Annotated in this window: 49 protein-coding genes (2 of these 49 cut by a window edge); 22 read left to right on the top strand and 27 right to left on the bottom strand. The window is 48.9% G+C overall.

Annotated elements, in window-relative coordinates:
* The 5 genes from bcsC to ACJHWR_RS09465 all read left to right on the top strand — a co-directional run.
* Positions 1–15, top strand: partial view of a cellulose synthase complex outer membrane protein BcsC gene (bcsC, locus tag ACJHWR_RS09485; RefSeq protein ID WP_001225150.1) — the final stretch only. The gene continues 3,459 nt to the left of window position 1, outside the view; 15 of the gene's 3,474 nt are visible here — the last part of the coding sequence; the start codon falls outside the window, past its left edge; the stop codon is at positions 13–15.
* An 81-nt stretch (positions 16–96) separates the two neighbouring features.
* Positions 97–2,085, top strand: a complete 1,989-nt coding sequence (gene hmsP, locus ACJHWR_RS09480) for a biofilm formation regulator HmsP (RefSeq protein WP_001266312.1) — start codon at positions 97–99, stop codon at positions 2,083–2,085.
* Positions 2,086–2,267: 182 nt separating this feature from the next.
* On the top strand, positions 2,268–3,554 hold the full coding sequence (dctA, locus tag ACJHWR_RS09475) for a C4-dicarboxylate transporter DctC (protein WP_000858214.1): 1,287 nt from the start codon (positions 2,268–2,270) through the stop codon (positions 3,552–3,554).
* 219 nt (positions 3,555–3,773) lie between these two features.
* A complete protein-coding gene (locus ACJHWR_RS09470; protein ID WP_001163126.1) occupies positions 3,774–5,270 on the top strand; it encodes a M16 family metallopeptidase in 1,497 nt (498 codons plus the stop codon).
* Between the two features lie 182 nt (positions 5,271–5,452).
* On the top strand, positions 5,453–5,983 hold the full coding sequence (locus ACJHWR_RS09465) for a hypothetical protein (protein ID WP_001269656.1): 531 nt from the start codon (positions 5,453–5,455) through the stop codon (positions 5,981–5,983).
* On the opposite strand, the gene ACJHWR_RS09460 is transcribed toward ACJHWR_RS09465, so the two are convergent.
* The 3 genes from ACJHWR_RS09460 to kdgK form a co-directional block, all read right to left on the bottom strand.
* Positions 5,961–8,003, bottom strand: a complete 2,043-nt coding sequence (locus tag ACJHWR_RS09460; RefSeq protein ID WP_000950830.1) for a hypothetical protein — start codon at positions 8,001–8,003, stop codon at positions 5,961–5,963. The genes ACJHWR_RS09465 and ACJHWR_RS09460 overlap by 23 nt on opposite strands.
* Positions 7,990–9,195 (bottom strand): DUF3142 domain-containing protein, encoded by a 1,206-nt coding sequence (locus ACJHWR_RS09455; protein WP_001138658.1) that lies wholly within the window; start codon positions 9,193–9,195, stop codon positions 7,990–7,992. Before ACJHWR_RS09455 ends, ACJHWR_RS09460 begins: the two co-directional genes overlap by 14 nt.
* Positions 9,196–9,289: 94 nt before the next feature.
* Positions 9,290–10,219 carry a 2-dehydro-3-deoxygluconokinase gene (gene kdgK / locus ACJHWR_RS09450; protein WP_000037562.1) on the bottom strand — a complete coding sequence of 310 codons (930 nt, stop codon included), beginning with the start codon at positions 10,217–10,219 and terminating at the stop codon, positions 9,290–9,292.
* A gap of 231 nt (positions 10,220–10,450) precedes the next feature.
* On the opposite strand from kdgK, the gene pdeH reads away from it, so the two are divergent.
* Positions 10,451–11,218 carry a cyclic-guanylate-specific phosphodiesterase gene (gene pdeH, locus ACJHWR_RS09445; protein ID WP_001361529.1) on the top strand — a complete coding sequence of 256 codons (768 nt, stop codon included), beginning with the start codon at positions 10,451–10,453 and terminating at the stop codon, positions 11,216–11,218.
* Between the two features lie 69 nt (positions 11,219–11,287).
* The gene (locus ACJHWR_RS09440; protein ID WP_012311633.1) at positions 11,288–13,348 is read left to right on the top strand and encodes an AsmA family protein; all 2,061 of its coding nucleotides are present in this window, start codon (positions 11,288–11,290) and stop codon (positions 13,346–13,348) included.
* 178 nt (positions 13,349–13,526) lie between these two features.
* On the opposite strand, the gene ACJHWR_RS09435 is transcribed toward ACJHWR_RS09440, so the two are convergent.
* The 3 genes from ACJHWR_RS09435 to ACJHWR_RS09425 form a co-directional block, all read right to left on the bottom strand.
* Positions 13,527–14,849, bottom strand: a complete 1,323-nt coding sequence (locus ACJHWR_RS09435) for an MFS transporter (RefSeq protein WP_001149007.1) — start codon at positions 14,847–14,849, stop codon at positions 13,527–13,529.
* A gap of 391 nt (positions 14,850–15,240) precedes the next feature.
* Entirely contained in the window at positions 15,241–16,254 is a 1,014-nt protein-coding gene (gene yhjD, locus ACJHWR_RS09430; RefSeq protein WP_000191259.1) for an inner membrane protein YhjD, read from the bottom strand.
* A gap of 48 nt (positions 16,255–16,302) precedes the next feature.
* The gene (locus ACJHWR_RS09425) at positions 16,303–17,202 is read right to left on the bottom strand and encodes a LysR family transcriptional regulator (RefSeq protein WP_001572053.1); all 900 of its coding nucleotides are present in this window, start codon (positions 17,200–17,202) and stop codon (positions 16,303–16,305) included.
* 519 nt (positions 17,203–17,721) lie between these two features.
* Here ACJHWR_RS09425 and ACJHWR_RS09420 point away from each other — a divergent pair.
* On the top strand, positions 17,722–18,324 hold the full coding sequence (locus ACJHWR_RS09420; protein WP_001167666.1) for a helix-turn-helix transcriptional regulator: 603 nt from the start codon (positions 17,722–17,724) through the stop codon (positions 18,322–18,324).
* A gap of 50 nt (positions 18,325–18,374) precedes the next feature.
* On the opposite strand, the gene ACJHWR_RS09415 is transcribed toward ACJHWR_RS09420, so the two are convergent.
* Positions 18,375–20,024, bottom strand: a complete 1,650-nt coding sequence (locus ACJHWR_RS09415) for an alpha,alpha-trehalase (protein ID WP_000934216.1) — start codon at positions 20,022–20,024, stop codon at positions 18,375–18,377.
* A 404-nt stretch (positions 20,025–20,428) separates the two neighbouring features.
* Between ACJHWR_RS09415 and ccp the strand changes: the two genes are divergently transcribed.
* The 4 genes from ccp to gadW all read left to right on the top strand — a co-directional run bounded on the left by ccp (position 20,429) and on the right by gadW (position 25,718).
* Positions 20,429–21,826, top strand: coding sequence for a cytochrome c peroxidase (ccp, locus tag ACJHWR_RS09410; RefSeq protein WP_000784844.1), 1,398 nt, complete (start codon positions 20,429–20,431; stop codon positions 21,824–21,826).
* A 210-nt stretch (positions 21,827–22,036) separates the two neighbouring features.
* A complete protein-coding gene (locus ACJHWR_RS09405; RefSeq protein ID WP_000372259.1) occupies positions 22,037–23,437 on the top strand; it encodes a glutamate decarboxylase in 1,401 nt (466 codons plus the stop codon).
* 359 nt (positions 23,438–23,796) lie between these two features.
* Complete coding sequence (gadX, locus tag ACJHWR_RS09400; protein ID WP_001182737.1) at positions 23,797–24,621, top strand: acid resistance transcriptional activator GadX; 825 nt, start codon at positions 23,797–23,799, stop codon at positions 24,619–24,621.
* A gap of 368 nt (positions 24,622–24,989) precedes the next feature.
* Entirely contained in the window at positions 24,990–25,718 is a 729-nt protein-coding gene (gene gadW, locus ACJHWR_RS09395) for an acid resistance transcriptional activator GadW (protein ID WP_000150005.1), read from the top strand.
* 362 nt (positions 25,719–26,080) lie between these two features.
* Here gadW and mdtF read toward each other — a convergent pair whose 3' ends face one another.
* Together mdtF and mdtE are read right to left on the bottom strand one after the other, a co-directional pair.
* Positions 26,081–29,194: a multidrug efflux pump RND permease MdtF gene (mdtF, locus tag ACJHWR_RS09390; RefSeq protein WP_000024854.1), complete on the bottom strand. Its 3,114-nt coding sequence runs from the start codon at positions 29,192–29,194 to the stop codon at positions 26,081–26,083.
* Positions 29,195–29,218: 24 nt separating this feature from the next.
* On the bottom strand, positions 29,219–30,328 hold the full coding sequence (gene mdtE / locus ACJHWR_RS09385; RefSeq protein ID WP_320339530.1) for a multidrug transporter subunit MdtE: 1,110 nt from the start codon (positions 30,326–30,328) through the stop codon (positions 29,219–29,221).
* 107 nt (positions 30,329–30,435) lie between these two features.
* On the opposite strand from mdtE, the gene ACJHWR_RS09380 reads away from it, so the two are divergent.
* Positions 30,436–30,765 carry a hypothetical protein gene (locus ACJHWR_RS09380; protein ID WP_016234986.1) on the top strand — a complete coding sequence of 110 codons (330 nt, stop codon included), beginning with the start codon at positions 30,436–30,438 and terminating at the stop codon, positions 30,763–30,765.
* Here ACJHWR_RS09380 and gadE read toward each other — a convergent pair.
* Both gadE and hdeD read right to left on the bottom strand, forming a co-directional pair.
* The gene (gadE, locus tag ACJHWR_RS09375; RefSeq protein ID WP_000576690.1) at positions 30,715–31,242 is read right to left on the bottom strand and encodes an acid resistance transcriptional activator GadE; all 528 of its coding nucleotides are present in this window, start codon (positions 31,240–31,242) and stop codon (positions 30,715–30,717) included. The genes ACJHWR_RS09380 and gadE overlap by 51 nt on opposite strands.
* A 797-nt stretch (positions 31,243–32,039) precedes the next feature.
* On the bottom strand, positions 32,040–32,612 hold the full coding sequence (gene hdeD / locus ACJHWR_RS09370) for an acid-resistance protein HdeD (RefSeq protein WP_000965671.1): 573 nt from the start codon (positions 32,610–32,612) through the stop codon (positions 32,040–32,042).
* A 254-nt stretch (positions 32,613–32,866) separates the two neighbouring features.
* Here hdeD and hdeA point away from each other — a divergent pair, with 254 nt between their 5' ends.
* From hdeA to ACJHWR_RS09355, 3 genes are all read left to right on the top strand, one after another.
* A complete protein-coding gene (hdeA, locus tag ACJHWR_RS09365) occupies positions 32,867–33,199 on the top strand; it encodes an acid-activated periplasmic chaperone HdeA (protein WP_000756555.1) in 333 nt (110 codons plus the stop codon).
* Between the two features lie 115 nt (positions 33,200–33,314).
* Positions 33,315–33,641: an acid-activated periplasmic chaperone HdeB gene (hdeB, locus tag ACJHWR_RS09360; protein WP_012602567.1), complete on the top strand. Its 327-nt coding sequence runs from the start codon at positions 33,315–33,317 to the stop codon at positions 33,639–33,641.
* A gap of 63 nt (positions 33,642–33,704) precedes the next feature.
* On the top strand, positions 33,705–34,352 hold the full coding sequence (locus ACJHWR_RS09355; protein ID WP_001296814.1) for an MgtC/SapB family protein: 648 nt from the start codon (positions 33,705–33,707) through the stop codon (positions 34,350–34,352).
* 51 nt (positions 34,353–34,403) lie between these two features.
* Here ACJHWR_RS09355 and ACJHWR_RS09350 read toward each other — a convergent pair whose 3' ends face one another.
* Genes ACJHWR_RS09350 through chuT form a run of 6 tightly spaced genes read right to left on the bottom strand, consistent with a single transcriptional unit; the run spans position 34,404 to position 39,613 of the window.
* Positions 34,404–35,174: a heme ABC transporter ATP-binding protein gene (locus ACJHWR_RS09350; RefSeq protein ID WP_023147074.1), complete on the bottom strand. Its 771-nt coding sequence runs from the start codon at positions 35,172–35,174 to the stop codon at positions 34,404–34,406.
* Positions 35,171–36,163: a heme ABC transporter permease ShuU/ChuU gene (shuU, locus tag ACJHWR_RS09345; RefSeq protein WP_000910402.1), complete on the bottom strand. Its 993-nt coding sequence runs from the start codon at positions 36,161–36,163 to the stop codon at positions 35,171–35,173. The genes ACJHWR_RS09350 and shuU overlap by 4 nt, the downstream gene beginning before the upstream one ends.
* Positions 36,164–36,211: 48 nt before the next feature.
* Entirely contained in the window at positions 36,212–36,835 is a 624-nt protein-coding gene (gene chuY, locus ACJHWR_RS09340; RefSeq protein ID WP_000189350.1) for an anaerobilin reductase, read from the bottom strand.
* Positions 36,835–37,329: a heme utilization cystosolic carrier protein HutX gene (hutX, locus tag ACJHWR_RS09335; protein WP_000020041.1), complete on the bottom strand. Its 495-nt coding sequence runs from the start codon at positions 37,327–37,329 to the stop codon at positions 36,835–36,837. Before hutX ends, chuY begins: the two co-directional genes overlap by 1 nt.
* A gap of 12 nt (positions 37,330–37,341) precedes the next feature.
* The gene (hutW, locus tag ACJHWR_RS09330; RefSeq protein ID WP_410226693.1) at positions 37,342–38,679 is read right to left on the bottom strand and encodes a heme anaerobic degradation radical SAM methyltransferase ChuW/HutW; all 1,338 of its coding nucleotides are present in this window, start codon (positions 38,677–38,679) and stop codon (positions 37,342–37,344) included.
* 19 nt (positions 38,680–38,698) lie between these two features.
* Entirely contained in the window at positions 38,699–39,613 is a 915-nt protein-coding gene (chuT, locus tag ACJHWR_RS09325; protein ID WP_012311611.1) for a heme ABC transporter substrate-binding protein ChuT, read from the bottom strand.
* 683 nt (positions 39,614–40,296) lie between these two features.
* On the opposite strand from chuT, the gene chuA reads away from it, so the two are divergent.
* A complete protein-coding gene (gene chuA, locus ACJHWR_RS09320) occupies positions 40,297–42,279 on the top strand; it encodes a TonB-dependent heme/hemoglobin receptor ChuA/ShuA (RefSeq protein WP_000089583.1) in 1,983 nt (660 codons plus the stop codon).
* A gap of 48 nt (positions 42,280–42,327) precedes the next feature.
* Positions 42,328–43,356, top strand: coding sequence for a hematinate-forming heme oxygenase ChuS (gene chuS, locus ACJHWR_RS09315; RefSeq protein ID WP_001017184.1), 1,029 nt, complete (start codon positions 42,328–42,330; stop codon positions 43,354–43,356).
* Positions 43,357–43,416: 60 nt separating this feature from the next.
* Here chuS and ACJHWR_RS09310 read toward each other — a convergent pair whose 3' ends face one another.
* The 4 genes from ACJHWR_RS09310 to ACJHWR_RS09295 all read right to left on the bottom strand — a co-directional run bounded on the left by ACJHWR_RS09310 (position 43,417) and on the right by ACJHWR_RS09295 (position 47,716).
* Positions 43,417–43,947 carry a helix-turn-helix transcriptional regulator gene (locus ACJHWR_RS09310; protein WP_000478614.1) on the bottom strand — a complete coding sequence of 177 codons (531 nt, stop codon included), beginning with the start codon at positions 43,945–43,947 and terminating at the stop codon, positions 43,417–43,419.
* Positions 43,948–44,099: 152 nt separating this feature from the next.
* On the bottom strand, positions 44,100–44,666 hold the full coding sequence (gene slp / locus ACJHWR_RS09305) for an outer membrane lipoprotein Slp (RefSeq protein ID WP_001057453.1): 567 nt from the start codon (positions 44,664–44,666) through the stop codon (positions 44,100–44,102).
* A gap of 245 nt (positions 44,667–44,911) precedes the next feature.
* The gene (locus tag ACJHWR_RS09300; protein ID WP_000020632.1) at positions 44,912–46,135 is read right to left on the bottom strand and encodes a hypothetical protein; all 1,224 of its coding nucleotides are present in this window, start codon (positions 46,133–46,135) and stop codon (positions 44,912–44,914) included.
* 579 nt (positions 46,136–46,714) lie between these two features.
* Positions 46,715–47,716, bottom strand: coding sequence for a permease (locus ACJHWR_RS09295; RefSeq protein WP_000100281.1), 1,002 nt, complete (start codon positions 47,714–47,716; stop codon positions 46,715–46,717).
* A gap of 106 nt (positions 47,717–47,822) precedes the next feature.
* Here ACJHWR_RS09295 and ACJHWR_RS09290 point away from each other — a divergent pair, with 106 nt between their 5' ends.
* Entirely contained in the window at positions 47,823–48,143 is a 321-nt protein-coding gene (locus ACJHWR_RS09290; protein WP_001175590.1) for an ArsR/SmtB family transcription factor, read from the top strand.
* Between the two features lie 20 nt (positions 48,144–48,163).
* On the opposite strand, the gene arsC is transcribed toward ACJHWR_RS09290, so the two are convergent.
* From arsC to arsR, 3 genes are read right to left on the bottom strand one after another with little or no spacing between them, the layout of a single operon-like run.
* Positions 48,164–48,589 (bottom strand): glutaredoxin-dependent arsenate reductase, encoded by a 426-nt coding sequence (gene arsC, locus ACJHWR_RS09285; RefSeq protein ID WP_000065783.1) that lies wholly within the window; start codon positions 48,587–48,589, stop codon positions 48,164–48,166.
* A 12-nt stretch (positions 48,590–48,601) separates the two neighbouring features.
* Positions 48,602–49,891 (bottom strand): arsenite/antimonite:H(+) antiporter ArsB, encoded by a 1,290-nt coding sequence (arsB, locus tag ACJHWR_RS09280; protein WP_001572034.1) that lies wholly within the window; start codon positions 49,889–49,891, stop codon positions 48,602–48,604.
* A gap of 54 nt (positions 49,892–49,945) precedes the next feature.
* Entirely contained in the window at positions 49,946–50,299 is a 354-nt protein-coding gene (arsR, locus tag ACJHWR_RS09275; RefSeq protein ID WP_000008961.1) for an As(III)-sensing metalloregulatory transcriptional repressor ArsR, read from the bottom strand.
* 740 nt (positions 50,300–51,039) lie between these two features.
* Between arsR and dinQ the strand changes: the two genes are divergently transcribed.
* Positions 51,040–51,126, top strand: a complete 87-nt coding sequence (gene dinQ, locus ACJHWR_RS09270) for a damage-inducible type I toxin DinQ (RefSeq protein ID WP_077250934.1) — start codon at positions 51,040–51,042, stop codon at positions 51,124–51,126.
* A gap of 50 nt (positions 51,127–51,176) precedes the next feature.
* On the opposite strand, the gene gorA is transcribed toward dinQ, so the two are convergent.
* Both gorA and rlmJ read right to left on the bottom strand, forming a co-directional pair.
* On the bottom strand, positions 51,177–52,529 hold the full coding sequence (gene gorA / locus ACJHWR_RS09265; protein WP_000160795.1) for a glutathione-disulfide reductase: 1,353 nt from the start codon (positions 52,527–52,529) through the stop codon (positions 51,177–51,179).
* Between the two features lie 71 nt (positions 52,530–52,600).
* Positions 52,601–53,443, bottom strand: a complete 843-nt coding sequence (gene rlmJ, locus ACJHWR_RS09260; RefSeq protein WP_000954225.1) for a 23S rRNA (adenine(2030)-N(6))-methyltransferase — start codon at positions 53,441–53,443, stop codon at positions 52,601–52,603.
* Positions 53,444–53,645: 202 nt separating this feature from the next.
* On the opposite strand from rlmJ, the gene prlC reads away from it, so the two are divergent.
* Positions 53,646–55,688: an oligopeptidase A gene (gene prlC, locus ACJHWR_RS09255; RefSeq protein WP_001298719.1), complete on the top strand. Its 2,043-nt coding sequence runs from the start codon at positions 53,646–53,648 to the stop codon at positions 55,686–55,688.
* Positions 55,689–55,695: 7 nt separating this feature from the next.
* Positions 55,696–56,448 (top strand): 16S rRNA (guanine(1516)-N(2))-methyltransferase RsmJ, encoded by a 753-nt coding sequence (rsmJ, locus tag ACJHWR_RS09250; protein WP_000686620.1) that lies wholly within the window; start codon positions 55,696–55,698, stop codon positions 56,446–56,448.
* 48 nt (positions 56,449–56,496) lie between these two features.
* On the opposite strand, the gene dtpB is transcribed toward rsmJ, so the two are convergent.
* Positions 56,497–57,671, bottom strand: the 3' portion of a protein-coding gene (dtpB, locus tag ACJHWR_RS09245) for a dipeptide/tripeptide permease DtpB (protein ID WP_001098627.1). It continues 295 nt past the right edge of the window; 1,175 of the gene's 1,470 nt are visible here — the last part of the coding sequence; its start codon lies beyond the right edge, outside the window; the stop codon is at positions 56,497–56,499.

Below are 57,671 nucleotides of genomic sequence, written 5' to 3'. Positions count from 1 at the left end.
TACGCCGACTGGTAAGTTTTCAGATAGCGCCTCTCTTAATGCCGCTGCGATCGGGTATACTCGGGCGGCAATCTGGGATTTCCGGGGGGAGACAATTTGCGCGTAAGTCGCTCGTTAACAATCAAGCAGATGGCAATGGTGGCAGCCGTTGTCCTGGTGTTCGTTTTTATTTTTTGCACCGTTTTGCTGTTCCATCTGGTCCAGCAGAATCGCTATAACACGGCTACGCAACTGGAAAGCATTGCTCGCTCTGTCCGCGAACCCTTATCTTCTGCCATTTTGAAAGGCGATATTCCCGAAGCGGAAGCTATTCTTGCCAGCATTAAACCGGCAGGCGTGGTCAGCCGTGCCGATGTGGTGCTGCCTAACCAGTTCCAGGCGCTGCGTAAAAGTTTTATTCCAGAGCGTCCGGTGCCGGTAATGGTTACTCGCCTGTTTGAGCTACCGGTGCAAATCTCGCTGGGCGTTTACTCGCTGGAACGTCCGGCAAACCCGCAGCCAATTGCCTATCTGGTGCTACAGGCGGATTCCTTCCGCATGTATAAGTTCGTGATGAGCACCCTCTCAACGTTAGTGACCATTTACTTACTTTTGTCGTTAATATTGACGGTGGCGATTAGCTGGTGCATTAACCGCCTGATTTTGCATCCATTACGCAATATTGCTCGCGAACTTAACGCCATCCCAGCCCAGGAGCTTGTTGGTCACCAACTGGCATTACCGCGTCTGCATCAGGACGATGAAATCGGTATGTTGGTGCGCAGTTACAACCTCAACCAGCAATTGCTGCAGCGCCATTATGAAGAACAGAACGAAAATGCGATGCGCTTCCCGGTGTCGGATTTGCCGAACAAAGCCTTGCTGATGGAGATGCTGGAGCAGGTGGTGGCGCGTAAACAAACCACCGCGCTGATGATCATCACCTGTGAAACCCTGCGTGATACTGCGGGTGTGCTGAAAGAGGCGCAACGAGAAATTCTGCTGCTGACGCTGGTGGAAAAACTCAAATCGGTACTGTCGCCACGTATGATCCTCGCGCAGATTAGCGGTTATGACTTTGCTGTCATTGCCAACGGTGTACAGGAACCGTGGCACGCAATCACTTTGGGTCAGCAAGTGCTCACTATCATGAGCGAGCGCCTGCCGATTGAACGTATTCAACTCCGTCCGCACTGTAGCATTGGCGTGGCGATGTTCTACGGCGATCTCACCGCCGAACAGCTTTATAGCCGCGCTATTTCTGCGGCATTTACCGCTCGCCATAAAGGCAAGAATCAGATTCAGTTCTTTGATCCGCAGCAGATGGAAGCAGCCCAACAGCGGTTGACGGAAGAGAGCGATATCCTTAATGCACTGGAAAATCATCAGTTTGCGATTTGGTTACAGCCACAGGTCGAGATGACCAGCGGTAAACTGGTCAGTGCGGAAGTGTTACTGCGTATCCAGCAACCGGATGGCAGTTGGGATCTGCCGGATGGCTTAATCGATCGCATTGAATGCTGTGGGCTGATGGTTACCGTTGGTCACTGGGTGCTGGAAGAGTCCTGTCGACTGCTTGCTGCCTGGCAAGAGCGCGGCATTATGCTGCCCTTGTCGGTAAACCTCTCAGCGCTGCAACTGATGCACCCGAATATGGTGGCGGATATGCTGGAACTGTTAACCCGCTATCGCATTCAGCCGGGAACACTGATTCTGGAAGTGACAGAAAGCCGACGTATTGACGACCCTCATGCTGCGGTGGCAGTCCTCCGTCCGCTGCGCAATGCCGGCGTTCGGGTGGCGCTGGATGATTTCGGCATGGGCTATGCGGGGCTGCGTCAGCTGCAGCATATGAAATCGTTGCCAATCGACGTACTGAAAATCGACAAAATGTTTGTTGAAGGCTTGCCGGAAGATAGCAGCATGATTGCTGCAATTATCATGCTGGCGCAGAGCCTGAACTTACAAATGATTGCCGAAGGCGTGGAGACTGAAGCACAACGCGACTGGCTGGCAAAAGCGGGCGTTGGTATTGCCCAGGGCTTCCTTTTTGCTCGCCCACTCCCTATTGAAATCTTCGAAGAGAGTTACCTGGAAGAAAAGTAGCTACCCCAAACTGATTACAAAACTTTAAAAAGTGCTGGTTTGTGCGAGCCAGCTCAAACTTTTTAACCTTTTTGTTTCAATTATGATCCAGGTACATTTCTGTGATGTTGTCTGGGTGTTATTTTAAGGCCGCAGGTACCCCATAACCTTACAAGACCTGTGGTTTTACTAAAGGACACCCTATGAAAACCTCTCTGTTTAAAAGCCTTTACTTTCAGGTCCTGACAGCGATAGCCATTGGTATTCTCCTTGGCCATTTCTATCCTGAAATAGGCGAGCAAATGAAACCGCTTGGCGACGGGTTCGTTAAGCTCATTAAGATGATCATCGCTCCTGTCATCTTTTGTACCGTCGTAACGGGCATTGCGGGCATGGAAAGCATGAAGGCGGTCGGTCGTACCGGCGCAGTCGCACTGCTTTACTTTGAAATTGTCAGTACCATCGCGCTGATTATTGGTCTTATCATCGTTAACGTCGTGCAGCCTGGTGCCGGAATGAACGTCGATCCGGCAACGCTTGATGCGAAAGCGGTAGCGGTTTACGCCGATCAGGCGAAAGACCAGGGCATTGTCGCCTTCATTATGGATGTCATCCCGGCGAGCGTCATTGGCGCATTTGCCAGCGGTAACATTCTGCAGGTGCTGCTGTTTGCCGTACTGTTTGGTTTTGCGCTCCACCGTCTGGGCAGCAAAGGCCAACTGATTTTTAACGTGATCGAAAGTTTCTCGCAGGTCATCTTCGGCATCATCAATATGATCATGCGTCTGGCACCTATTGGTGCGTTCGGGGCAATGGCGTTTACCATCGGTAAATACGGCGTCGGCACACTGGTGCAGCTGGGGCAGCTGATTATCTGTTTCTACATTACCTGTATCCTGTTTGTGGTGCTGGTATTGGGTTCAATCGCTAAAGCGACTGGTTTCAGTATCTTCAAATTTATCCGCTACATCCGTGAAGAACTGCTGATTGTACTGGGGACTTCATCTTCCGAGTCGGCGCTGCCGCGTATGCTCGACAAGATGGAGAAACTCGGCTGCCGCAAATCGGTGGTGGGGCTGGTCATCCCGACAGGCTACTCGTTTAACCTTGATGGCACATCGATATACCTGACAATGGCGGCAGTGTTTATCGCCCAGGCCACTAACAGTCAGATGGATATCGTCCACCAAATCACGCTGTTAATCGTGTTGCTGCTTTCTTCTAAAGGGGCGGCAGGGGTAACGGGTAGTGGCTTTATCGTGCTGGCGGCGACGCTCTCTGCGGTGGGCCATTTGCCGGTAGCGGGTCTGGCGCTGATCCTCGGTATCGACCGCTTTATGTCAGAAGCTCGTGCGCTGACTAACCTGGTCGGTAACGGCGTAGCGACCATTGTCGTTGCTAAGTGGGTGAAAGAACTGGACCACAAAAAACTGGACGATGTGCTGAATAATCGTGCGCCGGATGGCAAAACGCACGAATTATCCTCTTAATCTCACCACTTATGCCCGCACTCCCTTCCCCGAGTGCGGGTGTTTGCGCATAATTGACCCCTGTGCCTGAACTTACCACCTGGGTGAGTTCAGGTTTATTTCACTTCTTCCGTGACATTTTCATGTTCTTGCGGTCTAACACGAAGTGTTTTTAACGTCATTTAGACTGACCGACAACGGGCAGTTTTTTATTACCAGGATAGTTGATCAGGGGTTCACATGCAGGGCACAAAAATTCGACTTTTAGCGGGCGGTTTGCTGATGATGGCCACTGCTGGCTATGTGCAGGCAGATGCGCTCCAGCCTGATCCAGCATGGCAACAGGGGACGCTTTCCAACGGTTTACAGTGGCAAGTGCTGACTACACCCCAGCGTCCCAGCGATCGTGTTGAAATTCGCCTGCTGGTTAATACCGGTTCGCTCGCCGAAAGTACACAACAGAGCGGTTACAGTCACGCCATCCCTCGTATTGCGCTAACGCAAAGCGGTGGCCTTGACGCAGCGCAGGCGCGTTCATTGTGGCAGCAGGGGATCGACCCTAAACGCCCGATGCCGCCGGTAATTGTCTCTTATGACACCACGCTGTTTAACCTGAGTTTGCCCAATAACCGTAACGACTTGCTGAAAGAAGCGCTCTCTTATCTGGCAAATGCCACTGGCAAACTGACTATCACGCCAGAAACCATCAACCACGCGCTGCAAAGTCAGGACATGGTGGCAACCTGGCCTGCCGATACTAAAGAGGGCTGGTGGCGTTATCGTCTGAAAGGATCAACCTTGTTAGGTCACGATCCTGCCGATCCGCTGAAACAACCCGTTGAAGCGGAAAAGATTAAAGATTTCTATCAGAAATGGTACACCCCGGATGCAATGACGCTGCTGGTGGTGGGAAACGTGGATGCGCGCTCGGTCGTCGACCAAATCAATAAAACGTTTGGCGAACTGAAAGGCAAACGTGAAACACCGGCTCCGGTGCCGACGCTTTCTCCGCTGCGTGCGGAAGCGGTGAGTATTATGACCGACGCGGTGCGTCAGGACCGGTTATCTATCATGTGGGATACGCCGTGGCAGCCGATTCGTGAATCAGCCGCACTGCTGCGCTACTGGCGTGCGGACCTGGCCCGTGAGGCGCTGTTCTGGCACGTTCAGCAAGCGTTAAGCGCCAGTAACAACAAAGAAATCGGTCTTGGATTTGATTGCCGTGTGCTGTATCTGCGTGCGCAGTGTGCCATCAACATCGAATCACCAAACGACAAGCTGAACAGCAACCTTAATCTGGTGGCGCGTGAACTGGCAAAGGTTCGCGATAAAGGTCTGCCGGAAGAAGAGTTCAATGCGTTAGTGGCGCAAAAGAAACTGGAGCTGCAGAAACTGTTTGCCGCCTATGCGCGAGCTGATACCGATATTCTGATGGGGCAGCGGATGCGTTCGTTGCAAAATCAGGTCGTCGATATCGCGCCGGAGCAATATCAGAAACTGCGTCAGGATTTCCTTAACAGCCTGACGGTGGAGATGTTAAATCAGGATCTGCGTCAGCAGTTGTCGAATGATATGGCGTTAATACTGCTGCAGCCGAAAGGCGAGCCGGAATTTAACATGAAAGCGTTGCAGGCGGCCTGGGATCAAATCATGGCCCCATCGACTGCGGCTGCCGCCACATCTGTCGCCACGGATGACGTACATCCTGAAGTGACGGATATTCCACCCGCACAGTGATAAATAACCCGGCAGCGTTTCTTCTGCGCTGCCGGGATTAACGGTAATTAATAAGTTACCGTGATATACCCGCAGAGATTTTTCCCGGCACGGCGGTAGCGTGCAGATAATTACTGACTGCTGTGGTTTATAGAAAAGGAAGTAACCACACTTTGTGAACGTAACGTGCTAAAGGAATATGAATGCGCTACAAAGTCACACTGTTCTTGCTGACTATGATTCTCTGCTTAACAGGGTTCTATTCCTGCAACAAGAACTTCCTCTTACTCTGGGATGCCAATAATATGTATGTCAGCACAAGAAATAATATCGATAAAGACAAGGTAAAAATAGAATTCGGTATCAGCGTCAACACGATCAACCGAGAGACGGATGCCGAATTATTTACTGACAGAGCGAAGTATAGAATTATCTTCGATGGTAACCTAAAAAACAGGATGATAAATGAGTACGGCGAAAATGATTTTTTAATTACCTACGATGACCGCTGCTATTTATCATTTCGTCAATTTAAAACCAATCGTCGTCATCAACATGACTATTATTTTGACTTCTTTAACAACAATGGGAATGTCTTTGTCACAGTCGAAATCAAAGGCGAGAACCCACTTAAATTTACGCGTAGTTTAAATGATATGCGTCAGCAGTTTTCACCAACTCGTGAGGATAGCCCTTCTCACTCCTGCAAGGTTATTTCTTCAGATCCTTCTTAAACACTGGATCTGGACAATCACGACCAAAATGCGCAGACCAGTCAAAAACTTTACCGTTTTTCACGTAGCGTTGATAAATTAATGCACCGGTTTCTGTATCACGATATCTGACCCAACTTGCAGCATGGCATAACACGGCAGCCCAAGCCTGGGTTTTAGGGTGAAGTAAATCGGCAGATTGTCCGGCCCATTCCGCAGCCTGCCAGCGGTAATGCAAAAAATGATCATCAGCGGTGGGGATTGCATGGCGAATACGTTGTTTTTCTTTACGACTTATCCACTGATCGTTATTTCTGTATTCAAAGAGTGCTGAATACTGCCCACTGGAAATAGCATTATCGGGATACATTTCATAAGCCACCAATTCGATACCACTGAAACGTAAAAGCCGCGCAGCTTCGTATTGCGCCTGGGCGCGTTGTTTATCAGGGATATTTTTATTTTTTGCTATCGCCATTAAATCAGCCAGTTTTTGTGCGGCCTGGCGATGATCGGGAATATCAAACCAATTGATGGCCTGCTGATACTGACCATTACGTATTAATCGTCTACCTAATAGTGCACGTAATTTAACATCCGTGGGAATGATATCTGGCGAAATATAATAACCGTAACTGCTCTTGTTTAAATCTATAGGTTTTAAAGGATGCTGAGGTGCTGGTACGTTTTTTTCAACAAACGCGTGTAACTCTGACAAGGTCAAAACGTTTTCTGCCACCCAGGCTAAATCAGCCCAATAGAGATCTTTGGCCTGGTAAAATAATGCGGTGGCCTGAAGATAATCATCGCGTTTTAATGCCACAATCGCCTGTTCACTGGCAATACGGCAAGACGGGATGGTAACTTTATCGGCATGATAATAAGGGCTTTCCGGGTCCATACTTCCCCAGACTTCATCGGTAGAGAACAGCGGGGCTGCGCGAGCATAGTGACGCGTTGCCAGTGGAATATCTCCGGCTCGTAATGCCATTTTTGCTTTTAACCATTCGCTTAATCCACTTTCTGGCGCATCCTGCAACAGCGTTTGTGCTAACGAATAATTTCCTGCCCGATACGCCAGTGCTGCCAGGCGATCGCTATAACTAAATCCTTTAACTCTGTGTTGACTTAGCAACTTAATTAAACGGTCGCGATGCGTTGGACAGGTATAATCTACAAGGTCCTTAGTACAGGCTTCGCTAACATACCCCCAGTCATGACGAATAAAGAGCTCTGCGATTACCAGTTGCTGAACCAGAGAATCATTAATAACCGACTCCAGCAGTGGTAAATTTTTCTCCCTGGTTATATACAGCGAAATCATCCGTAGCGACGCTTTCCCGGAGGGCGAACCCTGGGCCGCTTGCCGGGCATACATTTTTACTGCCGCAGCGACATCACCTTTTTTCAGATAATAATGCCCAATCTGACCGAGACTGGCGAGAGAGAGCAATTCAGGATCGGCTGCTCCATTACGCACTTCTTCAATGATTTGCTGATAACGCTGTATGGCCTGCTCAGCAAGTTCCTGATTAAAGCCGCCTTTATTGATTATAAGATCGAGATTGTCGTCAGTGGCATCAAATCCCCCCCTTGCCAGACTATATAGCGTAGCAAGACGCCATTCCCCTTGCTCTGTTTTCGGCAAGGCTAATAATTGCTGAAAGTAAGGGCTATCGTATTTTCCCTGATGAAAATCCTTAGCTCCTGAATAATAAAGCCTCTGCGCCTTAGATAATGGCTTCTGCAATTTTTGCGTGATTTCCAGTATCCGATTTTGCGCAGGAGGCTCAGCATCATCATCTGTATTTGCCTGCGTTGCCTCCGCGGGCGTATCTTCATGCCATATCGGTAAATCAGGATCGCGTTTAGCCAACTGTTGTACTTCAAAGACAAAACTGCCATTTGGCATTTCCAGCAGTGCGCTATTGCGGTCAGTTAACAGATGGTTAGGAATAAATGGTCCACAGGCATTAACGTTGGCGCTAATTAGTGAGAGAAATACAATAACGGAAAGCCGCGATATTTTAGGGGATAACATTAAACTCTCCTTGAATTTTTTGATTGCAGCGCGCCCATCCCAGCGGACTGCTTTCTCCGGCGCGTAGTTGCCTGGCGCTTCCTCTCACAAAATTCAGGCTGGATGGTCCAGGTTGCACCTGATAGTGGCTGGCTCCATCAGCGAATAGACAATCTGCATTGGACATAATTATTTGTTTTGGCAATGGCGCATCAATTACGCCGCTGTTTTTAAAGGCCAGATCAAAAAGTTGCTTGTCTGCATGTTGAGTAATTATTAACGACCAGCGCGGAGTCAGCGGTTGATGTTGAATCACAGCTTCAAGCGTTGTCAGGGACCAGGCGCGGCGATCGCCTGCTAATGGTAGCCGAAACCATACCAACCCCTGTAATCCATGCGGTGGTTGCTGTTCTAAATATTGAATGAAATCGGCAATTGTTTGCGGCGACACACTTAATTCACGCATCTCTTCGGCAACGTATAACGGAGCTTCACTCTCGACGCGATTATCACTGGTGAGCGCAGAACCGTAAGCGGGCAATGCGATGAAAAAAGGATGCGTGGTTTGTCTGGCATATTGCTTTACCCAACGCTGCGCCAGACTGGCATCTAACAGGCCTTTTTCGGGCGATAGCACGTTATGTACCTGCAAAACCGAAGTGTCCGCAATCCGCAATAATCGGGCGAGATGTGGTGATTCAAGCCAGGTAGGCAGGACGGTAATGCTAAGTTTTATATTTGTAGGAAGTGCCTGATGTAACGTACTAAGTAGGGTCAGATAGTCCGGCAATTTTGCTGTTGGCGCGTCATAATCAATTTCTACCCCTACCAGCGTAATACCAGCTTTTTGCCACTCACGTAGGGTTTGTTGAATATGCTGGATAATTTGCTGGTTATTAAGCCGTGTAAGCTGACCTTCGAGTCGCGCGACCAGCCAGACCGGGCGACCATCTTGCTTAATAAGTGAAGTATTAACCGTAAAGTGTCGGATGCCTTCTTGCGGGTGAAATTGCATCCCGAGTACGCGAAGCGTAGAGAAAAGCGGGCGGCTTCGTTTGAGTGCCTCGTTATGTTCTGCCGTCCAGACGCGTTGCCAGATATAGACTTGCTGATCAAAGCGAAGCGGTTGTGAAGGGGTAAATAAAATATGCAGCCCGTAGCCCAGGCAGATCAGAAGAAGTGAAGCTGCAAAAATCCTTTTGCAAGATGGCATATTGTTACGGAATTACGATTATCAACAAGCTGATAGTATACCGACGAAACTATTAACGGAGAACGAATATCTACCCGTTCTCCGTCAAAAACCATTACGCAGGCATCGCTTCACGCGGGATAATCGCGCCGCGATACTGAATAACGGTACTTGCGGTCAGGTGCCCGCGTTTCGCTGCGTCTTCCGCACTGCCGCCCGTCAAACGTACCGCCAGATAACCGGCACTGAAAGAGTCGCCAGCTGCGGTGGTATCGATCACTTTTTCTTTCGGCAGTTTTACCGCCGGAACATCCACTAACCCTTCGCCAGCAATGGACACCAGGCAAGAATCCGCCCCGCGTTTCACCACCACTTCTTTCACGCCCGCGTTATGGGTGCGCGCAATGACGTCTTCCACCGGCTGTTGACCCCACAGCGCGTCTTCATCGTCCAGCGTCAGGAAGGCGATATCCGTGCATTCCAGCATTTGTTGGTACACCTGCTGTGTCTCTTCTTTGCTGGCCCACAGGCGCGGACGATAGTTATTGTCGAAAATCACTTTTCCGCCGTTGGCGCGGCATTCGCGCAGCAGGGAAAGCAGCTTTTCGCGGCTGGTCGGGCTTAAGATCGCCAGGCTAATCCCGCTCAGGTAGAGATAATCGAAATTCGCCAGCTCTTCACAAATCGCCGCGGATTGCTCACTCTCCAGCCAGAATTTGGCGGCGGCTTCGTTACGCCAGTAGTAGAACGTACGTTCGCCGGTGCTGTCGGTTTCAATGTAGTAAAGGCCCGGCAGACGGTTTTCCATCCGTTGGGTCAGGGAAGTATCAACGTTCTCGCCGTGCCAGGCGTCCAGCATCTGCTGGCTAAAACTGTCCGTTCCCAGCGCCGTTACGTAATGAACGGTTAATGCCGCAGGATCGACCTGACGGGCGATATAGACGGAAGTGTTCAGGGTATCGCCGCCGAAACCGCGCTTAACGTCCGCGCCTTTCTCGGAAAGCTCAATCATGCATTCGCCAATCACGGCAATCTTTTTGGACATAGTCGTGAACCTGATCTGTAAAAAATTAGCGTTAGTTTGCGCTGTGGTGGTTTGCTGGTCAACCATATTAAAACAGTGTTCCATTATTTTTTTGAGCCAGAACGTATTCCTGAAAGATTCCGTTGTGGAGTGGGGAAATTTACCCCGGCCAGGCGGTAAAGTTCTGCCCTTGCGCGCCGATAATCTTTGTCGAGTCCGGGCAGCATCACTTTTAAACACAGGACATCTTTGATGATAAGGCAGGTTATCCAGCGAATAAGCAACCCTGAAGCAAGCATCGAGAGCTTGCAGGAACGGCGTTTTTGGTTGCAGTGTGAGCGTGCTTACACCTGGCAGCCGATCTATCAAACATGCGGGCGGTTAATGGCCGTGGAGCTATTAACGGTGGTCACGCATCCCTTGAACCCTTCGCAACGCCTGCCGCCGGATCGCTATTTTACTGAAATCACCGTTAGCCATCGGATGGAGGTTGTGAAAGAGCAGATTGATTTGCTGGCGCAAAAAGCCGACTTCTTTGTAGAGCACGGCCTGCTGGCATCGGTCAATATTGATGGCCCTACGCTCATCGCCCTGCGTCAGCAACCAAAAATCCTGCGCCAGATTGAGGATCTTCCCTGGCTGCGTTTCGAACTGGTGGAACACATCCGCCTGCCGAAAGATTCAACCTTTGCCTCGATGTGTGAATTTGGCCCGCTGTGGCTGGATGATTTTGGTACCGGGATGGCAAATTTCTCTGCACTAAGTGAAGTGCGTTATGACTACATCAAAATCGCGCGAGAACTGTTTGTGATGCTGCGTCAGTCACCGGAAGGACGCACACTCTTTTCTCAGCTTTTACATCTCATGAATCGCTATTGTCGCGGGGTGATTGTTGAGGGCGTAGAAACGCCGGAAGAGTGGCGTGATGTTCAGAACTCGCCCGCATTCGCCGCACAAGGCTGGTTTCTTTCACGCCCGTCACCGATAGAAACGCTGAATACGGCGGTTCTGGCGCTATAAGCTGCCTCATTTTCCGCCTGGCTGGACTATCTTTAGGACTGGCACAGGAAGAATATGAGGAAGCGAACGATGAGCAAGGCAGGCAAAATAACCGCTGCGATTTCAGGGGCTTTCTTGTTGTTGATTGTCGTGGCGATCATTTTGATTGCAACTTTTGACTGGAATCGACTCAAACCGACCATCAACCAGAAAGTCTCTGCGGAGTTGAATCGTCCGTTCGCTATCCGTGGCGATCTGGGCGTGGTGTGGGAGCGGCAAAAACAAGAAACTGGCTGGCGCAGCTGGGTACCGTGGCCCCATGTACACGCGGAAGACATCATTCTTGGCAATCCACCGGATATTCCCGAAGTCACAATGGTGCATTTGCCGCGAGTAGAAGCGACGCTGGCCCCGCTGGAGCTGCTGACCAAAACGGTCTGGTTGCCGTGGATCAAGCTCGAAAAGCCCGACGCGCGCCTGATTCGCCTCTCCGAAAAGAACAATAACTGGACGTTTAATCTCGGCAACGATGACAACAAAGACGCGAATGCAAAGCCGTCGGCGTGGTCGTTTCGGCTGGATAATATTCTGTTCGATCAAGGGCGGATCGCCATTGATGACAAAGTAAGCAAAGCGGATCTGGAAATTTTTGTCGATCCGTTAGGCAAGCCGCTGCCGTTCAGCGAAGTTACCGGATCGAAAGGTAAAGCGGATAAAGAAAAGGTGGGCGATTACGTTTTTGGCCTGAAGGCGCAGGGACGTTATAACGGTGAACCGCTCACTGGTACGGGAAAAATAGGCGGTATGCTGGCGCTGCGTGGCGAAGGTACGCCGTTTCCGGTACAGGCTGATTTCCGCTCTGGTAACACCCGTGTTGCTTTTGATGGCGTTGTGAATGACCCAATGAAGATGGGGGGTGTCGATTTACGGCTTAAATTTTCTGGCGATTCGCTGGGTGATCTCTATGAACTGACGGGCGTTCTGCTGCCCGATACCCCGCCGTTTGAAACGGATGGTCGGCTGGTAGCGAAAATCGACACTGAAAAATCGTCGGTCTTTGATTATCGCGGTTTTAATGGGCGCATTGGCGATAGCGATATCCACGGTTCTCTGATCTACACCACCGGCAAGCCACGACCAAAACTGGAAGGTGATGTCGAGTCGCGGCAATTGCGGCTGGCGGACCTGGGACCGTTGATTGGCGTTGATTCCGGGAAAGGAGCTGAAAAGTCGACACGGTCTGAACAGAAGAAGGGTGAAAAAAGCGTTCAGCCTGCGGGCAAAGTGCTGCCTTATGACCGCTTCGAAACCGATAAATGGGATGTCATGGATGCCGATGTTCGCTTCAAAGGGCGGCGCATTGAACATGGCAGTAGCCTGCCGATTAGCGATCTTTCTACTCATATCATCCTCAAAAATGCTGACCTGCGCCTGCAACCGCTGAAATTTGGCATGGCGGGCGGCAGCATTGCGGCGAATATTCATCTGGAAGGCGATAAAAAGCCGATGCAGGGGCGGGCAGATATTCAGGCTCGTCGACTGAAACTGAAAGAACTGATGCCCGATGTAGAACTGATGCAGAAGACGCTGGGGGAAATGAACGGTGACGCGGAACTACGCGGTAGCGGTAACTCGGTGGCGGCGCTTTTAGGCAACAGTAACGGCAACCTGAAACTGTTGATGAATGACGGGCTGGTGAGCCGCAACCTGATGGAGATTGTCGGGCTGAATGTCGGCAACTACATTGTCGGTGCGATATTTGGTGACGATGAGGTGCGGGTGAACTGCGCGGCGGCGAATCTTGATATTGCCAACGGCGTGGCGCGCCCGCAGATCTTTGCTTTCGATACGGAGAACGCGTTGATTAACGTTACCGGCACGGCAAGTTTTGCTTCGGAACAGCTGGATTTGACTATCGATCCAGAAAGTAAAGGGATTCGGATTATCACACTGCGTTCGCCGCTGTATGTGCGTGGGACGTTTAAAAATCCGCAGGCTGGGGTAAAAGCCGGACCGTTGATTGCTCGCGGAGCCGTCGCGGCGGCACTGGCAACGCTGGTTACGCCAGCGGCGGCGTTACTGGCGCTGATCTCTCCTTCCGAAGGGGAGGCTAATCAGTGTCGGACGATTTTGTCGCAGATGAAGAAGTGATGATAATTGCCGGATGTCTGACATCCGGCAATTAAACAGATTTAGATTGTTGGCAAAGTGTGCTTTGTTCATGCCGGATGCGGCGTGAACGCCTCCGGCTTACAAATCCTTGCTAATTCAATATATTGTATGGAAATTCTGGCCTGATAAGCGTAGCGCATCAGGCTTTTCACTCTTATTACAACGACTGATGTCGCGTCTCATGGGTCAGCAGCAGGGCGATTAACGTCAAGCCAGCCATCGCCGCCAGATATAGCCCCACCGCACCTAACCCGTAGTTAGTCTGCAACCAGGCTGCGATATACGGCGCAACGGAAGCCCCGAGAATCGACGATACGTTGTAAGAGAACGATGCTCCGGTGTAACGCACTTCTGTCGGGAACAGCTCTGGTAACAGCGCGCCCATCGGACCGAAGGTCAGCCCCATCAGACTTAACCCCAGCAGCAGGAAGGCAAAAACCAGAATCGGGTTGCCAGAACCGAGCAACGGGTTAAAGGCGAACAGCGCGAACAGGATGATCAGCGTGGTGATGATTACCATGCTTTTACGGCGACCAAAGGCATCAGCCAGTAATCCGGCGACTGGCACCATCACGCCAAAACCAATAACTGCCATCATCAGCATCCACAACACTTCGTTACGCGGCAGGCCAAGCCCAACTGGCGCGGCGGCGGTACTAAAGGTCATAGAGTAGACCGTCATGATGTAAAACAGCGTATAGGTTGCCAGCATAATGAACGTACCCAGTACGGTTACGCGAACATGTTTGGTCAGCAGCGTACCCAGCGGGATCTTCACCTGTTTTTTCGCTTTAGCGACTTTCTCAAACACCGGCGACTCATGCAGCGACACGCGAACATACAGGCCGATAATGACCAGCACCGCCGAGAAGATAAACGGCACGCGCCAGCCCCAGCTCATAAACTGCTCGTCGGTCAGTAGCCAGGAAAGCAGCAAGAAAGTGCCGTTGGCAAAGAAGAAGCCAATCGGTGCGCCCAGCTGCGGGAAGGAGCCATACAGTGCACGTTTGCGCGGTGGGGCGTTTTCAGTCGCCAGCAGCGCCGCGCCGCCCCATTCGCCGCCTAAACCCAGACCCTGACCAAATCGAGCCAGCGCCAGCAGCAGCGGGGCGAAAATACCAATCGTGGCATAGCCCGGCAGCAGACCAATCACCACGGTCGAAATCCCCATCGTTAGCAACGAGGCGACCAGCGTCGCTTTACGCCCAACGCGATCGCCAAAATGACCAAAAACGGCAGAGCCAATGGGGCGCGCGACGAAGGCGATGGCGAAGGTGGCAAGCGACTGTAGCGTTGCTGCCGTAGGATCACCCTGCGGGAAGAAGATATGCGGAAACACAATAACGGCCGCAGTGGCGTAAATGTAAAAGTCGAAGAACTCAATGGCCGTGCCAATGAGAGAGGCGACAAGGACTTTATTACGCGAGTTGATCGGCGTGTATTCTTGCTCGTGGTCGAGTGTTGTGGCTGTTGCTTGCATAATCTTTTCTTATTTTTTGGCTAACGAATAGCCATATTACGCACAGCAAAAGTGATATTTCAATGTGTAACAAATCGCGGAAATGGTCAAAAATCAGGCAAAAAGGGGATAATGTTTAGGCCAGTGATTTTTCTTCTATGAAATGCTTCACATAATTTTATAAATAGTGGATAAAACTGGTTTCAGGTTAAATAAAAGTTACCAACTGGATTTATATGCTGGGGTTATGAGTTGGAATGAAATTGTTTGCTCCTGAAGAGATGTAGTTTCAGGTGGTTATGTGCATGTCATTGCCTGGTCTCTGGCTGGCTTGTACCCCCTCACCCTAATCCTCTCCCCGAAGGGGCGAGGGGATCGACCGTGCGTTTATCAGGCATTATAAACCAATGAATTACCGCTGCGTTTTCCCCGGCATTCGCGGGTCGTCTTTATATTCGGCGGTGGCAATCCACGCCGCGCAAAACAGCGTCAAACGGGCGAAGAAGTAGAAAAATGCCATCAGCCCCAGCACGGAACCAAATGCTGCGCCAGAGGGGGATTTCATCAGCGATGGCAGGGTGTAAGTCATCACAATTTTAATCACTTCAAAACCAATAGCAGCCAGAAATGTTCCGCGAATCAGGGCTTTTTTGCGCGGACGGTGGCGCGGTAACCGCCAGAAGATCCAGAAGAAAAGCAGATAGTTGGCGAAGATGGAAATCGCCAGGCCAATCAACCGCCACGTCGGTTTCAGCCACTCAATGCTGTTCAGGTGCAGGGCGCTAATAATCATTTGCTGCGCAGAACCGGCAACCGAGGTGATAGAAAGCGTCACAATCAGCGCAATCAACAAACCAATCAGCGAAATAAAATCACGCAGATATTTTACCCAGAACTTCTCCTGATCTTGCGGCGAGCGTTCCCAGACATCGCGCGACTGGGCACGAATCGCTTCACGCAGGTTACCCATCCAGTTGATGCCGGAATAAAGTGCCACCGCCAGGCCGACAAGCCCTACAGTCGTACGCTGCTGAACGGCGGTGTTGATGGTGTTTTTCAACGTGGCGGCTAGCGTCGGATCGCTGATGTTTTGCAGAATTTTGTCGAAGATATCCTGTAGCAACATCGGATGGGAGGCCAGCACAAAGCCCCCTGCGGCAAACGACACCATCAAAATCGGGATCATCGACAAAAATGAGAAATAGGTGATAGCCGCACCAAACTGGTTACCCAGCCGATCGTTAAAGCGTTCTGTCGCGCGAATCAGGTGCGCAATAACCGGTTGGCGTTGGACTTTCTCGGCAGTAGTGGTGACGGTTTCCAGCGCCTGGCTAACTTTGCCGCCTTTCTCGCTATTATCCAACTGCTTAATCGGCTCGTGCTCCAGATCCTGGGTGGGACGTTTGATCTCGTTTTCCTGCGTCATCCGCTCTTTTGTCCTTCTGTCGTGGTCATTCTTAAAAAGTATAGTCGGTCAGTCCAGGTACTCTTTCATTACGCCAGCCAGCCACTGCATAAACAGGTTTACACGCCGGGAAAGCTCCCGACGCTGCGGATAAACCAGTGAAAGGGACAGCGGCTCGGCACGGTAGCCAGGCAACACTTCAATAAGCCGCCCGGCACGCAGGGCTTCGCGCACGGCAATGCGCGGGATCTGAATAATCCCCAGACCGGCAAGACCGGCGGCGAGATAGTTTTCGCGACTGTTTACCGTCAACATGCCGCCAGACTTAAACCACTGGACGCCATTAACGCTGGCAACCTCAAAACCTAACGGATGTACACCCAGGTGCGGTGTGTAACGCACTATTGCGTGCGAAGTCAGATCGTCGGGGCTTTGAGGATAACCAAAGCGCGTCAGATAGTGTGGACTGGCACAATTGACCACGGTCAGTTTGCCGAGGGGACGGGCGATAACGCCATCTTCCGGTAATGCGCCAGTGCGTATCACGCAATCAAAACCATCGTGAAGAATATCTACCGGACGGTCATGGCTACTCAGCTCCAGCTCAATTCCCGGATGCAGATAGAGAAATTCCGACAGGCGCGGCAGTAACAGGCTTTTCGCGATTCCTGGCGGGATGTCGATGCGTAATTTACCGCTGATACTGGTGGCATCCTGTTGAAACAGACCGTCCAGTTCGTTGAGATTACTCAACACATCTTTTGCCCGTTGATAATAGGTCATGCCTTCTGGCGTGAGTTTGACCCGCCGCGTGGTGCGCTGGAGAAGCTGGGTGCCAAGTTGATGTTCCAGTGCCTGTATCTGGCGCGAAACACTTCCCTTTGGCAAAGCAAAGAAATCCGCTGCGCGGGAAAAACTTTCCAGCTCAGCGACTTTGATGAACAACTGCATTGCGTGAATTTTATCCATTTCTTTGACCGATTGTTGTTCACAGCGAAACAGTAGCGCGCATATCGCATTGTTTATTGTTTTTTCTAACATCTAATGCCGGGTTTCACAATGTTGTCATGACGAATGTGGCGATTTCTCAGCAGGAAAAGGGCGGAATAGCTTTATGAGAAAGGTGAATTTCCCTAAACAGAACGTTTTTTTCAGCGATTCCCTTTAAAGTGAACAGAGGACGTGTTGGCTATTTGTGCTTATTTTTGTCTCATTGCCATTTGTTATTTTTGCTTGTGGTCGCGGAGTTTCATTTTTAATTGCATGCGTACTAACCATCAATATAAGGAAATCCTCAAAATTGTTTTAAATAGTGCCCTCGACATGTAATTTCAGGCGTTTAGCTGTAACTATTTATATCGGTAACTATTTTCTACGCGTCATCTCTGTAGAATGGCCACCGCCAAATGGCGAATTCTTATTTTTTCTCGCGGGTAATACCCTTCCACTACTTAAGTCTTTTTAACGTATTCAGGTGGAGATTCAGTTATGCAAATAGTCATGTTTGACAGGCAGTCAATATTTATTCATGGAATGAAAATCAGTTTACAGCAGCGTATTCCAGGAGTGAGTATTCAGGGGGCCGGTCAGGCAGACGAGTTATGGCAAAAGCTGGAAAGTTACCCTGAAGCCTTAGTTATGCTCGATGGCGATCAGGATGGTGAGTTTTGCTACTGGTTGCTGCAAAAAACCGTGGTGCAGTTTCCTGAGGTTAAGGTGTTAATTACGGCGACGGATTGCAATAAACGGTGGTTACAGGAAGTTATCCATTTTAATGTGCTGGCCATTGTGCCTCGTGATTCAACCGTTGAGACATTTGCGTTGGCGGTAAATAGTGCGGCGATGGGGATGATGTTTCTGCCGGGAGACTGGCGAACGACGCCGGAAAAGGACATTAAAGATCTCAAATCGTTAAGCGCCCGCCAGCGGGAGATTTTAACCATGTTAGCGGCGGGCGAATCAAATAAGGAGATCGGCAGGGCGCTGAATATCAGTACCGGAACGGTAAAAGCGCATCTGGAATCCCTGTATCGCCGTCTGGAAGTGAAAAATCGCACCCAGGCGGCAATGATGTTAAATATCTCCTCCTGAAGAGGATAATTTTACAGCCAGCAGGAAGTTAGCGGCTGGCTGTAAAAATATTATGGTTCACCGTACAAACCAATTAAACGGCGCACCACACCGTTAGTCCAGCCAAACCCATCCTGCAACGGATACTCGCCACCGCCGCCTTCGCGAGGGACACCATCGGCAATATGGTATTTCTCGATCAGTTTGTGCTGTTCCAGATAGAACTGATTCACCGTCTTCAGCCAGCTGCGCGCGATTTCATCACCCAGAAGGTCATCGCCATACATTTTAAATCCCTGAATCGCCATCCATTGTAACGGTGCCCAGCCGTTGGGTTTATCCCACTGTTCACCGGTTTCGTACTCGCTTGCCAGAATCCCGCCAGGTGTCAGTAATCGGCTGCGCACGGCGTTTGCCAGACGATCGGCCTGTTCATGGTTCGCCATACCGACATAGAGCGGCACAATGGCGGCAGCGGAAAACAGCGCCAGTTGCTCGCGTCGCCAGTCGTAATCGCGGTAGATACCGTTTTCATCATCCCAGAGGTAACGGTTTACCGCATCGCGACGGGCACTGGCCTTCTGGCGGAACAGTGCTTCTGTCTCTTTCTCGCCTTTCAGCGCCGAGATGTTGGCGATGGCGCTCTCCAGTTTAAACAGGAAGGCATTCAGATCGATGGGGATGAACTGGGTGGTACGAATGCTCGCCAGACGACCAGTATCACGCAGCCAACGGGAAGAGTAATCCCAACCGGAGGCCGCCCCCGCACGTAAATCGCGGTACACCTCGTTAGGCGGGCGACCAGAATGTTTCGCGGTTTCAACGTCTTCAAGCCAGGATTCGTCACGCGGCGTGTCGCGATCGTCCCAGTAACGGTTGAGCAGCGATCCGTCCGGCATCCGCACAACATGGCGATAGGCCTGATTAGGGATCAACGATTCTGCACCGTCCATCCAGAAGGCATATTCCATTTTCAGGTGGTCGAGATAGCGGCGCGCGCCGCGTACACCATCTTCTTCAAACAACTCCACCATCAGCGCAAAAACCGGTGGTTGCGAGCGGCTCAAATAATAGGTGCGGTTGCCGTTGGGGATGTGACCGTAGTTTTCGATCATCCAGGCGAAGTTATCGGCCATGCATTTCAGCAAATCTTCCCGACCACTTTCCGCCAGCCCCAGCATGGTGAAATAGGAATCCCAATAGTAGGTTTCGCTAAAACGGCCGCCCGGGACAATATATGACTGCGGCAGCGCCAGCAGAGAAGACCACGGAATGTGATCCTGCGGTTCGCGGGTTAGCACCGGCCACAGCTGGTCGATATGCTCTTTCAGGGAATTTTGCGGGTCCGATACATACTCGCTGGAGTAGACCTCCGGCAGCCAGAAGTGGTTTTCAACAAACTTGCGCAAGTCAAAATCACGATGACGGCGCACTTTACGGTAGCGGATTAAAATATCCAGCGGGTCCATTTTAGGTGCGCAGTCGGGAAAGGTTTTACTGTCGGGGAAAATTTTCGCCGACTGAACATGCTCGAACAGTTCGAGATAGCGATCGGCAGGCGTCAGCGCATCAGAGGCGGGCAGCCCTTCAATCATCTCGGGTTCCGGTTCTGCCTCGATCATCTCATCCAGTTTTAATTCATACGGGTCCAGCTCATAGCAGAGATCGACCTCGATCATCAGTTCGTCTGGATTAGGGTTTTGAATTTTCTGATTGAGCATAAGGATCCGACCTCCGAAATTCGTCGCTAATTATCGGGCTTTTCTTTAAGGGTAGTCATTCGCTCCGCCTGGTGGGCGACAAAGCGTGCGGTGGATCACGTTTATTAACCTGCCAAAAAATATAACGCACTAATATCAATGGAATTTATAAAAATACGGATTTCGTGTTGTTTTTCATTTTCAGAACATTCAATCCTGCTCTCGCCGCAATCATGATATGCCATTCCTGATCTGGGTAATAGGCACAGGCTATCTTATTGATAGTTTATATTCATGTAATTGATTGATTCCTATCAAAAAGCGTATTTCCCTGTTTTTTATGATGGCTTTGTCTCGCAGAGACGTTTGCAGCATTCTGGAAAATTTTCTGGGTCACAATAACTCACCACCGTGAGGGAAGAATAATGAAAATGGTCTCACGTATTACCGCGATCGGCCTGGCTGGCGTCGCGATTTGCTATTTAGGGTTATCTGGTTATGTGTGGTACCACGATAATAAACGCAGTAAGCAGGCCGATGTTCAGGCATCTGCTGTCAGTGAAAATAATCAGGTTTTAGGTTTTCTTCGCGAAAAAGGATGCGACTATTGCCATACGCCTTCGGCAGAATTACCCGCCTATTATTATATTCCTGGCGCGAAACAGTTGATGGATTACGACATTAAGCTTGGATATAAATCTTTTAACCTCGAGGCCGTGCGTGCGGCTCTGCTGGCTGATAAACCCGTTTCGCAAAGCGATCTGAATAAGATTGAATGGGTAATGCAGTATGAAACCATGCCACCAACGCGTTATACCGCGCTACACTGGGCGGGTAAGGTGAGTGATGAAGAGCGGGCGGAAATACTCGCCTGGATTGCAAAACAACGCGCAGAATATTACGCCAGTAATGATACTGCTCCGGAGCATCGCAATGAACCGGTGCAGCCCATCCCGCAAAAACTGCCTACCGATGCGCAAAAAGTGGCGTTGGGCTTTGCGCTGTATCACGATCCCCGTTTATCGGCTGATAGCACCATTTCATGCGCTCATTGCCATGCGTTGAATGCGGGGGGCGTCGATGGCAGAAAAACATCGATTGGTGTTGGTGGCGCAGTTGGGCCGATTAACGCGCCGACGGTATTTAACTCAGTATTTAACGTTGAGCAGTTCTGGGATGGTCGTGCGGCAACATTGCAGGATCAGGCGGGTGGACCGCCGTTGAACCCGATTGAAATGGCGTCGAAATCCTGGGACGAAATTATTGCTAAGCTGGAAAAAGATCCGCAGCTTAAAGCGCAGTTCCTCGAAGTCTATCCGCAAGGTTTCAGCGGTGAAAATATTACTGATGCCATTGCTGAATTTGAAAAAACATTAATTACGCCGGATTCCCCATTTGATAAATGGTTGCGTGGAGATGAGAATGCGCTGACGGCACAACAGAAAAAAGGCTATCAATTATTTAAAGATAATAAATGTGCAACTTGTCATGGTGGTATTATTCTCGGCGGACGTTCCTTCGAACCGTTGGGGCTGAAAAAAGACTTTAACTTTGGTGAAATTACGGCGGCGGATATTGGTCGTATGAATGTGACTAAAGAAGAGCGCGATAAATTGCGTCAGAAAGTACCCGGTTTACGTAACGTTGCACTAACGGCACCGTACTTCCATCGCGGTGATGTGCCGACGCTGGACGGGGCGGTGAAACTGATGTTGCGCTATCAGGTAGGCAAAGAGCTGCCGCAGGAGGATGTGGATGATATCGTAGCTTTCCTGCACAGTCTGAACGGGGTTTACACGCCGTATATGCAGGATAAACAATAATTAATTTAATCGCCCGAACAGGAATGTTTGGGCGATTTTTATTACGATAATAAAGTCTGTTTTTAATATTATCATGTTAAATGTTTATATTATAAAAAGTCGTTTTTCTGCTTAGGATTTTGTTATTTAAATTAAGCCTGTAATACCTTGCTTCCATTGCGGATAAATCCTACTTTTTTATTGCCTTCAAATAAATTTAAGGAGTTCGAAATGGACCAGAAGCTGTTAACGGATTTCCGCTCAGAACTACTCGATTCACGTTTTGGCGCAAAGGCCATTTCTACTATCGCGGAGTCAAAACGATTTCCGCTGCACGAAATGCGAGATGATGTTGCATTTCAGATTATCAATGATGAATTATATCTTGATGGCAACGCTCGTCAGAACCTGGCCACTTTCTGCCAGACCTGGGACGACGAAAACGTCCATAAATTGATGGATTTGTCGATCAATAAAAACTGGATCGACAAAGAAGAATATCCGCAATCTGCAGCCATCGACCTGCGTTGCGTAAACATGGTTGCCGATCTGTGGCATGCGCCTGCACCGAAAAATGGTCAGGCCGTTGGCACCAACACCATTGGTTCTTCCGAGGCCTGTATGCTCGGCGGGATGGCGATGAAATGGCGTTGGCGCAAGCGTATGGAAGCCGCAGGTAAGCCGACCAACAAACCAAACCTGGTGTGCGGTCCGGTACAAATCTGCTGGCATAAATTCGCCCGCTACTGGGATGTGGAGCTGCGTGAGATCCCTATGCGCCCCGGTCAGTTGTTTATGGACCCGAAACGCATGATTGAAGCCTGCGACGAAAACACCATCGGCGTGGTGCCGACTTTTGGCGTGACCTACACCGGTAACTATGAGTTCCCACAGCCGCTGCACGATGCGCTGGATAAATTCCAGGCCGACACCGGTATCGACATCGACATGCACATCGACGCTGCCAGCGGTGGCTTCCTGGCACCGTTCGTCGCCCCGGATATCGTCTGGGACTTCCGCCTGCCGCGTGTGAAATCGATCAGTGCTTCAGGCCATAAATTCGGTCTGGCTCCGCTGGGCTGCGGCTGGGTTATCTGGCGTGATGAAGAAGCGCTGCCGCAGGAACTGGTGTTCAACGTTGACTATCTGGGTGGTCAGATTGGGACTTTCGCCATCAACTTCTCCCGCCCGGCAGGTCAGGTGATTGCACAGTACTATGAATTCCTGCGCCTTGGCCGTGAAGGCTATACCAAAGTACAGAACGCTTCCTACCAGGTTGCTGCCTATCTGGCGGATGAAATCGCCAAACTGGGGCCGTATGAGTTCATCTGTACCGGTCGCCCGGACGAAGGCATCCCGGCGGTTTGCTTCAAACTGAAAGATGGTGAAGACCCGGGATACACCCTCTACGACCTCTCTGAACGTCTGCGCCTGCGCGGCTGGCAGGTTCCGGCCTTCACTCTCGGCGGTGAAGCCACTGACATCGTGGTGATGCGCATTATGTGTCGTCGCGGCTTCGAAATGGACTTTGCTGAACTGTTGCTGGAAGACTACAAAGCCTCCCTGAAATATCTCAGCGATCACCCGAAACTGCAGGGTATTGCCCAGCAGAACAGCTTTAAACATACCTGATAACATAACGTTGTAAAAACCGAATGCCCAACCTTTAAAAAACAGTTGGGCATTCGGTTGCTTATTAATCGCAATAATATATTGGCTGTCTATTCATCGTGTTGATAAGATATATGTTATATGAATGTTTATTCAATGTAACGGATATTCTTAATATCACTACAAGAGATTATTTGCTTACTATTAATTTCACTGCGTTCTTAAACACGCCTTTTGTATTATAAATCCAGTCATCCTGCCCGTAGATTATCATCCTGTTTTCCCGCGTCGTTTAAATTTATTTATCAATCAATTTGACTTAAGAGGGCGGCGTGCTACATTAATAAACAGTAATATGTTTATGTAATATTAAGTCAACTATGCAACCACTACATGGTAATTGTCTAATTGCGTACGCAAGACATAAATATATTCTCACCATGGTTAATGGTGAATATCGCTATTTTAATGGCGGTGATCTGGTTTTTGCGGATGCAAGCCAAATTCAAGTGGATAAGTGTGTTGAGAATTTCGTATTAGTTTCAAGAGACACGCTTTCATTATTTCTCCCGATGCTCAAGGAGGAGGCATTAAAACTTCATGCACATAAAAAAGTTCCTTCATTACTCGTTCATCACTGTACCAGAGATATTCCTGTTTTTCAGGAAGTTGCGCAACTATCGCAGAATAAGAATCTTCGCTATGCAGAAATGCTACGTAAAAGGGCATTAATCTTTGCGTTGTTATCTGTTTTTCTTGAGGATACGCAGTTTATACCGTTACTTCTGAACGTGTTGCAACCGAATATGCGAACACGAGTTTGTACGGTCATCAATAATAATATCGCCCATGAGTGGACATTAGCCCGAATTGCTAGCGAATTGTTGATGAGTCCAAGCCTGTTAAAGAAAAAATTGCGCGAAGAAGGTACGTCATATTCACAGTTGCTTACTGAGTGTAGGATGCAGCGTGCTTTACAACTTATTGTTATATATGGGGTTTCAATTAAGCGAGTTGCAGTATCCTGTGGATATCACAGCGTGTCGTATTTCATTTACGTTTTTCGAAATTATTATGGGATGACGCCCACAGAGTATCAGGAGCGATCGGCGCAGGAATTACCGAACTGTGGCCCGGCGGCAAGTATAGCTGCGCAAGGGAATTTTTACGGCACTGACCGTTCTGCGGAAGGAATAAGATTATAGAGTTTTACTCAGACATAAAAAAAACCCGGCATAGGGGACCGGGAAGAGGATAGTCTGCCGTCTCCAGACTAATAAACCGTTATAACACTCCCTGTTGGCACGGGAAACTTTGTGCTCTCAGTAAGTTAAATATAACTTTTACTGGAAATAAGATCAGCCATTTTTTTATAAACATAAGCTATACGCTGTGCGAAAATATATTCGTGTTGCATTTACTTATTGTCAATTAACTGTTATGCAAAACTACTTTGTGGATAAATTTTGGTCCTACCAAATCTGGCAGTTTTTGCGCTAAGAAACAGTCTGGCATCATTTCATTAGTATACTGAAATTGAAATAATCGCAGTAATGAAATATAAGGGATAGTCATGACTCATGTCTGCTCGGTGATCCTCGTTCGTCGTTCATTCGATATTTATCATGAACAGCAAAAAATATCGTTGCATAACGAGAGTATCCTGCTGCTGGATAAAAATTTGGCAGACGATTTTGCGTTTTGTTCACCGGATACGCGACGACTGGATATCGATGAGCTGACAGTTTGCCATTACTTACAAAATATTCGTCAGATACCACGCAATTTAGGGTTACATAGCAAAGACCGTCTGTTAATTAACCAGTCACCCCCCATGCCGCTGGTGACGGCGATTTTTGATAGTTTCAATGACCCCCGGGTCAATTCGCCGATACTGAGCAAAATGCTCTACCTTTCCTGTTTATCAATGTTTTCTCATAAGAAAGAACTGATCCCCTTACTTTTCAATAGTATCAGTACTGTTTCAGGAAAAGTTGAACGCCTTATTAGCTTTGATATCGCCAAACGTTGGTATCTGCGCGATATCGCAGAAAGAATGTATACCAGCGAGAGTCTCATCAAAAAAAAGTTGCAGGATGAAAATACCTGTTTCAGTAAAATATTACTCGCCTCCAGGATGTCGATGGCCAGACGATTACTCGAGTTACGTCAAATTCCTCTGCATACTATTGCGGAAAAATGTGGATATAGCAGTACGTCGTACTTTATAAACACATTTCGACAATATTATGGTGTAACGCCACATCAGTTTGCGCAACATTCGCCAGGTACCTTTTCCTGACATATTTTGCATTTGAATATTGGTCAGGATCTCACACCTGCTTCATGTGAAACTCTTCCCTGATGATTTCTGCCGGGCTACCGGCTAATTCTCTTTCGCAGTTTGCCAGGCGGTATAGGTATTTTCAGGAGGAAAAGACTCGGCATGTTTGGGATTATTAAGCTGACAATTCATACGATTACGGGAATGTGGGTCAGTATTGTGCTGTTCAAATTGATGACGAATGGCTGGAGTGGTTTCTACTTTCAGTGCTGTGTACTAAGCCTGGTATTCCTGACGGTTAGCTGGTTGTTGAGTGGTGAATGGTTAGCAGGAAAGAGTAAGGCTGAACCTTCACGTTCAACCTTACTCTCATTTACACGTTACGCTTTTTTAAAGCGGGCAAAGAGATGTTCCACTACAACGAAAAAGACCGGAACGAAGTAAATTGCCAGCACTGTTGCGGCAAACATCCCGCCCATCACGCCGGTACCTACCGCGTTTTGCGCGCCAGAACCGGCACCATGACTGATAACCAGCGGCAGCACGCCGAGAATAAAGGCCAGAGAGGTCATCAGGATTGGGCGTAAACGCATTCGCGCCGCTTCGATGATCGCCTCTATCGGCGTTTTCCCTTCTTTCTGCATCATCTCAACGGCAAATTCGACAATCAGGATGGCGTTTTTGGCGGAAAGCCCGATGGTGGTCAGCAAACCAACCTGGAAGTAGACGTCATTACTTAAGCCGCGTAGATCGGTGGCCAGTAATGCGCCAACGACGCCTAACGGTACAACCAACATCACCGAGAACGGAATTGACCAGCTCTCATAAAGTGCGGCGAGGGCGAGGAACACCACGACCAGTGAAATGGCATACAGCGCGGGAGCCTGATTTGAGGATAACGCTTCCTGATACGACAGTCCGGTCCATGAGTAGCCGACGCCTGCCGGAAGTTTAGCGACCAGGTCTGCCATAAATTTCATGGCGTCACCGGTACTTTTACCGGCCGCCGCTTCACCTAAAATCTCCATTGACGGGATGCCGTTGTAGCGTTCCAGTCGCGGTGAACCATAGGTCCATTCGGTAGACGAGTAGGCAGAAAGCGGTGCCATCGTGCCAGAGGCGTTGCGTACATACCATTGGTTGATGTTATCCGGCAACATACGGAACGGCGTGCCTGCCTGGACATACACTTTTTTCACCCGCCCCTGGTTGAGGAAGTCGTTCACGTAGCTGCTGCCGAAGGCGGTGGAAATTGTCTGGTTGATATCAGACAGCGCCACGCCCATAGCCTCGGCTTTCGCAGCGTTGACGTTCACTTTGAACATCGGCGTATCTTCCAGGCCGTTCGGGCGAACCCCGGTGACCTGATTCGGTGATTGCGCTGCCAGTGATAACAGCTCGTTTCGCGCCTGGGTCAGTTTTTCGTGCCCCAGGTTGCCGTTGTCCAGCAGTTCCATATCAAAACCTGACGCGGTACCCAGTTCAGCCACCGCGGGTAAGTTGAACGGGAAGACGACGGCTTTATTGATACTGCTTAACGCAATCATTGCCCGCTGAATGATCGCGGTAACCGAGTTTTCCTCACCGACACGTTCAGACCACGGTTTGAGGCTGATAAACGCCAGACCGTTGTTTTGCCCCTGGCCGCTGAAGCCAAAGCCGCCAACGGTAAACACCGACTGAACATTATCTTTCTCTTTAGTCAGATAATAATCCGTCACCTGTTGCAGCACTTTCGTGGTGTTAACCATGGTGGCACCGGAAGGTAACTGAGCGGTGGTCATAAATACCCCCTGATCCTCTTCTGGTAAGAAAGAGGTCGGCGTACGCAGGAACAGCACCGCCATCCCGGCGCAAATCAGCAGGTAGACCACCATGTAGCGACCGGTACAACGCAACAGCGAACGGGTGCTGTCGGTATAGTGCTGAGTTGATTTTTCAAACAGCGTGTTGAAGCGTGCGAACAGGGCGTTAGGTTTGTGACCGCCTTCCGGCGCGGCTTTCAGAATGGTGGCGCACAGGGCAGGGGTCAGGCTCATTGCCACAAATACTGAAAGCAGCATGGAGGAGATCAGCGTGATGGAGAACTGTCGGTAGATCTCCCCGGTTGCACCGCTCATAAAGGCCATCGGCATAAACACTGCGGAAAGAACAACGGCAATCCCGACCAGCGCACGTTGGATCTGCCTCATCGATTTATGCGTCGCTTCCTTCGGCGGTAGCTTATCTTCCGCAATGACACGCTCGACGTTCTCCACCACCACGATGGCGTCATCCACCAGTAACCCTATCGCCAGCACCATCCCGAACATAGTTAACGTGTTGATGGTGAAACCGACCGCCGACAAGATCGCAAACGTCCCGAGAATAACCACCGGTACGGCAATCGTCGGGATGATTGTGGCGCGGAAATTCTGCAAAAACAGATACATGACCAGGAAGACGAGGATGATAGCCTCAACCAGCGTTTTGAAAACTTCCTGAATAGAAATTTTGATAAACGGTGTGGTGTCGTAAGGATAAACCGTCTTCAGGCTTGCAGGGAAATAAGCCGATAAACGGTTCAGCTCCTCTTTCACCGCTCGCGAGGTATCCAGGGCGTTTGCTCCGGTAGCCAGTTTGATGGCGATCCCGGCAGCAGGTTTGCCGTTATAGCGCGCCACGGTGGAATAATCTTCCGCCCCAAGTTCGACGCGGGCGACATCACGCAGCAGCACTTGCGAACCATCTTGCTGAACTTTCAACAGGATTTTGCCAAATTCTTCCGGTGTTTGCAGACGCGTCTGCACAATGATCGAGGCGTTCAGTTGCTGGTCTGCCGCCTGTGGCATGCCACCCAGTTGACCACCGGAAATCTGGTTGTTTTGCACCTTAATCTGGGAAATAACATCGGAAGGTACCAGGTTATATTTATTGAGTTTTTGCGGGTCCAGCCAGATACGCATGGCGTACTCGGAACCAAAGAGCTGTACGCTACCAACGCCCGCGGTACGGCTTAGCGGGTCTTTGATATTAGACGCTACATAGTCCGCGATATCGTACTGGTTGAGGCTGCCGTTATCAGAAATAAATGCCGCTACCATCAGGATATTACTGCTCGACTTATCGACGCTAATCCCCTGCTGCTGCACCGCTTCAGGTAATGAAGGCATAGCGAGCTGCAGTTTATTTTGCACCTGAACCTGTGCGATATCAGGCGATGTCCCAGTCTCGAAGGTCAGAGTGATGGAGGCATTACCTGCCGCATCGCTGGTTGAAGACATGTACATCAGGCCATCAAGCCCATTCATATTTTGCTCAATCACCTGAGTGACCGAGTCTTCTACTGTTTGCGCATCGGCACCCGGATAGGTAGCGCTGATGGTAATGGTCGGTGGCGCAATCTGCGGATACTGCGCAACCGGTAAGTTCATGATCGCCAGACCACCTGCAAGCATCATAATAATGGCAAGTACCCAGGCAAAAACCGGGCGATCAATAAAATAGTTAGCCATGAAAGTCCCCTTAAGCCTGCAACGTTATTGTTTCGATTCGGTGCTGGCGTTTTCCTGGCTGGAGGAAATTGCTCGTGCTTTGATACCCGGACGAATGCGTTGCAAACCGGAAACGATCACCCGATCGCCGGCCTGCAAGCCAGAGGTGACAACCCACTGGTCGCCGATGGCTTTGCTGGCTTCAATTTCGCGTAGCTGCACGACATCGTCTTTATCCAGAATGAGTGCCGTTGCTTTACCCTGGGCGTTGTGGGTGACGCCTTCCTGCGGCACCAGTAATACATTCTGGCGGCTACCTTCATCCACTAATGCCGTGACATACATGCCAGGCAGCAAGTCACCATTTGGGTTGGGGAAAATCGCCCGTAACGTCACGGAGCCCGTGGTTTCATCTACCGTTGGGTCGGAGAATTTCAGCGTGCCAGTCTGGCTGTAACGTTTACCATTTTCCAGATTGAGCTGTACTGGCGTACTGCCCTGAACCTGTTTGATTTGCCCACTGGCGACCTCTTCTTTCATGCGCAAGAAATCCTGCACCGACTGCGTGAGATCGACATAAATCGGGTCCAGACGTTGTACGGTAACCAGCGAATCTGCCTGATTAGCGGTAACGAGTGCGCCGACGGTCACCGACGATTTCCCGCTGACGCCCGTAATCGGCGAGGTGACATTTGCGTATTGCAGGTTGATAGTCGCCTGTTCAACAGCCGCTTTGGCGATGGTGACATTGGCTTCTGCTTCATTCAACTGGGTGCGCGCGGTGTCGTAATCCTGACGGCTAACGTAGTTGGTCTTCAGCAACGATGCCTGGCGGTTAAAGGTGATGCGGGCATTGCTGGCGGTAGAGAGCGCTTTCGCCAGCGAACCTTTGGCGGAGTTCAGCTCTGCCTGTAAAGGCGCAGGATCAATCTGATACAGCGAATCGCCCTGGTTCACTTTATCGCCTTCGATAAAGTTGCGTTTAATGATAATACCGCCCACCTGGGGACGTATCTCGGCAACTTCATAAGGAACGGTTCTACCGGGCAATTCGCTCAACACATTGACCGAACCGGGGGAGAGTGTGACGACACCGACCTCAGGCGTCATGGCGGCGGCGTTTTCCGCCGATTTGTCATCGCAGGCGGTGAGCATCGCGCCGCAGAATAACAACGGTATTAACAGTTTTCTTCTTCTGTTCATTTTAGTCCCTGAAAATTCTTGAGAAATAACGGTTCTTTAAATTGCGCGCGAGGAGAGATATGAGGGATTTACAGACCAGCGGCATAGTGGGGTTGTCAGCCAGTAAGATGGGATGCAAGCACAATGATCGACATGGTGAGGTCAACGACAAAAAAAATGTTGCCGTTCTGCCAACAGTTTCTGCCAGCATTCGGGCAACGAAGGGTTCTACTGGTGGATACACATACCAGGGGAATAAAGTCGTTTTCGTCTCTCCTTCAATAATCACCGGGGGTATTGAAATCAGCATCTGCATCCCTCGTCATGCCAGCCATCAATTTCAGTTGCTTATGTCCTTACTAAAAATAAGATGTGATACCCAGGGTGACGATGTCGCTCATACGTCTTAATTTCAGCTTGTACATAATGTTGAATTTCTGAATCTTTAATGTTTGTTGCGAAATGTTGAGCGTTGACGTGATATTGCTTTCATTTTTGTTTTTCAGAATCAGTTGCATAATTTTGAACTGATTATGTGAAAAACATAGTTGTGAATTCTTATGGGGCAAGTGTTTACCATAAGTAATCTCAAGAAGATTTTTGATACTTTCTTTACGGCTGACAAAATAAATAGGCGCTTTAGCTTTTAGTTTACTGATGTGATAAGGTGCCAAAACAATAATTCTCTCGGCATCTAATTTCTCCAGAAATTTAATCGCTTCTTCATCAAGGATATGATTGTGATAGGTATCAATGATAACCTTGAAGGGTTTATTGCCTACTTTTTTGATCTCTGACAGGGAATTGATTTTTATCATTTCGTGATTATCTTTCAACTGCCAAAAGCCCTGTAAAAGAAAAGAATCTTTCGTCATGAGAAAAATCATAACTTGCTCCTTAGCCGTTATCGTTTCGAACATGTCATCCTTTTCATTATTTACATCCTTGTCCGAATCGTTGTTCAATATAGTAAACGCCTATAAGAACTTTGCCCTTCGTGAACTAATACGTCTATTAACACTAATCAATACTTCAGATTTATCCATCACGCACTCCATATATTGATCCTAAGTAAAATTCCTGGTTGTTATCAATTTGTAAATGATAAACAAAAAGTTAACGTTTGCGGATTACTGCCCAAGAATAAGTTATCAATAACCAGTTTGTGATCTCTGAAGAATATTACTAAAGTTAAAATGTAATCCGATTTAAATATCGAGTCTCCTTGTTTCGACTTAGGCTGGCAATTGGATTGCCAGCTTTCTTTTAACGCATTGAAATTACCTGAGTAAATAACTCATTCATGTCTTCAGGTTTTTATATAGCGTCTGGAGACACGGATATTTATGCAATGTAATCAACGCCAGCTGCAAAAAAATGAACCCGGATTACTTATTTAACCGCCTATAGCATCAACGCTTACAGAACTCTTTGTTCACTTTCCCACAGCACTTTTAAAACATTAAACCTGACCACGGAAAATATCAGCCATGATAATGTTTGAAATGGCTAATTTGCCATGGAATGAAAAAATCAGATTAAATTCAGTAGGTTGAAATAATCAACAGCAGGCAATTGTTTCAATGATAGTGCGTAATTGAACTGAAACACTGTATAGCTAAGAGAGTATTAACTGGATCATAGTCACTTAATGTGACTATGATCCAGGTGGAAATAGGGATAATTATTGCTTTTTAACGAACAAACTGGCGAAGCTGAACAGACTGGCGGCGCTAAATATCAGTTCAATTCCCACCAGTGTGGAAACCAGCGTTACCGACACCATCGGCGTAGCACCAAGGAATATCCAGGCAATGACGATATCCAGCACACCAATAACGAGCTGTAGCCAACTGCCTTTCATTGAACGCTGACGATACCAACTCATCAGGCGAATAACCCCTGCCACACAGAACAAACCGGCAATAAATGCCGCAATGGCAAAAATGCCCAGCTCTGGTGCGCGGATGAAGAAATAGCCGATCAATAAATAGGCGACTGCGACGAGGAAACCGGATAATACCGGCCAGAAATTATGACTGCGGTTGCTGAATAACCCGACAATAAGCGCAATACCCGAGCAGATTAATAATGCACCCACTACTGTGCTTAAAATATCGCCAGAGACGAACGGAAAACTGATACACAGCAACCCGACGATAAACAGCAGCACGGCAATAAACTGGATTGCTCTGCGATGTTTTTTAAGCATCTCCAGATCAAACTTCAAAATTGTTGCCTTATCTATATATAACATAGAACCACCCTATAAAATTAAGAAGAAAATCCCCTGCTATCAATCTATGCCAAAAACGCGTGTAAGAATGCAGTCGATTTAATAAAAATTTCCTAATTACAGTATCTGATGCATCTGTAACTCATTGTATTGAAATAAAAATATCTGATTTTGATATTTTCCATCAACATGACATATACAGAAAACCAGGTTATAACCTCAGTGTCGAAATTGATTCGTGACGGCTCTTTCACTTTATAGTTGAGGATATTACGATGAAAAAAGTATTAGGCGTTATTCTTGGTGGTCTGCTTCTTCTGCCAGTAGTGAGCAGTGCAGCGGATGCACAAAAAGCAGCTGATAACAAAAAACCGGTCAACTCCTGGACCTGTGAAGATTTCCTGGCTGTGGACGAATCCTTCCAGCCAACTGCAGTTGGTTTTGCTGAAGCACTGAACAACAAAGATAAACCAGAAGATGCGGTTTTAGATGTTCAGGGTATTGCAACCGTAACCCCAGCTATCGTTCAGGCTTGTACTCAGGATAAAAAAGCCAGCTTTAAAGATAAAGTTAAAGGCGAATGGGACAAAATTAAGAAAGATATGTAATTCCGGGAATGCGTTACATCGTATTTCCTTGCATATTGAACAGGCCGGAATATCTTCTTTAAAAGCAGCTATTCCTCCTGTTTGTATATAATCTCTATATTGAATGGGTTACAAAATGAACATTGCATCTCTCCGTAAAGCGTTTATTTTTATGGGCGCTGTAGCGGCTTTGTCACTGGTGAACGCACAATCTGCGCTGGCAGCCAATGAATCCGCTAAAGATATGACCTGCCAGGAATTTATTGATCTGAATCCAAAAGCAATGACACCAGTTGCGTGGTGGATGCTGCATGAAGAAACAGTATATAAAGGTGGCGATACCGTTACTTTAAATGAAACCGATCTCACTCAAATTCCTAAAGTGATCGAATACTGCAAGAAAAACCCGCAGAAAAATTTGTATACCTTCAAAAATCAAGCATCTAATGACTTGCCGAATTAATAAGGTACAAGTAAAAAGGAGTAGCAAGTTGAGCCATCTTGCTGCTCCTTTTTGCATTTTTATATGACAGCAGAATTTATTATACGTCTTATACTCGCGGCAATTGCCTGTGGCGCTATTGGCATGGAAAGGCAAATGCGCGGCAAAGGAGCAGGGTTACGCACACATGTATTAATTGGCATGGGAAGCGCCCTGTTTATGATTGTTTCGAAATATGGTTTTGCTGACGTGCTGTCTTTAGATCACGTCGGACTGGACCCCAGCCGTATTGCTGCTCAGGTGGTGACGGGCGTCGGGTTTATCGGTGCAGGTAACATTCTCGTTCGTAACCAAAATATTGTAGGTCTGACGACGGCAGCGGATATCTGGGTGACCGCCGCCATTGGTATGGTTATTGGCAGCGGTATGTACGAACTGGGTATTTATGGTTCAGTGATGACCTTGCTGGTGCTGGAAGTCTTCCATCAATTAACCTTCCGCCTGATGAACAAAAATTACCATTTACAGCTGACATTAGTGAACGGTAATACGGTATCAATGCTCGACTGGTTTAAGCAGCAAAAAATAAAAACGGATTTAGTTTCGTTGCAGGAAAATGAAGATCATGAAGTGGTCGCCATTGATATCCAGCTTCATGCCACAACGTCGATAGAAGATCTGTTGCGATTATTAAAAGGTATGGCAGGGGTGAAAGGCGTTTCAATTAGCTAATCTGTATAGTTATTTATTCGCAGGAGTACCAGTGCGGTACTCCTGTTGGTTTTAATGATCGAGGACGATCAGTGGTGAATGGTTGGCAGGATCTTTAAGTACGGTAATATCCGCGCCGTAGAGCATTGTCAGCGCCTGCTGTGTCAATACGTCCTGCGGCTTACCATTTGCGATAACCTTTCCTTTTTGCATTAATACAACACGGTCTGCATAACGCGCGGCAAGATTTAGATCGTGCAATACGCAGCAAACATTGAACTGCCGTTCGTGAACTAACTGGCGTAATAAACGAAACAAGTGCTGCTGATGGTGAATATCCAGCGCCGAAGTTGGTTCATCAAGAAATAACCATTTCGGTGAGGGAGTAGGTTCCCAGAGTTGCACCAGCAGGCGCGCTAATTGCACGCGCTGTTGTTCACCACCGGATAATTGCCGATAGTCGCGGTTTGCTAACGCCTGACAGTCACATAACGCTATTATTTGTGCTGTTTCATTATCCTGATTACCAGTACGATGCGGATGCCGCCCCATCTGGATAACTTCTTGTACGCTGAATGGAAACGCCATGTGGCTATTTTGACGCATCACGGCCCGGTGTTTCGCCAGTTCAGTAATCGACCATTCATTTAATGGCTTATTAAACAACCGACATTCGCCGCTATCAGGTTGAAGATAGCCGGTTAGCTGGCGAAGCAGCGTAGATTTTCCCGCACCATTAGGGCCGAGGATGGCAACAATTTCCCCACCGGGAAAAGTCAGCGAGACATTATCAGTCAGACGCCGCCCCTGAAGGCTATAAACCAGATTCTGGGCGCTGATCATGTGATCCTCCGGTTGCGCAGAATCAACCACATAAAATAAGGGCCACCAAGCAGGCTGGTTAATAATCCCACGGGCATTTCTGCTGGCTGTACCAGCGTGCGGGCAAGCGTGTCTGCCATCAGCAATAAACAGGCTCCGGCGAGGGCGGAACAAGGGATTAGCCAGCGGTGATTTGCCCCGGTAGTCATGCGAATCAGATGCGGGATCACCAGGCCAATAAAGCCGATAATGCCGCTTACCGATACGGCGGCACCAACGAGCAGTGAGCTCACTAACAGTAATTGCTGGCGTTTACGCTTAACGTTCACGCCGAGGTAGTGGGCTTCTTCATCACCGAGCTGCAGTAAATTCAGCGTTCCGGCGAGACAAGTTGTTGCGATAATGGCCGGTAGGATGAATGAACTGGCAACCAATAACGTCGGCCATTGCGCCTGTCCAAGATTGCCCATCATCCACAATGTGAGTTGTCGTAGCTGCTGCTCATCGCCGATATAGCTCAGGATGCCGATCGCTGCGCCGCACAGGGCATTGATGGCGATACCGGCGAGTAATAATTGCATCATGCTGCCATCGCGATGGCGCTGCGTGATGAGAAAAATGATGGTGCAGACCACTAAACTTCCGGCAATGGCAAACACCATTTGCTCATAGAGCACCAGCACCACTGGGAAGGAGAAGGGCAGCACAATAGCAACGCCAACCATTAATGCAGAACCGCTACTGACGCCAAGTAATCCAGGGTCAGCCATTGGGTTGCGAAAAAGCCCTTGCATAATTACCCCTGCGGTTGCCAACGCTGCACCTACCAGCACCGCCAGCAAAACCCTTGGTAGACGAATATTGAGCCAGATATCGCGGTATTCCTCATCAAAAAGGGCATCAAAACTGATCTTTAACGCTCCCTGACTGGCACCAAACAGCACCAGAGCGAGCAATAATAGTGATAGCCCCATAAAGACCCTGGCGGAAGAGAGTGAATCCTTGAGCACGCAAAACTCCGTTACGACATTACGGCGCGGACATACCGCGCCGGGGGATCACGCCGGTTTCAGGTCCGGTTCAATCAGACTGTAGACCTGCTGGTTAAGTGCTGGCGCATTTGCCAGTTCATGGATATGTGCGGCGACATCGGCACGGTGAACAAAACCATGACACTCCTGATTTTGTATCCGTTGTGCTTTGCCCGTTGCCGCCCCATCAAGCAGACCGCCAGGGCGGAGAATGGCATAATCAAGCTGGCTGGTTTGCAACCAGCTTTCCGCCAGCGTTTTTTCCCGTACCGCCTGACCAAACGCAGCCTTTGCCCGCTCTGATAAAAACGGCCAGCTATCGCCGCATCCCAAAGAGGTCACCAGAATCATGCGACTGATGCCAGCCTTCTCGGCCTCGTCAATCACTGTTCTGTGCGCCAGATAATCCTGAGCTCCGCCCATTGTTGAGATGATAAGCGCATCCGGGCCAGCTGCGCGGCAAGCAGCCGCGACTACGCTGGCATCACAGGCGTCGCCTGTAAAAACCTGTACGCCTTGTTGCGCCAGTTTCGTGGCGGCATCAGCATGACGAATGACAGCAACGACCGGACGTTGTTCCGCCAGCGCCAGTTCAAGCGTTCTGGCACCCACACCTTTTCCGCCTGCGCCAAAGAGTAGCCACGGCGTCATCAGGCGTGTTCCTTTAACGATGCTTCCAGAGCATGGAAGGCGCTGACCTGTTCGCTCAGGAGCTGACGATGGTCATCCCTGCCGAGGAAGATTTTCAGCATTGCGCTGCCTTCTTTGTTGAAAAAGAGAATGGATGCGGTGTCCATGCCCATAAATTTACGTTCGATCAAGGCAATATGTGTGCAGTTTTCTGCTTTGATATGCCCGGACATGCCGTGCTTTCCGCGTAGGTTGAAATAGCCGTGGCGGTGGAAACCCGAAGGCAGTTCGCCGCTAAATTCGAGGATGACATCGGCAGTATGTACTAACGTGGTGACGTTGCCCCATTCGCAGACGGTATCCCAGACAGTATCGAATTTATCGCCTGACACTATGGTAGAGGAGGGCAGATTTTTCACTACTTCCAGCAGCGTGGTGTTGTATTGTTCGGCTACCACCTCCAGCGTACCGTCCGGCTCCGTTTTCAAAAATTCTTGTAACGAGACATGGCTCATAAATCACTCCTGTTATGGTTTTTCACGCACAATCGCTGGCGCATTAAGTACCTGAATTAGTTCATTAAGAGACTGCAAAATATTGCTTGCCCAGAAACGACCTTCATTAGTCAGCCGCAGGCAAGTTGACGCATCGCGGCTTAAGCCTTTTTGGTGCCATTGAGCCAGTAACGGCGCGAGTTTTTCGGCATGTGGCGTAAGTTCGTCCAGCGGTACACGCGCTGTTTCAACACCTGACTGCAAGGTATGACGCCATTGCGCATCACGTTCGGCGTTACGCATGATCATCATCAGCGGTTTTTTGCCTGCCGCGACGGATTCATGCCAGGTCTGAAGATTGCGTTCGTTCATCCAGGAGTAACCATTAATCGAACCACCGGCTCCGGAACCAAAGGCCAGACAATCGGCACCTTGTTTTATCAGCAGGTTATAGAGATTGCGTTCGCGTGTGGTACGGCCCCAGTGGCTGTTACTGATGCAGCGCCAACCGGCATCGTCCATAAAATCACACCCTTGCAGGTAAAGATCGCGACGTTCTGCCGGAGAGGGCACGGTAGTACGCCCATTTTCCACGGCTTTGCCCAGCGGTGTATTGGGCAGGACATTGAGCGCATAGAGATCGACGCCGTCGAGACCGATATCGCGGGCAATAACCAGATCTTCTCCCCAGGTTTGCGCATCCTGACCCGGCAGACCAAACAGCAGGTCACAGACCACCGCGGCACGGTCGCGTTTAACCAGGCTTTCCATAAACGCAATAGCGGTTGGGCCATCCGAGGTGCGGGCCATTTTCTTGCGGATTTTGCTGTTAAACGACTGAATACCAATTGAGAAGCGGTTTGCTCCAGCATCAAGGCAAGCATCGATTCGCTCAGCGTCAAAATTCAGTACCCGGCCTTCGATAGTGATTTCACAATCAGGGGCCAGTGGCAGCTTTTCTCGTAATGTGGTGATGATTCTGGCCAAATCGTGTGCCGAAAGCGCGGAAGGCGTACCGCCACCGAAATAGACCGCGTGGATGGGGGCAGACTGATGCAATACGCTGTCTGCTTCCAGTTCTATTTCACGAATCAGGGCGTCGGTATAATGAGCACACGCATCTTCATTAAAACGGTTCTGATAAAAACCACAAAACGTGCAGTGTGTCGCACAAAAAGGAATGTGTAGGTAAACCAGTCGCTTACGTGGTGATACCGTTTGATTGATCATCTCTTGCCAGGTCTGTGCCAGTTGCTCTTTGGCAACCGGAATGGCCCCACGAAACGGCATCATGGCGCGCCTGTCTTTAAAGGGCTGATCACCGTCTAAAGCAAAATGTGGCGTGAGATCCAGGGTGTTATTTGTGTTCATTCGTCTGATTTAAATCCATTTATTGCGGCCAAAGCTGCTGGTGTAAAGACTCAACGACATCAGCAATACGCGGACCCATTCCCAGAATCAGGTTTTGATCAACGGTGATAATGCGCTGGTTCTTCCAGGCGGCGGTGTGGGTAATTCCGGCAATAGAACGTAGCCGATTAATATCGCCATCGACCATTTGTGAGGTGACGACAATCACTTCAGGGTTAGCCGCAATCAGCGATTCCGCGCTGTAGCTTTTGTACTGCTGGTGGGTAGCGACGTTTTCTGCTCCGGCAAGCGAAAGAATGGCGTCCGCGACGCTGCCTTTACCGGCAACCTGCGGCGCACTTCCGCCTGCGGAGAGAATAAACATGGCTTTAACCGGGGCTTTTTTGGCCGCCACGTTTTGCTGTACTCGCTCCAGGCGTTGATTGATCTGTGTCACCAGCGCCTCGCCTTGTTCAGGAACCTGTAGCGTTTTTGCCAGTTGGCGAATGTTGGCGTACATCTGCTCAAGGGTGGCAGGCACACGCGGCAGGGTGACGACGTTGACTTTTTGCGCCCGCAGTTGGTCGAGCACAATTTGCGGTCCTGCATCCTGCCAGGTAATTACGCTATCCGGGCGAAGTGACAAAATGCCTTCGCTGCTGAGTTGTTTCCAGTAACCAATATGCGGCAGTCTGGCGGTTTCTGGTGGATAAGATGTCGTTTCATCGACACCAACCACGCGTTTGCCAGCGCCCATCGCGTAGATTAGCTCCGTCAGCGATCCTCCTGCGACCACGATACGTTCGGCAGCCGTTACGCTAAAAGTCCAGCTAAGAGCCAGTAATGCCGTAAACAATTTTTTTCGTTTTACCATGGTCTTCGCGGCAGAGGCCACGGCTGAAATACATAACGTCAGTGGGGAAAAAAGAAACGGCCTGGTGATGATCCTTGGCATAATATGAGAACCCTTATCAAATTGAGAATGATCATGATTATCATTTGAGTTATATATGAAATACAACCGTCGATTCAATACGCACGGCGTTACAAGCGTATTTATTTTTGATTTTTATCAAGATGCTTCGTCAGCTAATGTTCTTGTTACCGATTAAATTTCAGCGCGGGAAAAAGCTGAGAACCCGGAGATATCGCGGCTTGCAGAGCAAAGAGAAGAGAAAATTATCACTGTTAACGACAACGTTTTGTGATGAGGTTGTGGGGGGATAGCCATAAACACAGGATGGTTTTCTGGATGCTGGATAGATTTCATAACCCCCTGTTTATTGTGTTAATGGCGGTTAAAAAAAGCTTGATCATAAAAAATTGATCGATAATAATTCTCATTATCACGTTTGAGTTTAACAAAATATGACATCATGGATAACAAAATCATATCTTTTGTAAGGGAAAACGCACAGCACTCTTCACTTCAGACGTGGCGTACTACTTTGCCTGACAAAGAGGGCGTGCTTTTGCTGAATTATCAGAAATATTCGGCAATTTTACGGGATATATACGCTAATAGCTTCCCGTGGTGATATCTAATCATTTGAATTGTAAATAAATTTATTTTTCGCCAGCCACCCCGGTATTAACCCAGGCAGCCAGCATTTTTTATTTTCCTCATGGAGAATCGCTATGTCACGTCCGCAATTTACCTCGTTGCGTTTGAGTTTGTTGGCTTTGGCTGTTTCTGCCACCTTGCCAACGTTTGCTTTTGCTACTGAAACCATGACCGTTACGGCAACGGGGAATGCACGTAGTTCCTTCGAAGCGCCTATGATGGTCAGCGTTATCGACACTTCCGCTCCTGAAAATCAAACGGCTACTTCAGCCACTGATTTGCTGCGTCATGTTCCTGGAATTACTCTTGATGGTACCGGACGAACCAACGGTCAGGATGTAAATATGCGTGGCTATGATCATCGCGGCGTGCTGGTTCTTGTCGATGGTGTTCGCCAGGGAACGGATACCGGACACCTGAATGGCACTTTTCTCGATCCGGCGCTGATCAAGCGTGTTGAGATTGTTCGCGGACCTTCAGCATTACTGTATGGCAGTGGCGCGCTGGGTGGAGTGATCTCCTACGATACGGTCGATGCAAAAGATTTATTGCAGGAAGGACAAAGCAGTGGTTTTCGTGTCTTTGGTACTGGCGGCACGGGGGACCATAGCCTGGGATTAGGCGCGAGCGCGTTTGGGCGAACTGAAAATCTGGATGGTATTGTGGCCTGGTCCAGTCGCGATCGGGGTGATTTACGCCAGAGCAATGGTGAAACCGCGCCGAATGACGAGTCCATTAATAACATGCTGGCGAAAGGGACTTGGCAAATTGATTCAGCCCAGTCTCTGAGCGGTTTAGTGCGTTACTACAACAACGACGCGCGTGAACCAAAAAATCCGCAGACTGTTGAGGCTTCTGATAGCAGCAACCCGATGGTTGATCGTTCAACAATTCAACGCGATGCGCAGCTTTCTTATAAACTCGCCCCGCAGGGCAACGACTGGTTAAATGCAGATGCAAAAATTTACTGGTCGGAAGTCCGTATTAATGCGCAAAACACGGGGAGTTCCGGCGAGTATCGTGAACAGATAACAAAAGGAGCCAGGCTGGAGAACCGTTCCACTCTATTTGCCGACAGTTTCGCTTCTCACTTACTGACATATGGCGGTGAGTATTATCGTCAGGAACAACATCCGGGCGGCGCGACCACGGGCTTCCCGCAAGCAAAAATCGATTTTAGCTCTGGCTGGCTACAGGATGAGATCACCTTACGCGATCTGCCGATTACCCTGCTTGGCGGAACCCGCTATGACAGTTATCGCGGTAGCAGCGACGGCTACAAAGATGTTGATGCTGACAAATGGTCATCTCGTGCGGGGATGACTATCAACCCGACCAACTGGCTGATGTTATTTGGCTCATATGCCCAGGCATTCCGCGCCCCGACGATGGGCGAAATGTATAACGATTCTAAGCACTTCTCGATTGGTCGCTTCTATACCAACTATTGGGTGCCAAACCCGAACTTACGTCCGGAAACTAACGAAACTCAGGAGTACGGTTTTGGGCTGCGTTTTGATGACCTGATGTTGTCCAATGATGCTCTGGAATTTAAAGCCAGCTACTTTGATACCAAAGCGAAGGATTACATCTCCACGACCGTCGATTTCGCGGCGGCGACAACTATGTCGTATAACGTCCCGAACGCCAAAATCTGGGGCTGGGATGTAATGACGAAATATACCACTGATCTGTTTAGCCTTGATGTGGCCTATAACCGTACCCGCGGCAAAGACACCGATACTGGGGAATATATCTCCAGCATTAACCCGGATACCGTTACCAGTACCCTGAATATTCCGATCGCTCACAGTGGCTTCTCTGTTGGGTGGGTTGGTACGTTTGCCGATCGCTCAACACATATCAGCAGCAGTTACAGCAAACAACCAGGCTATGGCGTGAATGATTTCTACGTCAGTTATCAAGGACAACAGGCGCTCAAAGGTATGACCACTACTTTGGTGTTGGGTAACGCTTTCGACAAAGAGTACTGGTCACCACAAGGCATCCCACAGGATGGTCGTAACGGAAAAATTTTCGTGAGTTATCAATGGTAATCATCTGCCCCGATATTTCGGGGCATTTATCTGGAAGGAAGAGAGACAATGAACCACTACACACGCTGGCTTGAGTTAAAAGAACAAAATCCCGGAAAGTACGCGCGTGACATCGCAGGTTTAATGAATATCAGCGAAGCAGAACTGGCATTTGCGCGCGTCACGCACGACGCGTGGCGGATGCGCGGCGATATCCGTGACATTCTGGCGGCGCTCGAAAGTGTTGGCGAGACCAAATGTATTTGCCGTAATGAATATGCAGTCCATGAGCAAGTTGGTGCGTTCACAAACCAGCATTTGAACGGACATGCCGGATTGATCCTCAATCCGCGCGCGCTGGATTTACGTCTGTTTCTCAATCAATGGGCCAGTGTTTTCCACATCAAAGAAAACACGGCTCGTGGCGAACGCCAGAGTATTCAGTTCTTTGATCATCAGGGCGATGCATTACTAAAAGTTTATGCCACCGACAATACCGATATGGCGGCATGGAGTGAGCTTCTGGCACGGTTTATCACCGATGAGAATACGCCGCTTGAGTTAAAAGCCGTTGATGCGCCAGTTGTTCAAACGCGAGCCGATGCCAGTGTGGTCGAGCAAGAGTGGCGGGCGATGACCGACGTTCATCAGTTTTTTACGTTGCTCAAGCGCCACAACCTGACGCGCCAACAGGCGTTCAATCTGGTGGCAGACGATTTGGCCTGCAAAGTATCCAACAGTGCGTTGGCGCAAATTCTTGAATCTGCACAGCAGGATGGCAATGAAATCATGGTGTTTGTTGGCAACCGTGGCTGCGTACAGATTTTCACTGGCGTGGTAGAAAAAGTGGTGCCAATGAAAGGTTGGCTGAATATTTTTAACCCGACGTTTACTCTTCATCTATTAGAAGAGAGCATTGCTGAAACCTGGGTAACCCGTAAACCTGCTAGTGACGGTTATGTGACCAGTCTGGAATTGTTTGCCCATGATGGTACGCAGATAGCGCAACTTTATGGTCAACGTACAGAAGGCGAACAGGAGCAAGCGCAATGGCGTAAGCAAATTGCTTCGCTGATACCGGAAGGCGTTACTGCATAACGTATAATTAACGGGAGGTCTGGCTATTTATTGCTGGGCCTCTTTATATTAATCAATCGATCACACCAGATAATCAATATGCTGATGGCGTACCAACTCATTGATCCGCTTAAGATTGAGGATCATCATGATATTGTGTTTATGGCAGTAGAACGTTTTTAGCGATATTTTCAGTTTCTCCAGAATATCTTCCGTTGTCATTTGATTCGCAATGCAGCTCAGAACCTGATGCTGCTTGCGCGAAAGGGCCACATCCGCTTCAGGCACAGAGCAGTAACTGCCATTGATGAGTGCGACAAAGTCGATGATGGTGATAGTTCGCGGAACAAAGGTCACCGGTACTTTCCCCAGGCAGCGTTTAATATTAAAGGGAGAGAAAATAATCACATGGACAGGTTTTAATCGTTCAATTTGAGTGAGCAAATTAGAATGAAATACATTATTCATTAATGTATCAATAATGACGAAGGCATGCTGATGCAACATTACGTCGATCTCTTCTTCGTTCTGTATATGAACGACATTACCTTTACTCAGAATGTTTTTCATCGCAGTGAAGAACATCGTATCCCTGGTAATTATAAGAAACATAACCGACTCCTGGTGCGGACATTAACTTTATAATCAGTTTGCCAAAGGTAATTAACAGGACAGGGCTTATAATAATAATTAGCTTACTGTGTATTAATTTGATGTAATGCATGATGCAGATGCTGAGAAAGCATCTGCATCTTTCGGTGGTGTTATTTGACCAGCTCAGGTGTTACCTGACTCACCGCGTTGGTGTAGTAAGGCGCACCCCAGCCCGGTTCCGGCCAGAATGCACCATAGCCGTAATCCCACAGGTTATAGGTGGTATTAACCACTTCTCTCAAATGCCACACCTGGATGCCCTGCATATTCACTTCGAGGAAGTTATACGGGACTTTATTGATAAAGCCAGGTTGTTCACCCTGAATGGTACCGAGGATGGTAACAAAGTGATTACGATAGTTCACTGGATCAAGGAAGCCGCTTTGTCTGGCGAGCAGTCGGCCCTGATAGTTGGCTTCAATATCAGGCTTCGCATAGCTATCCAACGGTAATACAGCGATTTCTAACAACGTATCCGTTTTGCCATTGATAACGTTGATAACCTTCCCACCAAAGCGCGCTTGTTGACCAACATATAACCCCGGCTGGTTATGAACAGCAACAAAACTTTTTTGAATATCAGGTTGGTTATTACCTTTGATATTTTGCGGAATTGAACTACATGCGGCAAGCAAAAATGAAAGGCTGAGGATGAGTGCACCTTTTGTCATGTTCATGTTACTATCCTTATCAACAAATATTAAAACCATAATAGATATTTCTTTATAGTTTTCATCTGATTCTGAGGCGATATGCCTGATAGTAACGTAAACCTGTCTGATGTTTATATCCCTTCTGTTTAGTTTAATTCTGTTAATTTTGTGGCGTGACATGAGTATCCATCGCCCCATAAAATAGCCTTTTTTTAAAGGTGCATAAAATCTATTTTTATTCAATGCTTATAAAGCGCTAATGTTCAATATTATGGGATTATATTCTGGTAATGATTTGATAAGCGAATTCTTTTGCCAATTGGTGTTTCTATTTCTACCCCATAATTTATAGTTTTTTCATCAGGTAGCGATCTCTTTAAATAAGGTGCGTATGACATTTTTTTAGGATGAAACGTATCGTGTTGAAATATTTCGAATTGATATTCAGACATTTGTGCCCATTTTTTAATTCTATTGTATCGAGAGGGTGTTGTAAAATCTTTAACTTGCTTGTAACATTCTTTTTGGAATTCTTGCTGATATTTTATTATGTCGTTGTATGAAAGATTGTTTACCCTGGTTTCTAATAATTCTATTATTGTCGAAGCAATTTCCGCTTTTGCTCTTAAAGAGTTGTCATTAATGGTTAATAATGTTGAAAATAAACCATTGATTTGTTTGTCAACATATTGTTCATCTTTATGTAATTTTGTGATGGGGTTTTCCTTATGTGAAAAAATAGTATCAAATAAATTTGCGTCAGTGAAGTTTACATTAAGTAGATCTTCGAAATAAAACCTTGACAAGGTTAGAACGAACCCGGACAGGTCCTGTCCTGTCATATTGAAATCAATAAAGTTGGTTCCAGCAAAGACTTTCATCCTGTTTTCATTTTCACTGTGCTCAATATACAACCTTGTCATTTTTTGGTACAAGCGTTGAATATCTTTTATATCAGTTGGTAAATCAGTTCGTAGCCCAGAAAAATTTTTATTTTCGGAAGAAACGGTTTGGACACTGAATCTTACTGGTATTCCCTCTTCTACGAGAATTTTAGTTATGATTGGCTTATTGGGCTTAGGATTAAAGACAACAATGATTTTAGATTCAGAGTTTTTATTCTTTTCGTATCTAATGTTATTAATCTGATTAAGTATTGATTGTGTCTGTTGCGTAAGTGGTGTCGAACTTATCGTTTCAATGTTATTAATAAGTTTTACAAGTTGAGCCACAACTTTTGAGTAGTCTGCATTTGTATATGTGGTGTTCGTGTGGCACGCATTAATTTGTTGGAGTTGTTGTTGCGCTAAATCAAATTGTTCAGCGTTATATCCTTCTTCAGACAATGAAAAATTAATGGGTTGCTGTTCTTCCTGATTATCACAAGGCCACATCGGTGTGTCTGGTGTTTTAACATTGTCGGTATCTGTTGTGCGGTTATAAATATCGCCGTGATATGTATTTATCATACCTGGGGTAAAGTCAATTGACATAACATTCCTTATTGTTCATCTATTTCGCTAAATTTTTGTAAATCGGAGAATTAGAGCAGGAATGGATTTTCTTCTACGCGGAAATAAACACAATGCGTCATATCTTCCTGATATAATTACCTTTAACTTCCCTTTCATTTCCACCCGATAATATTTGTGTATAAAAAAAGGGCAGTGATAGTATCGTAAAGGAAAACATTAACAACTATCAAAAAGCGCTCATTTTAAGAAGTTATGATGTTCTCCGATAGTGTGTGAAGTGATATTTTTGTGATGTTTTAGATGTGTAATAATGAACCAGGTTAAAGTGTATTTAAAAATGTGTTGTATTGGCGACTGAAATCTACCCTTTAAAAGGGGGATGATACTGAGACAAAGAGACATTGCTTCTCCGATAAAATGTCAGAGAAGCATGATTGCGTGGTGATTGTCGATTGATGACTTACTGACGGATCCGTCATCATTCTCAAAGCATTAGTTAAGTTATTTGTTATTTTTAAGGATTATCCTATCTATGATTTTCTACTCAGAAGGATAAGGCACTCACAATACTCCTTATAGTTTACTGCTGGCATCTATTTAAAATAGCATTTGAGTCAAATAGCCCATCAAGATAGCCATACCTAATATAACCGTCAGGAATGCAACTATCATCGGTATTCTGAACATTGATTTAAGTAATATCACTTCCGTCAGGCTTGCGCCGGCACTGCCGATGATTAATGCCATTAATGCTCCCAGACCCATTCCTTTTGTCATCAAAACAGATGCCAGAGGGATAACTGCCTCTGCCCGGATATATAGCGGAATACCAACAACGGCGCTCAATGGGATGGCGAAGGGATTATCTGCCCCTGCATGAGCGGCAATCCACTCTGAGGGAATAAAGCCATAAATAAAAGAGCCTATTAATACCCCTAACAAAAGATATGGCAGTACATCTTTAAACTGTTGCAACGCATCTTTGGTGGCTAGTTTTATGGGATTAATACTTACCACAGCTTTGGTATTGCAACAGTTAACTACGGGTTTCTCAATGGCTTTAGCCGTTGGACTACAGCAACTCACTTCTATTGGCGTATATGTCGTCCCCGGCGAAGTTTTGGCTGGAGCACAACAATTTGCTGATGAGCTTTTACTGGCAATGATATGACGTTCAAATCCCAGGGAATCCAGGATAATACTGGCAAGTACGGAGACGCCGGCGGCGATAATCGCGTACAACAAGGTAACTTTCCAGCCAAAGGTCACCCACATTAACCCGACGATAATGGGATTAAGTAATGGGGAAACAAATAAAAAAGTGAGGGTCGGACCAAACCCGGCTTTCGCTGATAACAATCCACGTAACATGGGGATTGTCGAGCAACTACAGAACGGGGTAACGGCTCCCAACAGAGCAGCCAGGAGATAACCTCTCCCTTTTCTGGCCCCCATCATCTGCTGGATTTTATGGTCTGGCACCTTTTGTCTTATCAGGCTGACACCGGCACTAATCACTATAAACAGCAAAGAAAGCTCGACGGCGAGAAACACAAACATCTCTGCGGCATCTTGCAGCATCGCAAGCCAACTACTCATACGTAACCTCATTGAATAAATCTATATTTCCAGAATAATCGAAATGAAATTCAGATCAAGATATTTCTGGTATTATCGAAATATCAACCAGACAGAGGGGAGTCATATGCAGTTGGAAGAAGTTGCTAAAGCGCTGAAAGAGCTAGGTCACCCGACCCGTTTGTTCATATTTAAGCATCTGGTCAAAGCGGGGGAACAAGGTTTGCCGGTCGGTGAGTTGCAAAAGCAGCTTGGGATACCCGGCTCTACACTCAGTCACCATATTTCAGCACTGGTATCGGTAGGGTTGGTCAAACAAAACCGTGAGAGTCGGACGCTGATGTGTGTTTCGCAATACGCAATGCTGGAAGCGATAATTGAATTTTTACGTGAGGAGTGCTGCGTAAACAGCAAAACAGATGGCGAAGGAGCCACGAAGAACAAATAAGGGGGCATATCCCCCTTTAGCTATTTCAGGCGTTTACCCGCCTCATCAACCACTTTCTCGCCATCTTCCTTGGTGAACGCGCGTTGTTGCGCATCTGGCAGAATTTCCAGCACCACTTCTGAAGGGCGGCACAGGCGAGTTCCCAGCGGTGTCACCACAATCGGGCGGTTAATCAGGATGGGATATTGCAGCATAAAGTCGATTAACCGATCGTCAGTAAATTTATCTTCTGCAAGGCCCAGTTCCTCATACGGCTCAACGTTTTTACGCAACAGCGCACGAACGGAAATCCCCATATCGGCAATGAGCTTGATCAGTTCATCGCGTGTGGGTGGAGTTTCCAGATAATAGATAATGGTCGGTTCTGTACCGCTGTTGCGAATCATCTCCAGCGTATTACGCGACGTGCCGCAGGCCGGGTTGTGATAAATAGTAATGTTGCTCATATCAGTATCTCATTACAAAGTGAAAGAGAGACGAAGCGCCAGCGCGGCGAGCGTCACAAACAGCACCGGCAGGGTCATGATAATCCCTGTACGGAAGTAATATCCCCAGCTGATAGTCATATTCTTCTGCGAAAGTACGTGCAGCCAGAGCAGCGTTGCCAGGCTACCAATCGGTGTAATTTTCGGCCCCAAATCGCAGCCAATTACGTTGGCATAAACCATCGCTTCTTTGATGACACCAGATGCCGTGCTGCCATCAATGGACAACGCGCCAACCAGTACCGTCGGCATATTGTTCATAATAGAAGAGAGGAAGGCGGTGAGGAATCCGGTGCCGAGCGTCGCCGCCCACAGGCCGTTATCCGCCAGCACGTTGAGTACGCCAGAAAGATATTCCGTTAATCCGGCATTGCGCAGGCCATAAACCACCAGATACATGCCGAGCGAGAAGATGACAATCTGCCAGGGCGCACCGCGCAGCACCTTACCCGTATTAATCGCATGACCGCGTTTAGCGACGACAAATAATATCAGCGCGCCCACTGCCGCAATGGCGCTTACCGGAATGCCGAGCGGTTCCAGGACGAAAAATCCCACCAGCAGAAGCAGTAAAACAACCCCGCCAGTTTTGAAGGTGGCAGGATCTTTAACCGCTTCTGCGGGAGATTTTAGCAGCGCCATGTCGTAGTTCTGCGGAATATCTTTGCGGAAATAGAGATGCAACATCACCAGGGTAGCCAGTATTGCAGCGATATCCACCGGCACCATCACCGAGGCGTATTCGCGAAAGTCGAGGCTAAAGAAATCTGCCGAAACGATATTCACCAGGTTAGAGACAATAAGCGGCAGGCTGGCGGTATCGGCAATGAATCCGGCCGCCATAACAAACGCCAGCGTAGTGCCTTTGTTGAACCCTAAAGCCAGCAGCATGGCGATGACAATCGGTGTCAAAATAAGCGCCGCGCCATCATTGGCAAACAGAGCTGCAACGGCAGCACCGAGCAGGACAATCCAGGTAAACAGCAAGCGACCGCGCCCATTGCCCCAGCGTGAGACGTGCAGCGCCGCCCATTCAAAAAAGCCGGACTCATCCAGCAGCAAGCTGATGATAATGACGGCTATAAACGCCGCCGTCGCGTTCCAGACGATATTCCACACCACCGGAATATCGCCCGGATGGACCACGCCAGTAACTAACGCCAGTACGGCGCCCAGTGTCGCACTCCAGCCGATGCCTAAACCTTTCGGCTGCCAGATAACCAATACGATGGTCAGGACAAAGATAGCGCCCGCCAGTAACATCATGCCTCCTTGATAAAACACATTCGAATATTCATATGTGTTTAGATAAATTTTTTAACTACAAATATTCTTACTGTCTGCGGAACAATTTTGTCTGGCGAGGTTACGGACAATCACCTGAACCTTTTCCTGTTCGCATCGCCAGGCCTGCTCAATAATTTTCGCCGCCCATGCTGGAATATGCGGCGATAAACGGTAATGAACCCACTTTCCTTGCTTGCGGTCCAGCAATAGCCCACTTTCACGCAGTAATGCCAGATGGCGGGAGATCTTGGGCTGCGACTGATCGAGGGCAGTGCAGAGATCGCAGACGCATAACTCTCCCAGCTCGCTGAGCAGTAAAACGATGCCCAAACGGGTTTCATCGGCAAGAATTTTGAAGAGTTGGATGGGTAACAGAAATGACATATTGCGCTCCTGATTGTTGCACTTAGTGTCTCTCTTCGAAGCGGATAAGTCAAAAACATATATGGTTTAACGAATTCGTATGTGCAGAGGAAGGTAATAGGTGTGAATTTTGAGTTGGGTATTCATTTGAAAGGAGGTCTGAATCAGGACATAAAAAACCGACTTTGCGTCGGTTTTTTACTCTTCAGCCTGAGTTGGTGGCTCTGGCTGGAGTGAGAGAGCTCTTATCTAACGGTTCAATACTATTAGCCAGTGACTAACATTGCAAGAATTAGCGATTTCTTCAGCTGGCGGAGGGACAGTTTGCTATACATGGTGGTGAAAGAGGATTGATATACTTTCATCGGGTCGCTGCCGTACCAAGCCTTGTCCGAATCCGGATGTAAAAAAACCGACTTTGCGTCGGTTTTTTACTTTCCAGCCCTGAGTTGGTGGCTCTGGCTGGAGTGAGAATGCCATCATCTAACGCATCAATGCTAATACCATACTGAAACTATTGCAAGGACATGCTGGTTTTATAACCTGAATATACTGTATGATTATCCAGTTAGCTCTGAGGCATTTTCACTCTGGCAATGCGCATAAACGCTTTCAAAGTCCTGATCAGTGGTACGGGTGGTGCCGTTAACTGATGCTCTGGCCGGAGTGAGAATGCCATTATCTAACAATAGGGCATGCGCCGTGACAGGCAATGGATGAGTAAGCGGATGCATTCTCACTCCATCGTATGGAGAACACGGGTGATTGATAAAGCAATCATCGTTCTTGGGGCGTTAATTGCGCTGCTGGAACTGATCCGCTTTCTGCTTCAGCTTCTGAACTGGTAGCGGAAACGTAGCTAAGGGCTAAGAGCACACTACTCTTAGCCCTTTAACATTTAACGCATGGTCACGAACTCTTCTGCCGCCGTCGGGTGAATGGCGACGGTATTATCGAAGTCTTTTTTGGTTGCGCCCATCTTCAGTGCCACCGCGAAGCCCTGCAACATTTCGTCCATACCAAAACCAATGCCGTGAATTCCGACAATCTTCTCTTCCGGTCCAACGCATACCAGTTTCATGCGGCACGGCTGGCGGTGAGTGGTGACGGCGGTATACATCGCGGTGAAAGAGGATTTATACACTTTCACCTGATCGTCGCCGTACTGCTCGCGTGCCTGCGGTTCCGTTAAACCAACAGTCCCAATCGGCGGATGGCTGAAGACCACGGTCGGAATGTTGCTGTAATCCAGATGCTCATCCGGCTTGTTATTAAACAGGCGTTCAGAGAGACGGCGACCCGCAGCAACTGCCACCGGTGTCAGTTCCACTGCACCCGTGTTATCGCCCACCGCGTAAATACCTTCAACGTTGGTATTTTGATATTTATCGACGACGATATAGCCTTTTTCGTTGGTTTTTACACCAGCGGCTTCCAGGTTGATGTTGTCATTGGCAGGCTCGCGACCAATCGCCCAAATCAGGCAATCCACCGTTTCACTGCGCCCATCTTCCAGCTCCAGCGTCAGGCTACCATCAGCATTTTTCACTACTGCTTTCGGGATGGCGTTGGTGTGCAACTGCGGGCCTTCGGCGTTCATCACTTCGACCAGCGTTTCAGAGATCATCGGGTCGAAGCTGCGCAGCGGCGCATGTTTACGCACAAACAGATGCGTTTTCGCGCCGAGGCCGTTAATCACGCCCGCCAGTTCCACGGCGATGTAACCTGCGCCAACAACCGCCACGCGCTCTGGCAAAGCAGGAAGGGCGAAGAAACCATCGGAATCAATACCGTATTCCACGCCTGGAATATCCGGGTGGCTCGGACGACCACCGGTGGCGATCAGAATATGATCGGCCGTGATGGTTTCGCCGTTGACTTCAATGGTTTTGGCATCAACGAAGCGGGCAAAGCCTTTGATTACATCAACGTTATTTTTACCGAGCACGTTCTCATAGGAAGTATGAATACGGTCGATATAGGCGGTACGGCTGGCGATCAACGTTTCCCAGTTGAACTTATTGATGGTGGTATCGAAACCATAATCCGGGCCGTACATGTGGATCGCTTCACGGATTTGCGCCGCGTGCCACATCACTTTTTTCGGCACACAGCCAACATTTACGCAGGTGCCGCCCAGCTCTTTGGCTTCAATCAGTGCGCATTTCTGGCCGTACATAGCCGCGCGGTTGATGGAGGCGATACCGCCGCTGCCGCCGCCGATGGCGATGTAATCATAGTGTTTAGTCATGACATATTGTCCTTATCGTTGATTACCGCGATTGTAGCGCGAGACGTAATAGGTGCCAGCAATGGCTGCAATTACTCTGGCACGATCCAGCTTACGGTGGCGTGCCCGGTGCCTGCTGGAACCAGTTTGCTGTGCAGCCACGGCAGCACGTTATTCATCTGCTGTTCCAGCTTCCACGGCGGGTTAATCACAATCATGCCGGAAGCGGTCATGCCACGGCGATCGCTGTCTGGCAGCACCGCCAGTTCAATTTGCAGAATTTTGCGAATGCCGGTCGCTTCCAGGTCGTGGATCATGCGCTTAATTTGCTGGCGCAGCACCACTGGATACCACAATGCGTAAGTGCCAGTGGCGAAACGTTTGTAACCTTCTGCTATCCCGCTGACCACCGCCTGATAGTCGGTTTTCATTTCATACGGCGGGTCGATAAGGATTAAACCACGGCGGGAAACCGGCGGCAGTTTGGCCTTAAGCTGCTGGAAACCATCGGCTTTTTCGACGCGCGCACGGCTGTCTTTCTGAAATTCAGAACGCAGCAACGGGTAATCGCTCGGGTGCAGTTCGGTCAGTTGCAGGCTGTCCTGTTCACGCAGTAGCTGGCGAGCAATCAACGGCGAACCGGGGTAATAACGCAACTGACCGCTACGGTTGAAGTGTTTTACCACATTGATGTACGCCTCCAGCTCCGCAGGCAAATCGTCCTGCTGCCAGATACGGGCGATACCTTCGAGATATTCGCCGGTACGCTCGGCATGTTCGCTGCCTAACTGATAACGCCCGGCCCCTGCGTGGGTGTCGAGATAGAGAAACGGTTTATCTTTCTCTTTCAGCGACTCGATGATCAGGCTCTGAACGGTATGTTTAAGGACGTCGGCGTGGTTGCCAGCGTGAAAGCTGTGGCGATAACTGAGCATGGGTAAAGGTGTTCCGGTAAGTAAAAATCGGCCCGTATTCGGGGCGCACAAAAGCCTATCAGGACAGTATACCGAAAAGAGGCCGCCGCCGCGAAAGCGTAACGTTTCTCATTGAAATTCACTACACTTAACCCCATGCTACACACATTATGTAAAGCGCCTGTTGAGCGCTTCCTTAACCTCTTTAACCAGGACTGCGCTAATGACGAATCCGTTACTGACTCCCTTTGAATTGCCTCCGTTTTCTAAAATTCTCCCGGAACATGTCGTTCCAGCCGTGACTAAGGCGCTGAACGACTGCCGCGAAAATGTGGAGCGCGTAGTAGCGCAAGGGGCACCGTACACCTGGGAAAATCTCTGCCAGCCGTTGGCGGAAGTGGACGATGTGCTGGGGCGTATCTTCTCCCCGGTCAGCCACCTGAACTCGGTGAAAAATAGCCCGGAACTGCGTGAAGCGTACGAACAAACCCTGCCGCTGCTGTCAGAATACAGCACCTGGGTAGGGCAACATGAAGGGCTGTATAAGGCATATCGCGACCTGCGCGATGGCGATCATTACGCCACGCTGAACACGGCGCAGAAAAAAGCGGTTGATAACGCACTGCGCGACTTCGAACTCTCTGGCATCGGTCTGCCGAAAGAGAAACAGCAGCGTTACGGCGAAATTGCTACCCGTCTTTCTGAACTGGGCAACCAGTACAGCAACAACGTCCTCGATGCGACGATGGGCTGGACCAAACTCGTTACCGACGAAGCGGAGCTGGCGGGGATGCCAGAAAGCGCGCTGGCTGCGGCAAAAGCCCAGGCCGAAGCGAAAGAGCTGGAAGGTTATTTGCTGACGCTGGATATCCCAAGCTACTTGCCGGTAATGACCTACTGCGACAACCAGGCTCTGCGTGAAGAGATGTATCGTGCTTACAGCACCCGCGCTTCCGATCAAGGCCCGAACGCCGGTAAGTGGGACAACAGCAAGGTGATGGAAGAGATCCTCGCGCTGCGTCACGAACTGGCGCAACTGCTGGGCTTTGAAAACTATGCCTTTAAATCCCTTGCTACTAAAATGGCAGAAAACCCGCAGCAGGTGCTGGATTTCTTAACCGATCTGGCAAAACGCGCGCGTCCACAAGGCGAAAAAGAGCTGGCGCAACTGCGTGCCTTCGCCAAAGCCGAATTTGGCGTCGATGAGTTGCAGCCGTGGGATATCGCTTACTACAGCGAAAAACAGAAACAGCACCTCTACAGCATCAGCGATGAACAACTGCGTCCGTACTTCCCGGAAAACAAAGCGGTTAACGGCCTGTTTGAAGTGGTGAAACGTATTTACGGCATCACCGCTAAAGAGCGTAAAGATGTTGATGTCTGGCATCCGGATGTACGTTTCTTCGAACTGTATGACGAGAACAACGAACTGCGCGGCAGCTTCTACCTCGACCTGTATGCCCGTGAAAACAAACGCGGCGGGGCGTGGATGGATGACTGCGTAGGCCAGATGCGTAAAGCCGACGGTTCGCTGCAAAAACCGGTCGCGTATCTGACCTGCAACTTCAACCGCCCGGTAAATGGTAAACCGGCGCTGTTTACCCATGACGAAGTGATCACCCTGTTCCACGAGTTCGGTCACGGCCTGCATCATATGCTGACCCGCATTGAAACCGCTGGAGTGTCTGGTATCAGCGGGGTGCCGTGGGATGCGGTCGAACTGCCGAGCCAGTTTATGGAAAACTGGTGCTGGGAGCCGGAGGCGCTGGCGTTTATCTCCGGTCACTATGAAACCGGCGAACCGCTGCCGAAAGAGTTGCTGGATAAAATGCTGGCGGCGAAGAACTACCAGGCGGCGCTGTTTATTCTGCGCCAGCTGGAGTTCGGTCTGTTCGATTTCCGCCTCCATGCCGAGTTCCGCCCGGATCAGGGAGCGAAAATCCTCGAAACTCTGGCAGAAATCAAGAAACTGGTTGCCGTAGTACCGTCTCCATCCTGGGGCCGTTTCCCGCACGCTTTCAGCCATATTTTCGCCGGTGGTTATGCCGCAGGTTACTACAGCTACCTGTGGGCCGACGTGCTGGCGGCAGATGCCTTCTCGCGCTTTGAGGAAGAGGGCATTTTCAACCGTGAAACCGGACAGTCGTTCCTCGACAACATTCTGAGCCGTGGCGGTTCAGAAGAGCCGATGGATCTGTTCAAACGCTTCCGTGGTCGTGAACCGCAGCTGGATGCGATGCTGGAGCATTACGGCATTAAGGGCTGATCATTCAGTGAAAATCTGCTTAATTGATGAAACAGGCACCGGAGACGGTGCCTTATCTGTTCTGGCGGCCCGCTGGGGGCTGGAGCACGATGAAGACAACCTGATGGCGCTGGTGTTAACGCCGGAACATCTGGAATTGCGCAAGCGTGATGAGCCGAAACTTGGCGGCATCTTTGTTGATTTTGTTGGCGGAGCGATGGCGCACCGACGCAAATTCGGCGGCGGACGTGGGGAGGCAGTGGCGAAAGCGGTGGGCATTAAAGGCGATTATTTGCCGGATGTGGTGGATGCCACTGCAGGACTTGGGCGCGATGCCTTTGTGCTGGCTTCAGTCGGCTGCCGCGTGCGGATGCTGGAGCGTAATCCAGTCGTTGCTGCATTGCTCGACGACGGCCTGGCGCGTGGTTATGCGGATGCGGAAATCGGCGGCTGGTTGCAGGAGCGTTTGCAGTTAATTCACGCCTCCAGCCTGACGGCGCTGACTGATATTACTCCGCGCCCGCAGGTGGTCTATCTCGATCCGATGTTCCCGCATAAGCAGAAAAGCGCGCTGGTGAAAAAAGAGATGCGCGTCTTTCAGTCGCTGGTGGGACCGGATCTTGATGCCGATGGATTACTGGAGCCTGCACGCTTGTTGGCGACCAAACGCGTGGTGGTAAAGCGCCCGGACTACGCGCCACCGCTGGCGAATGTCGCCACGCCAAACGCGGTAGTCACCAAAGGGCATCGCTTTGATATTTATGCCGGAACGCCGGTGTAAAAGTAAAGCAGGGTAGCGTTATCGCTACCCTGCTTTCTGCAAGAATAATTAATGGCTTTCGGGTGTCGCAATCATGCGTTTCAGCCACGGCACCATCAGCAGCATCACCACCGCAACGCCCAGCGTAACCAGGCCAATCTTACCAAACACGTTGGTATAGACGGGCAACGTCTCAAGCGGATCGGTAATGTTGTCTGGTACTGCGGTAAATGTTGCCACATAGCCGCCCAGCAAGAACGCGGCAGCCTGCGTCAGGAACCACATCCCGAGAATAAAGCCCATCAAATGCTGCGGCACCAGGGCAGCAATCATCGCCAGGCCCAGGGCGCTAATAAACAGTTCACCCAGGCTCTGGAATAAGTACACCAGCACGATAAACCATGGCGATGTCAGCCCCTGGGCATCCGCAAACCACATTCCAGCCGCTGCAGCCGTCAAAAAGCCCAGCGAGCACATAAACATTCCGAGAGTAAATTTCATCGGCATCGAGAGGTCTTTGCCTTTGTTACCCAGATGCGTGTAAATGCCTGCCAGTATTGGGCTGGCGAGTACCACCCAGAACGGGTTAAGCGCCTGGAAGCTGACCGGGTTGATGGAAAAGCCGAGAATTTCATGATGCACGTTGTTGATGGCAAAGAAGTTCAGCGACGTTGGCATCTGGGCGTAGAGAATGTAAAACACCACCGCTTCGAGCATCAGGACAAAGGCGACAAACATTTTATTGCGCCCAGTTTTATCCAGCTTGAATGCCTGACGAAAGAAAATGATGGTGACGACGATGGAGAGAACAATCAGCACCAGATTGGCGACTTCTACGTTGTGCATCAGCCATGCACAGACGAAGATCATCACCACGCTGCCAAGTAACACGTACAACAGTTTACTGAAGCTCATCGGGCAGAAGTCGGGTTCAGAACCAATATCTTTCACCATTCCGCGACAGGCGATGTAAACCAATAGCGCGATAATTAATCCCGCACCGCACAGGTTGTAGGTGACTGAATAGCCGAATCTATCAGCGATCACAGGGGCCAGCGATAACGCTATCAACGAGCCGATGTTGATCGACATATAGAACAGGGTAAATGCGCCATCAAGCCGCGGATCTTTCGGCGGATAGCACTTCGAAAGCAAGCTGGCTGGGTTAGCTTTAAACAGGCCGTTACCGACAGCGATAGTCCCCAGGGCGATGAAAATCAGGTCAGGCTTAAGTAGCGACAGGC

The sequence above is a fragment of the Escherichia sp. WS568 genome, from assembly GCF_046486085.1.
In the GTDB taxonomy this organism is placed as follows: Bacteria; Pseudomonadota; Gammaproteobacteria; order Enterobacterales; family Enterobacteriaceae; genus Escherichia; species Escherichia coli.
Note: the sequence above shows the minus strand (reverse complement) of the source record. Positions and strands in the feature narration are given on the sequence as shown.

Coding starts and splice junctions, on each gene's coding strand:
- gadW (WP_000150005.1), top strand. CDS start 24,990: ATGACTCATGTCTGCTCGGTGATCCTCGTTCGTCGTTCATTCGATATT.
- ACJHWR_RS09415 (WP_000934216.1), bottom strand. CDS start 20,024: ATGCTCAATCAGAAAATTCAAAACCCTAATCCAGACGAACTGATGATC.
- ccp (WP_000784844.1), top strand. CDS start 20,429: ATGAAAATGGTCTCACGTATTACCGCGATCGGCCTGGCTGGCGTCGCG.
- chuA (WP_000089583.1), top strand. CDS start 40,297: ATGTCACGTCCGCAATTTACCTCGTTGCGTTTGAGTTTGTTGGCTTTG.
- gorA (WP_000160795.1), bottom strand. CDS start 52,529: ATGACTAAACACTATGATTACATCGCCATCGGCGGCGGCAGCGGCGGT.
- ACJHWR_RS09295 (WP_000100281.1), bottom strand. CDS start 47,716: ATGAGTAGTTGGCTTGCGATGCTGCAAGATGCCGCAGAGATGTTTGTG.
- prlC (WP_001298719.1), top strand. CDS start 53,646: ATGACGAATCCGTTACTGACTCCCTTTGAATTGCCTCCGTTTTCTAAA.
- chuT (WP_012311611.1), bottom strand. CDS start 39,613: ATGCCAAGGATCATCACCAGGCCGTTTCTTTTTTCCCCACTGACGTTA.
- ACJHWR_RS09425 (WP_001572053.1), bottom strand. CDS start 17,202: ATGGATAAAATTCACGCAATGCAGTTGTTCATCAAAGTCGCTGAGCTG.
- ACJHWR_RS09405 (WP_000372259.1), top strand. CDS start 22,037: ATGGACCAGAAGCTGTTAACGGATTTCCGCTCAGAACTACTCGATTCA.
- hdeB (WP_012602567.1), top strand. CDS start 33,315: ATGAACATTGCATCTCTCCGTAAAGCGTTTATTTTTATGGGCGCTGTA.
- mdtE (WP_320339530.1), bottom strand. CDS start 30,328: ATGCTCACCGCCTGCGATGACAAATCGGCGGAAAACGCCGCCGCCATG.
- hdeA (WP_000756555.1), top strand. CDS start 32,867: ATGAAAAAAGTATTAGGCGTTATTCTTGGTGGTCTGCTTCTTCTGCCA.
- dctA (WP_000858214.1), top strand. CDS start 2,268: ATGAAAACCTCTCTGTTTAAAAGCCTTTACTTTCAGGTCCTGACAGCG.
- yhjD (WP_000191259.1), bottom strand. CDS start 16,254: ATGACGCAGGAAAACGAGATCAAACGTCCCACCCAGGATCTGGAGCAC.
- gadX (WP_001182737.1), top strand. CDS start 23,797: ATGCAACCACTACATGGTAATTGTCTAATTGCGTACGCAAGACATAAA.
- hutW (WP_410226693.1), bottom strand. CDS start 38,679: ATGAACACAAATAACACCCTGGATCTCACGCCACATTTTGCTTTAGAC.
- gadE (WP_000576690.1), bottom strand. CDS start 31,242: ATGATTTTTCTCATGACGAAAGATTCTTTTCTTTTACAGGGCTTTTGG.
- arsR (WP_000008961.1), bottom strand. CDS start 50,299: ATGTCATTTCTGTTACCCATCCAACTCTTCAAAATTCTTGCCGATGAA.
- ACJHWR_RS09460 (WP_000950830.1), bottom strand. CDS start 8,003: ATGTTATCCCCTAAAATATCGCGGCTTTCCGTTATTGTATTTCTCTCA.
- ACJHWR_RS09380 (WP_016234986.1), top strand. CDS start 30,436: ATGAGGGATTTACAGACCAGCGGCATAGTGGGGTTGTCAGCCAGTAAG.
- mdtF (WP_000024854.1), bottom strand. CDS start 29,194: ATGGCTAACTATTTTATTGATCGCCCGGTTTTTGCCTGGGTACTTGCC.
- ACJHWR_RS09440 (WP_012311633.1), top strand. CDS start 11,288: ATGAGCAAGGCAGGCAAAATAACCGCTGCGATTTCAGGGGCTTTCTTG.
- arsB (WP_001572034.1), bottom strand. CDS start 49,891: ATGTTACTGGCGGGCGCTATCTTTGTCCTGACCATCGTATTGGTTATC.
- rlmJ (WP_000954225.1), bottom strand. CDS start 53,443: ATGCTCAGTTATCGCCACAGCTTTCACGCTGGCAACCACGCCGACGTC.
- ACJHWR_RS09455 (WP_001138658.1), bottom strand. CDS start 9,195: ATGCCATCTTGCAAAAGGATTTTTGCAGCTTCACTTCTTCTGATCTGC.
- hdeD (WP_000965671.1), bottom strand. CDS start 32,612: ATGTTATATATAGATAAGGCAACAATTTTGAAGTTTGATCTGGAGATG.
- ACJHWR_RS09435 (WP_001149007.1), bottom strand. CDS start 14,849: ATGCAAGCAACAGCCACAACACTCGACCACGAGCAAGAATACACGCCG.
- ACJHWR_RS09420 (WP_001167666.1), top strand. CDS start 17,722: ATGCAAATAGTCATGTTTGACAGGCAGTCAATATTTATTCATGGAATG.
- ACJHWR_RS09300 (WP_000020632.1), bottom strand. CDS start 46,135: ATGTCAATTGACTTTACCCCAGGTATGATAAATACATATCACGGCGAT.
- ACJHWR_RS09310 (WP_000478614.1), bottom strand. CDS start 43,947: ATGTTTCTTATAATTACCAGGGATACGATGTTCTTCACTGCGATGAAA.
- ACJHWR_RS09470 (WP_001163126.1), top strand. CDS start 3,774: ATGCAGGGCACAAAAATTCGACTTTTAGCGGGCGGTTTGCTGATGATG.
- ACJHWR_RS09465 (WP_001269656.1), top strand. CDS start 5,453: ATGCGCTACAAAGTCACACTGTTCTTGCTGACTATGATTCTCTGCTTA.
- slp (WP_001057453.1), bottom strand. CDS start 44,666: ATGAACATGACAAAAGGTGCACTCATCCTCAGCCTTTCATTTTTGCTT.
- kdgK (WP_000037562.1), bottom strand. CDS start 10,219: ATGTCCAAAAAGATTGCCGTGATTGGCGAATGCATGATTGAGCTTTCC.
- ACJHWR_RS09290 (WP_001175590.1), top strand. CDS start 47,823: ATGCAGTTGGAAGAAGTTGCTAAAGCGCTGAAAGAGCTAGGTCACCCG.
- hutX (WP_000020041.1), bottom strand. CDS start 37,329: ATGAGCCATGTCTCGTTACAAGAATTTTTGAAAACGGAGCCGGACGGT.
- chuS (WP_001017184.1), top strand. CDS start 42,328: ATGAACCACTACACACGCTGGCTTGAGTTAAAAGAACAAAATCCCGGA.
- ACJHWR_RS09355 (WP_001296814.1), top strand. CDS start 33,705: ATGACAGCAGAATTTATTATACGTCTTATACTCGCGGCAATTGCCTGT.
- pdeH (WP_001361529.1), top strand. CDS start 10,451: ATGATAAGGCAGGTTATCCAGCGAATAAGCAACCCTGAAGCAAGCATC.
- arsC (WP_000065783.1), bottom strand. CDS start 48,589: ATGAGCAACATTACTATTTATCACAACCCGGCCTGCGGCACGTCGCGT.
- ACJHWR_RS09350 (WP_023147074.1), bottom strand. CDS start 35,174: ATGATCAGCGCCCAGAATCTGGTTTATAGCCTTCAGGGGCGGCGTCTG.
- chuY (WP_000189350.1), bottom strand. CDS start 36,835: ATGACGCCGTGGCTACTCTTTGGCGCAGGCGGAAAAGGTGTGGGTGCC.